The 57,013-nt window shown below is 60.8% G+C and carries 51 protein-coding genes (2 of these 51 only partly in view); 20 read left to right on the top strand and 31 right to left on the bottom strand.

Going from position 1 to position 57,013, the window contains the following annotated elements; genetic code table 11:
- On the top strand, nt 1-12 hold the end of the coding sequence (locus EI290_RS07960; protein WP_125428479.1) for a hypothetical protein. It extends 558 nt beyond the left edge of the window; the window shows 12 of its 570 coding nt (coding positions 559-570); its start codon lies off the left edge, out of view; the stop codon is at nt 10-12.
- Nucleotides 13-21: 9 nt separating this feature from the next.
- Here EI290_RS07960 and EI290_RS07955 read toward each other — a convergent pair whose 3' ends face one another.
- The 4 genes from EI290_RS07955 to EI290_RS07940 form a co-directional block, all read right to left on the bottom strand.
- Nucleotides 22-1,179 carry a formylglycine-generating enzyme family protein gene (locus tag EI290_RS07955; protein ID WP_125428477.1) on the bottom strand — a complete coding sequence of 386 codons (1,158 nt, stop codon included), beginning with the start codon at nt 1,177-1,179 and terminating at the stop codon, nt 22-24.
- Nucleotides 1,180-1,196: 17 nt separating this feature from the next.
- The gene (locus EI290_RS07950; protein ID WP_125428475.1) at nt 1,197-2,594 is read right to left on the bottom strand and encodes a 4Fe-4S binding protein; all 1,398 of its coding nucleotides are present in this window, start codon (nt 2,592-2,594) and stop codon (nt 1,197-1,199) included.
- 245 nt (nt 2,595-2,839) lie between these two features.
- Nucleotides 2,840-3,067 carry a hypothetical protein gene (locus EI290_RS07945; protein WP_125428473.1) on the bottom strand — a complete coding sequence of 76 codons (228 nt, stop codon included), beginning with the start codon at nt 3,065-3,067 and terminating at the stop codon, nt 2,840-2,842.
- A 42-nt stretch (nt 3,068-3,109) separates the two neighbouring features.
- A complete protein-coding gene (locus EI290_RS07940) occupies nt 3,110-4,435 on the bottom strand; it encodes an NAD(P)/FAD-dependent oxidoreductase (RefSeq protein ID WP_125428471.1) in 1,326 nt (441 codons plus the stop codon).
- A 139-nt stretch (nt 4,436-4,574) separates the two neighbouring features.
- On the opposite strand from EI290_RS07940, the gene EI290_RS07935 reads away from it, so the two are divergent.
- Together EI290_RS07935 and EI290_RS07930 are read left to right on the top strand one after the other, a co-directional pair.
- Nucleotides 4,575-4,964: a hypothetical protein gene (locus tag EI290_RS07935; RefSeq protein WP_125428469.1), complete on the top strand. Its 390-nt coding sequence runs from the start codon at nt 4,575-4,577 to the stop codon at nt 4,962-4,964.
- A 273-nt stretch (nt 4,965-5,237) separates the two neighbouring features.
- Complete coding sequence (locus tag EI290_RS07930; protein WP_125428467.1) at nt 5,238-5,936, top strand: carboxypeptidase-like regulatory domain-containing protein; 699 nt, start codon at nt 5,238-5,240, stop codon at nt 5,934-5,936.
- Nucleotides 5,937-6,051: 115 nt separating this feature from the next.
- On the opposite strand, the gene EI290_RS07925 is transcribed toward EI290_RS07930, so the two are convergent.
- Nucleotides 6,052-7,518 (bottom strand): APC family permease, encoded by a 1,467-nt coding sequence (locus tag EI290_RS07925; RefSeq protein WP_125428465.1) that lies wholly within the window; start codon nt 7,516-7,518, stop codon nt 6,052-6,054.
- Between the two features lie 139 nt (nt 7,519-7,657).
- Between EI290_RS07925 and EI290_RS22405 the strand changes: the two genes are divergently transcribed.
- On the top strand, nt 7,658-10,387 hold the full coding sequence (locus EI290_RS22405; protein ID WP_185816898.1) for a hypothetical protein: 2,730 nt from the start codon (nt 7,658-7,660) through the stop codon (nt 10,385-10,387).
- Between the two features lie 218 nt (nt 10,388-10,605).
- Here EI290_RS22405 and corA read toward each other — a convergent pair whose 3' ends face one another.
- A complete protein-coding gene (gene corA, locus EI290_RS07915) occupies nt 10,606-11,820 on the bottom strand; it encodes a magnesium/cobalt transporter CorA (protein ID WP_125428463.1) in 1,215 nt (404 codons plus the stop codon).
- A gap of 180 nt (nt 11,821-12,000) precedes the next feature.
- Between corA and EI290_RS07910 the strand changes: the two genes are divergently transcribed.
- The 3 genes from EI290_RS07910 to EI290_RS07895 all read left to right on the top strand — a co-directional run bounded on the left by EI290_RS07910 (nt 12,001) and on the right by EI290_RS07895 (nt 15,614).
- Nucleotides 12,001-13,002, top strand: coding sequence for a GNAT family N-acetyltransferase (locus tag EI290_RS07910; protein WP_125428461.1), 1,002 nt, complete (start codon nt 12,001-12,003; stop codon nt 13,000-13,002).
- A 149-nt stretch (nt 13,003-13,151) separates the two neighbouring features.
- The gene (locus EI290_RS07900; protein WP_185816897.1) at nt 13,152-14,438 is read left to right on the top strand and encodes an MATE family efflux transporter; all 1,287 of its coding nucleotides are present in this window, start codon (nt 13,152-13,154) and stop codon (nt 14,436-14,438) included.
- A 261-nt stretch (nt 14,439-14,699) separates the two neighbouring features.
- Entirely contained in the window at nt 14,700-15,614 is a 915-nt protein-coding gene (locus EI290_RS07895) for a glycosyltransferase family 2 protein (RefSeq protein WP_125428455.1), read from the top strand.
- Nucleotides 15,615-15,750: 136 nt separating this feature from the next.
- On the opposite strand, the gene EI290_RS07890 is transcribed toward EI290_RS07895, so the two are convergent.
- Nucleotides 15,751-17,406: an ArnT family glycosyltransferase gene (locus tag EI290_RS07890; RefSeq protein WP_246008897.1), complete on the bottom strand. Its 1,656-nt coding sequence runs from the start codon at nt 17,404-17,406 to the stop codon at nt 15,751-15,753.
- Nucleotides 17,407-17,732: 326 nt separating this feature from the next.
- On the opposite strand from EI290_RS07890, the gene EI290_RS07885 reads away from it, so the two are divergent.
- Together EI290_RS07885 and EI290_RS07880 are read left to right on the top strand one after the other, a co-directional pair.
- Complete coding sequence (locus EI290_RS07885) at nt 17,733-19,412, top strand: hypothetical protein (protein WP_125428451.1); 1,680 nt, start codon at nt 17,733-17,735, stop codon at nt 19,410-19,412.
- An 82-nt stretch (nt 19,413-19,494) separates the two neighbouring features.
- Nucleotides 19,495-20,475, top strand: a complete 981-nt coding sequence (locus EI290_RS07880) for an acyl-ACP desaturase (protein ID WP_125428449.1) — start codon at nt 19,495-19,497, stop codon at nt 20,473-20,475.
- Between the two features lie 107 nt (nt 20,476-20,582).
- Here the strand turns inward: EI290_RS07880 and EI290_RS07875 are convergent, their stop codons facing one another.
- Together EI290_RS07875 and EI290_RS07870 are read right to left on the bottom strand one after the other, a co-directional pair.
- The gene (locus EI290_RS07875; RefSeq protein WP_125428447.1) at nt 20,583-21,200 is read right to left on the bottom strand and encodes a hypothetical protein; all 618 of its coding nucleotides are present in this window, start codon (nt 21,198-21,200) and stop codon (nt 20,583-20,585) included.
- Nucleotides 21,201-21,423: 223 nt separating this feature from the next.
- Complete coding sequence (locus tag EI290_RS07870; protein ID WP_125428445.1) at nt 21,424-21,705, bottom strand: DUF427 domain-containing protein; 282 nt, start codon at nt 21,703-21,705, stop codon at nt 21,424-21,426.
- A gap of 98 nt (nt 21,706-21,803) precedes the next feature.
- Between EI290_RS07870 and EI290_RS07865 the strand changes: the two genes are divergently transcribed.
- Both EI290_RS07865 and EI290_RS07860 read left to right on the top strand, forming a co-directional pair.
- Entirely contained in the window at nt 21,804-22,910 is a 1,107-nt protein-coding gene (locus EI290_RS07865) for a vWA domain-containing protein (RefSeq protein ID WP_125428443.1), read from the top strand.
- A gap of 125 nt (nt 22,911-23,035) precedes the next feature.
- Nucleotides 23,036-24,592 (top strand): sigma 54-interacting transcriptional regulator, encoded by a 1,557-nt coding sequence (locus EI290_RS07860; RefSeq protein WP_125428441.1) that lies wholly within the window; start codon nt 23,036-23,038, stop codon nt 24,590-24,592.
- A gap of 150 nt (nt 24,593-24,742) precedes the next feature.
- Here the strand turns inward: EI290_RS07860 and EI290_RS07855 are convergent, their stop codons facing one another.
- Entirely contained in the window at nt 24,743-25,201 is a 459-nt protein-coding gene (locus tag EI290_RS07855) for a peptidylprolyl isomerase (protein WP_125428439.1), read from the bottom strand.
- Between the two features lie 194 nt (nt 25,202-25,395).
- Here EI290_RS07855 and EI290_RS07850 point away from each other — a divergent pair, with 194 nt between their 5' ends.
- Entirely contained in the window at nt 25,396-26,037 is a 642-nt protein-coding gene (locus EI290_RS07850) for a fasciclin domain-containing protein (RefSeq protein WP_125428437.1), read from the top strand.
- Between the two features lie 60 nt (nt 26,038-26,097).
- On the opposite strand, the gene rsgA is transcribed toward EI290_RS07850, so the two are convergent.
- The 6 genes from rsgA to EI290_RS07820 all read right to left on the bottom strand — a co-directional run bounded on the left by rsgA (nt 26,098) and on the right by EI290_RS07820 (nt 31,720).
- Nucleotides 26,098-27,021 carry a ribosome small subunit-dependent GTPase A gene (rsgA, locus tag EI290_RS07845; RefSeq protein WP_125428435.1) on the bottom strand — a complete coding sequence of 308 codons (924 nt, stop codon included), beginning with the start codon at nt 27,019-27,021 and terminating at the stop codon, nt 26,098-26,100.
- Nucleotides 27,022-27,200: 179 nt separating this feature from the next.
- On the bottom strand, nt 27,201-28,448 hold the full coding sequence (locus EI290_RS07840; protein ID WP_125428433.1) for a 3-deoxy-D-manno-octulosonic acid transferase: 1,248 nt from the start codon (nt 28,446-28,448) through the stop codon (nt 27,201-27,203).
- Nucleotides 28,449-28,458: 10 nt separating this feature from the next.
- Complete coding sequence (locus EI290_RS07835; protein WP_125428431.1) at nt 28,459-28,947, bottom strand: GNAT family N-acetyltransferase; 489 nt, start codon at nt 28,945-28,947, stop codon at nt 28,459-28,461.
- 175 nt (nt 28,948-29,122) lie between these two features.
- Entirely contained in the window at nt 29,123-29,761 is a 639-nt protein-coding gene (locus EI290_RS07830) for a peroxiredoxin (protein WP_125428429.1), read from the bottom strand.
- Between the two features lie 99 nt (nt 29,762-29,860).
- Nucleotides 29,861-30,313: a Fur family transcriptional regulator gene (locus tag EI290_RS07825; RefSeq protein WP_125428427.1), complete on the bottom strand. Its 453-nt coding sequence runs from the start codon at nt 30,311-30,313 to the stop codon at nt 29,861-29,863.
- Nucleotides 30,314-30,436: 123 nt separating this feature from the next.
- Complete coding sequence (locus tag EI290_RS07820; protein ID WP_125428425.1) at nt 30,437-31,720, bottom strand: aspartate kinase; 1,284 nt, start codon at nt 31,718-31,720, stop codon at nt 30,437-30,439.
- Nucleotides 31,721-31,875: 155 nt separating this feature from the next.
- On the opposite strand from EI290_RS07820, the gene fbp reads away from it, so the two are divergent.
- A complete protein-coding gene (gene fbp / locus EI290_RS07815; RefSeq protein ID WP_125428762.1) occupies nt 31,876-32,904 on the top strand; it encodes a class 1 fructose-bisphosphatase in 1,029 nt (342 codons plus the stop codon).
- Nucleotides 32,905-33,014: 110 nt separating this feature from the next.
- Here fbp and EI290_RS07810 read toward each other — a convergent pair whose 3' ends face one another.
- From EI290_RS07810 to yihA, 3 genes are all read right to left on the bottom strand, one after another.
- Nucleotides 33,015-33,623: a DUF5606 family protein gene (locus EI290_RS07810; RefSeq protein ID WP_125428424.1), complete on the bottom strand. Its 609-nt coding sequence runs from the start codon at nt 33,621-33,623 to the stop codon at nt 33,015-33,017.
- A gap of 30 nt (nt 33,624-33,653) precedes the next feature.
- Complete coding sequence (locus tag EI290_RS07805) at nt 33,654-34,124, bottom strand: energy transducer TonB (protein ID WP_125428422.1); 471 nt, start codon at nt 34,122-34,124, stop codon at nt 33,654-33,656.
- A 74-nt stretch (nt 34,125-34,198) separates the two neighbouring features.
- Nucleotides 34,199-34,816, bottom strand: coding sequence for a ribosome biogenesis GTP-binding protein YihA/YsxC (gene yihA / locus EI290_RS07800; RefSeq protein ID WP_125428420.1), 618 nt, complete (start codon nt 34,814-34,816; stop codon nt 34,199-34,201).
- Between the two features lie 448 nt (nt 34,817-35,264).
- Between yihA and EI290_RS07795 the strand changes: the two genes are divergently transcribed.
- The 4 genes from EI290_RS07795 to EI290_RS07780 all read left to right on the top strand — a co-directional run bounded on the left by EI290_RS07795 (nt 35,265) and on the right by EI290_RS07780 (nt 39,920).
- Complete coding sequence (locus tag EI290_RS07795) at nt 35,265-37,526, top strand: OmpA family protein (RefSeq protein WP_246008888.1); 2,262 nt, start codon at nt 35,265-35,267, stop codon at nt 37,524-37,526.
- Nucleotides 37,527-37,655: 129 nt separating this feature from the next.
- Nucleotides 37,656-38,384 (top strand): bifunctional demethylmenaquinone methyltransferase/2-methoxy-6-polyprenyl-1,4-benzoquinol methylase UbiE, encoded by a 729-nt coding sequence (gene ubiE, locus EI290_RS07790; protein WP_125428418.1) that lies wholly within the window; start codon nt 37,656-37,658, stop codon nt 38,382-38,384.
- Nucleotides 38,333-39,157, top strand: a complete 825-nt coding sequence (gene porT / locus EI290_RS07785) for a type IX secretion/gliding motility protein PorT/SprT (RefSeq protein WP_125428416.1) — start codon at nt 38,333-38,335, stop codon at nt 39,155-39,157. Before ubiE ends, porT begins: the two co-directional genes overlap by 52 nt.
- A gap of 13 nt (nt 39,158-39,170) precedes the next feature.
- The gene (locus EI290_RS07780) at nt 39,171-39,920 is read left to right on the top strand and encodes an SDR family NAD(P)-dependent oxidoreductase (protein WP_125428414.1); all 750 of its coding nucleotides are present in this window, start codon (nt 39,171-39,173) and stop codon (nt 39,918-39,920) included.
- Nucleotides 39,921-40,045: 125 nt separating this feature from the next.
- On the opposite strand, the gene EI290_RS07775 is transcribed toward EI290_RS07780, so the two are convergent.
- Together EI290_RS07775 and cdd are read right to left on the bottom strand one after the other, a co-directional pair.
- Nucleotides 40,046-40,708, bottom strand: a complete 663-nt coding sequence (locus EI290_RS07775; RefSeq protein WP_125428412.1) for an alpha/beta hydrolase — start codon at nt 40,706-40,708, stop codon at nt 40,046-40,048.
- A gap of 2 nt (nt 40,709-40,710) precedes the next feature.
- Nucleotides 40,711-41,205: a cytidine deaminase gene (cdd, locus tag EI290_RS07770; RefSeq protein WP_125428410.1), complete on the bottom strand. Its 495-nt coding sequence runs from the start codon at nt 41,203-41,205 to the stop codon at nt 40,711-40,713.
- Between the two features lie 201 nt (nt 41,206-41,406).
- On the opposite strand from cdd, the gene EI290_RS07765 reads away from it, so the two are divergent.
- The gene (locus EI290_RS07765) at nt 41,407-42,795 is read left to right on the top strand and encodes a saccharopine dehydrogenase C-terminal domain-containing protein (protein WP_125428408.1); all 1,389 of its coding nucleotides are present in this window, start codon (nt 41,407-41,409) and stop codon (nt 42,793-42,795) included.
- Here the strand turns inward: EI290_RS07765 and EI290_RS07760 are convergent.
- The 8 genes from EI290_RS07760 to EI290_RS07725 form a co-directional block, all read right to left on the bottom strand.
- Nucleotides 42,780-43,502, bottom strand: coding sequence for a tRNA1(Val) (adenine(37)-N6)-methyltransferase (locus tag EI290_RS07760; protein ID WP_246008887.1), 723 nt, complete (start codon nt 43,500-43,502; stop codon nt 42,780-42,782). The two genes, EI290_RS07765 and EI290_RS07760, sit on opposite strands and share 16 nt — an antisense overlap.
- Before the next feature lie 10 nt (nt 43,503-43,512).
- Nucleotides 43,513-43,980, bottom strand: coding sequence for a ribonuclease HI (gene rnhA / locus EI290_RS07755; RefSeq protein WP_125428406.1), 468 nt, complete (start codon nt 43,978-43,980; stop codon nt 43,513-43,515).
- 113 nt (nt 43,981-44,093) lie between these two features.
- The gene (locus EI290_RS07750) at nt 44,094-45,875 is read right to left on the bottom strand and encodes a chloride channel protein (protein WP_125428404.1); all 1,782 of its coding nucleotides are present in this window, start codon (nt 45,873-45,875) and stop codon (nt 44,094-44,096) included.
- 128 nt (nt 45,876-46,003) lie between these two features.
- Complete coding sequence (locus EI290_RS07745; RefSeq protein ID WP_246008886.1) at nt 46,004-46,819, bottom strand: mechanosensitive ion channel family protein; 816 nt, start codon at nt 46,817-46,819, stop codon at nt 46,004-46,006.
- A 153-nt stretch (nt 46,820-46,972) separates the two neighbouring features.
- Nucleotides 46,973-47,392: a hypothetical protein gene (locus tag EI290_RS07740; protein ID WP_125428400.1), complete on the bottom strand. Its 420-nt coding sequence runs from the start codon at nt 47,390-47,392 to the stop codon at nt 46,973-46,975.
- Nucleotides 47,365-47,655 (bottom strand): hypothetical protein, encoded by a 291-nt coding sequence (locus EI290_RS07735; RefSeq protein WP_125428398.1) that lies wholly within the window; start codon nt 47,653-47,655, stop codon nt 47,365-47,367. Before EI290_RS07735 ends, EI290_RS07740 begins: the two co-directional genes overlap by 28 nt.
- 193 nt (nt 47,656-47,848) lie before the next feature.
- Entirely contained in the window at nt 47,849-48,283 is a 435-nt protein-coding gene (locus tag EI290_RS07730) for a nucleoside deaminase (protein ID WP_125428396.1), read from the bottom strand.
- 99 nt (nt 48,284-48,382) lie between these two features.
- Complete coding sequence (locus EI290_RS07725; RefSeq protein WP_246008885.1) at nt 48,383-51,451, bottom strand: PD-(D/E)XK nuclease family protein; 3,069 nt, start codon at nt 51,449-51,451, stop codon at nt 48,383-48,385.
- Nucleotides 51,452-52,092: 641 nt separating this feature from the next.
- On the opposite strand from EI290_RS07725, the gene EI290_RS22400 reads away from it, so the two are divergent.
- Nucleotides 52,093-52,248: a hypothetical protein gene (locus EI290_RS22400; RefSeq protein WP_185816895.1), complete on the top strand. Its 156-nt coding sequence runs from the start codon at nt 52,093-52,095 to the stop codon at nt 52,246-52,248.
- Here EI290_RS22400 and EI290_RS07715 read toward each other — a convergent pair.
- Nucleotides 52,245-53,507 carry a TCR/Tet family MFS transporter gene (locus EI290_RS07715; RefSeq protein WP_125428392.1) on the bottom strand — a complete coding sequence of 421 codons (1,263 nt, stop codon included), beginning with the start codon at nt 53,505-53,507 and terminating at the stop codon, nt 52,245-52,247. The genes EI290_RS22400 and EI290_RS07715 overlap by 4 nt on opposite strands.
- Before the next feature lie 229 nt (nt 53,508-53,736).
- On the opposite strand from EI290_RS07715, the gene EI290_RS07710 reads away from it, so the two are divergent.
- A complete protein-coding gene (locus tag EI290_RS07710) occupies nt 53,737-55,299 on the top strand; it encodes a hypothetical protein (RefSeq protein WP_125428390.1) in 1,563 nt (520 codons plus the stop codon).
- Between the two features lie 92 nt (nt 55,300-55,391).
- Here EI290_RS07710 and EI290_RS07705 read toward each other — a convergent pair whose 3' ends face one another.
- Nucleotides 55,392-57,013 carry the 3' portion of a UvrD-helicase domain-containing protein gene (locus EI290_RS07705; protein WP_125428388.1) on the bottom strand. The gene runs 1,885 nt beyond the window's last position, so 1,622 of the gene's 3,507 nt are visible here — the last part of the coding sequence; the start codon falls outside the window, past its right edge; its stop codon occupies nt 55,392-55,394.

Raw genomic sequence — 57,013 nt, 5'->3', positions numbered from 1 at the left:
ACGGGGGCTTAGCTGCCGAAGCTACTTCCGGTTCGGGTACGATACCTCGCACACGCACCGGAACCCAATGTGGGGAGCCGGGCCGTTGTAGGTGCCGCGTGCTTTAATGGCGCAGGCCTCCAGCGGATCAAGGTAGCTGCCACCCTTGGTCACGCCCCGTTCCTGCACCATTTCGGCGGCATTGCCTGCCAGTTGGTATAAGCCAAAAGGAGTTGGCACCAGCCCGTATACGTAATCGGGCGTGTTCAGAACCATAAAATCCGGCGCTGACCAACGGTAACGAATTGTTGGAAGTGACTTTGTCTGGCGGTTAAACGCAAGGATTCGGGCTTTTACCTGCTCCGTTGGTTGGGTGATGCCAGCACGCCGTTTGAGGTAAGCTGCCGCCGTTGGATCTACCCGGGCCGGCTGCTCCAGGCAAGGCAGGGCCTGAGGCTGATTGGTGCCTGCATTCGCCATGTATTCCCATTCAGCCTCGGTTGGGAGACGGTAGGTAATGCGTACAAAATCGGGGTGTAGCGTATCGAGGGCCAGCCCCAACCTGCCGGGCTGCCCCTGCTGAAACAGGAGTGTGACGCGCTGACTACGCCAGCGACAATAGGCCTGAACCTGTTCGTAGCTAATGCCTACTACCGGGTAAAGGAAATAAAAAGGGTCAGTGAAGTAATCTGGATTAGGGAGGACATCCCGGCGGGGCCACATCTGAGCAGCCAGACCAGCATTACCTTCAAATTCCAGATACCGGATGAACTGCTGCCATTCCAGATTGGACACCTCCGCTTCATCGGGGCGGTAGCTGACGCCGGGAAGCAGCAGGTTGCCCGGAAATTGCAGCGTGTGTTTGGTTGCGTTCTGGGCTTGCGCTACCAGTTGCCCCAATTGCGTGGCAGGAGGTAGTACGCAATCATCCATGCGTACAACTTCGTTGTCCTTGAACCCGCGGTAGATGGGTTGGGCCGGATCTTCTATATCAATGACTACCAGCCCGGGCTTTTGCCAGCGAACTGCGGTGGTCGTATCGCCCGGCCAAGTGAGGCCAGAGCCGATAATTGGCTGTCCGGTGTAGGCGCTGTACCGGCCTGACAGCCTACTGCTGGGCTTAATACTGACACAGGCATTTATCAACAGCAGAACAGAAGCCAGCCAGCAAGTTCGGCCCAGGAAAAGCGGGTGATTCATAGCCGCAAGCTAACGGCTTACCCCAAAATCCGCAGCGAATCGGCCGAAATAAGCGGCGACGCCTGGTAGCGGCCCTCCCGCGGGCCGTTTTCGAGGTTGAGTACGCCCCGGGGGCAGACGGTGCTGCACAGCCCGCAGCCCACGCAGGAGGCCCGGATAATGGGCTCCCCGCGCTGGGCGTACTGCTTCACATCGATGCCCATTTCGCAGGCGTTGGAGCAGTTACCGCAGCTGATGCACTGGCCCCCGTTGGTGCTGATGCGGAAGCGGGAAAAGTACTTCTGGAGCAGGCCCAGGTAAGCGGCCATCGGGCACCCAAAGCGGCACCACACCCGGCTGCCCATCAGGGGGTAGAAGCCCACGCCAATAACGCCGGAGAAGATGGAGCCGATGAAAAAGCCATACACTTTGCTCAGCCCATCCACCGGGCTCAGACCACTTACCAGTGGCAGGCCCGACTGCCGGGGCGTGGTAAACCAGCCCGGCAGCGCCCCCGCCGCCCCCAGCCACAGCAGCACCGTGACCAATACAATAAAGCCTAGGATGGGGTAAATCAGGCGGACTTCCCAGCGCCAGGCGGTGCGGCTTTTGTCGGAGAGGTGGCGGTACGGGTCGCCGGCGGTTTCGGCCAAGCCTCCGCAGCCGCACACCCAGGAGCAATACCACCGCTTCCCGAAAAAGTAGGTTAGCACCGGCGTAGCCACGAACGACATTACCGCGCCCCAAAACACCATGAACACGCCCAGGGCCGGGCCGCCGTCTTTCAGCAGGTAGCCCACGGTGCCCGGAAACAGATAGTCGTACTTGAGAGGCCAGAAGTAGCTGAAATAGTACTCAGGCCGCTGAAAAGCCAGCAGCAGCCCCGGCAGCAGAAAGGCAAAGCCCAGCTGGAAGAACATCACCGACGCCGTGCGCACGCGCTGGTAGGGCGAGTGACGGTACTTCCACAGGGCCCGCCCGCCCATTAGCAGCACGGCCAGGGTGTAGAAGGTGCCGTAGAGAAACCACTGGTCGGCGGGCCGGTGGCGCAGGGCCTGGCTTACGGGGTCGAGGGCGTGCACGAGCTGGTTGAGCGGCCCGAAATTGCCCTGGCCGTTGTCGGCGCTGAACCAGTAGAGCACCACGTAGAAGCCCGTGAGCACCACGGCCATAAGCCAGGCCAGGGCCCCGCGGGCGGTACTGGCCCGCAGCCACAGGTTGTTCTGGCGCACCCCGGCCGGCCCCCGCCCGAATTTCCACCAACTCCAGCCCAGTGTACCCGCGCTGAGCAGTCCCAGGGCCGCAAAAAAGCACAGCCGGGCCCGCTGGGCGTCAGCATCAAACGCTACCGGCAGCAACAGCAGCAACCCCAGCCCCACCACGGCCAGCAGCAGCTTTTCGGGCACCGAAACCGGCGAAACAGGAGCAGTAGTCATGAGGGTTGGGAAGGTGAGGGGAAGGAAGGGATGAGGTGATGGGATAAAAAGTAGCACGTCATTCCGGGTGCAGCTGAGGAAACTCGTGTGCTGACGTTGCTACGCTATTCAGACATCAACACGCGAGATTCCTCCTTGCGTCGGAATGACAGTTCGTTTGGCAACGCCAGCACGTGAGATTCTTCGGCTCCGCTCCGTCCCTGGCTTGATGCGCCACATGCTCATAATGACGTGCTGCTCACAACTCAATGATGATGATGGTGGCCACTGGAGGGTTTGCCGAAGTAGTTGAGCAGGGTGCCGCCAATGTAAAGGGCCAGCCAGCAGAGATACAGGTAGTTGTAGCCCTCAGGCTGGGCGTGGTCCAGCAGCCGGATAATTAGCTGCGCGCCGCCGCTCATAATGGCTCCCACCACGGCAATGAACTGGAAGCTGTTGAGGGCGTTGGGGTGATATAGCTTGGAGAAATCCATCCGCAAAAAGAAAAAAACAGGTGAAGCCGCACCAACCGGTGCTTACCGCCCAAACCAGCCTGTACGGCGCTGCCGTACCACCGGATGCTGCGGAAACTGCTGGTTGAAGGCCGCCACAATATCGGCCTCGTACCGGCGAAAAAACTCGGGGTCGAAGTTAGCAGCTCCCAGCTCGGCCAGCACCTGGGGGGCGGGCGTACCAGCCTGCAGCCAGCGGTGCCAGGTTTCGTGGCGGTGGCGCAGGCCCAGCACATTCACGCCCGTTACGGCCAGGGTATCGGACCGGAAATTCAGGCGCAGCAGGTGGCAGCCGCTGGGGTGCTGCCAGCAGAAGCTGTGCTCGGCCGGGTCGGGGCGAGCGGGCACGCGGCCGTAGGTCTGGTACTCAAGGTCGAAGAACTTGGCCGAGTTGAACCACACACCGCGGCGGTAGGGGCGGGGCTGCCCGCAGATAGCATACGCCACGGTTTCGCCCTGCTGGCGGCCGGTGTACCAGAGCTGCTCCACGGCCAGCTCCCCGGGCCCCGGCTGGCGGTGCTGGGCACAGTCGCCGGCCGCGTATACCTGCGGGGCGCTGGTACGCAGCAGCTCATCCACCAGAATGCCCCGGGCCACCTCCAGGCCGCCGGTGCGGGCCAGGTCGGTGTTGGGTTCCACTCCAATGGCCAGGCCTACCCACTGAGCCGGCAGTTCCTCGCCGGTGCGGGTACGCACAGCCCGTACCCGGCCCAGGCCATCGGGGAGCAGGGCGTCCAGCTCGGTGGCGTAACGCACGGTAATGTGGTGGGCATCCAGCTGCCGCTGCACCAAAGCGCCTTCTTCGGGCGGCAGCACCGAGCCCCAGTAATGCGCCTCCCGCACCAGCATGGTTACGGCCACGCCCTTTGCCGCCAGCATTTCGGCCAGCTCAATGCCAATCAGGCCGCCGCCGACCACCACGGCCTGCCCGATGCCGTGGGTGTCGCGGGTCATCTGGGCCAGGTCGGGCAGGGTAACAAAGCCCTGCACGCCGGCCAGTTCCCGGCCCGGCCACTGCCCCGGGCGGCTGCGCGAGCCGGTGGCCAGCAGCAGCGCATCGTAGGCCAGTGAAGCGCCGGTGCTGAGCTGCACGGTCCGGGCCTGGGCATCGAAGGCGGTGGCGGTGGCGTGCACCAGCTCCAGGCGGTTTTCGGCCCAGAACCAGTCCTCGTAGGGCTTAATATCCGGGAGGCGCAGGTGGCCCAGGTACACGTACATCAGGGCCGGGCGCGAAATATGGTGGGGGCTTTCCTCGGCTACCAGCGTAATGCGGGCCTCGGGCCGGAGCCGCCGGGCCGTGAGGGCGCAGGTAACGCCGGTAATACCATTTCCAATGATGACCAGGTGCATAAGCAGAATCCGAAAGCAGGAGGTAGGCCCGGCAAAGCTACGCCGCCAGCCCGGTTGTGGTTTTCGACCCGGCTACCAACCCCCGCGCCCTGCCCCGCGTACAGACTCTCACCATTCTGTTCATTCAACACCCACACCCATGGCTTCTGATAACGAAAACTCGAATAAAGACATCATCCATAACAACGAGCAGGCCATTCCGGAGAATGAGCAGCTGCAAAAAGAGAAGGAATTTAAACAAAGCATGAGCAATGGCAAGGCTGCTAGTGACCCCTCGGCCCAGCGCAACACCGGGGCGGGCGGCTACACCCAACGCTCCGACCAGAAAGACCAGCTCGAAAACCTGACCATTCGTGGGGGGGAAGGCGTGCCCCAGGGCGGCAACGAGCACCACGAGGCCGGAGAGCAGGCCAGCGGACCGGGTTTTGAAGTGGAGGGCAGCTACGACATGGGCAACCCCATCCGCAGCCAGGACCAGGAGTTCGGCGAAGATGCTCCCAGTGGCCCTGCCAAACCCGCTCACGACTAGCTTTATTAGCACCAGAAAGCCCTGACCAGGGTCCGGTTTCCAGATTGGGAACCGGACCCTGGTTTTTTTGTCATATTTTCAGGAGCAGGCAGGAAATGATGCTAATCATGGCGGGAAATAAATCCGAAAATTGGAATACAGGATTAGGTAAGCCAGCAGACTAGCATATATCTTTAGGGGCCGATGGTATCCGCTTTGGAGTAATGCTCCCCAAAATGCCCGGTGCTCTGCTTTTCTGTCCTCCGCAACTCCCACTTTTTACCCTAACGCTTTATGGATGCCAACACTCCTACTCCCGCTGAAAACGAAGATATTACCCCTGAAGTGATTGAGGAGGAAGAAGATTTCTCGTCGGGAAACCGTCGGCTGGCCATTATTGTGGGGGCTATAGTAGCTATTGTGGTGCTGGGCTACGTGCTGCTGCCTGCCCAGGCTACTCGTCGCCTGGCCGCCGCCATGCCCGTAATGGAGCTGGGCGAAGCCACCGTAACGGCCACCCGTCCCACGGAAGAGGCAAAAGAAGTGGCGGAAGCAGAGGCTACCGAAGCTCCCGAAACGGCGGCCGCCGCTAAATCCGCCAAACCGGCTGCAGCAACCAAAGCACCTGAAGCGGCCACGGCTGCTCCGGCCCTGGCGGCCGCTGCTCCCGCCGAAGAGCCCGTGGCCGTGGAGCCCGTGCCCGCCGCCGCGCCTGCCGCCGCCGAAGCCGCCCCTGCCACCGTTACCATGAGCGGCCGCATCCTCGACGAGAATGGCCGCCCCATGGCTGGCGCCACGGTAATGGTGCGCGGTCTGAAAAAAGTGGCCGGTACCGATGCTAACGGCAACTACTCCATTGAAGTACCCGCCGGCGACAATACGCTGGTATACGGCTACGGCGGCTACGAAGACCAGGAGGTGCGCACCCGTAGCACCCAGCCCCAGAACGTAACGCTGCTCCCGAAGGAAGGTGCCCGCCGCAAGCGTCGCTAACGGCGCTGCCCCTACGCCCCTTTACCAGAACGCCCCGCATCGGTATAACCGGTGCGGGGCGTTCTGGTAAAGGGGCTGTTAATCCTGCTGGAAAGGCTTTACCCTCCCGTCAGTGCTACTCTGAGCGTTGGGCGAACCGGCGGCCGAACAGAAAATACACCGGCACCCCAAGTGCCACCAGCAGCAGGCCGCGCCGGGAAAACTCGGCCGTATCAGGCGCTACCAGCAGAATCAGGCAAAAGGCCGAGGCCAGCACCACGTACAGGCCGGGCAGCACCGGGTAGCCCCAGGCGCGGTAGGGCCGCGGAGCTTCGGGCCGGGTGCGGCGCAGCACGAAAATGCCCACAATAGTGATGACGTAGAACAGAATCACCGAGAACATCACGTAGTTGAGCAGCTGCCCGTAGGAGCCACTCAGACACAGCAGGCACGCCCACAGGCACTGGGCCCACAAGGCCCGGCTGGGTACCCCGGCCGTGTTCAGGCGGGCCAGCCCCCGGAAAAACAGCCCGTCCTGGGCCATAGCGTAGTAGGCCCGGGCCCCGCTGAGAATAATGCCATTGTTGGCCCCGAAGGTGCTGAGCATAATGAGCACGGCCATTACGTACGCGCCCTTCTGGCCAAGCACCGATTCTACCACGGCCGTGGCTACCCGGTCGTCGGTGGCGTACTGAATGCCCCGGCCAGCCACGGTGGCCGCCTCGGGCGCGCCGTGCAGGGGCAGCACCAGCAGGTATACAATATTGATGAGAATGTAAAGCGCCGTAACAATGGCGGTACCCAGGGCCATGCTGCGCACCAGGGTACGCTCCGGGTTCACAATTTCCTCGCCCGCAAAGCCAATGTTGTTCCAGGAGTCAGAAGAGAACAGAGAGCCCGTCATGGCCATGGCAATGGCCACCACCAGCCCCGAGAGGCTGAGCGGAATGGGGACGAAGGAAGCGCCGGGAGCCGGGTAGCGGGCCGCCGCCCACAGGTCATGGAAGTTGGCCTGAATGGCTTCGTGGTTGATGCCCAGGGCCACCCCGAACAGAATGAGCAGGGCCAGGGCAATGAGCTTGGTACTACCCAGTACATTCTGAATCAGCTTGCCGGTACGCACGCCCTGGGCGTTCAGGGCCGTAATGCCGATGATAAGCACAATGGCCAGCAGCTGCACGCTGCTGAACTCCAGGCCGCCTACTGCAAACAGCACGTTCTTCACGCTGAACCAGGGCACCAGCACCCCCGTGAACTTGGCAAATGCCACCGCCACGGCGGCAATTACGCCGGTCTGGATGACCAGGAACAACGACCATCCGTAGAGGAAGGCCACCAGCTTGTTGTAGGCCTCGCGCAGGTACACGTACTGGCCGCCCACCTTCGGAAACATGGAGGCCAGCTCACCGTAGCTAATGGCCCCGGCCAGGGTAATCACGCCCGTCAGCAGCCACACTACCAGCAGCCAGCCGCCGGAGCCTACCTGCCGGGCAATATCGGCCGACACGATAAAGATACCGGAGCCAATCATGCTGCCGGTGACAATCATGACGGCATCAAACAGCGTAATGGCCCGCTGAAAATGGCCTTGTTTTTCTGACATACAGGGAGAAGAGAAAGGGTTTCGGGCCGGAAGATAGAAAACTGCCCTGCAAACCCCGCTACCCGCCCGGCCGTAGCAACGGCTTACTCTGCGCCGAATAGCTATTTTTGCCGCTCCCTACCTCCCGGGTTTCCCCTGCATGTCGCAACGAGTACTGGTTTTATTGACGGGTTTGCTGCTGCTTACGGCACTGGGCTCCTACGTGTACTACCGCCGCACTGTGGCCCGCGTACCCGTCGACCCCTGGGCCCTGGTACCCGACGATGCCGTGCTGGTGGCTGTCACGCGCGACCATTCCACCCTGGTGCGCCACCTCAAGGAAACCCAGCTCTGGGACAACCTCTCGGCTGTGCGCTACTTTCAGCAGGTCGAAAACCAGTTGGCCCTGGCCGACAGCCTTACCGGAGGGCGCAACGTGGTATTGCGGTTTCTGGGCCGCAAGCGGGTGCTCACTTCCCTGCACGTAACGGGCCCCGGCCGGTTTGATATATTGTTTCAGATTCCTATCAGCAGCGTGCGGGAGTACCGGCAGGTGCGGGGCCTGCTGGAAGGCCTGGGCCGGGACGCCCGGTTCCAAGTCACCAGCCGGGAGTATGAAGACCAGCTGCTGACGGAGGTACGACCCCGCGGCAGCCGGGAAGGCCTCACGCTGCTGAACTACCGCAACCACCTGCTGCTGAGTGCCAGCCCGGCCCTGGTGGAAGCCGTGGCCCGTCGCCTCACCACCCCCGACGCCCCCACCGTGGCCGCTGAGTTCCAGAGCACCGACTACTTCCAGCTCCGCGACGTGGATGCCACCCTGCTGCTAAACCAACGCCGGCTGCCGCAGCTGCTCAGCGTGTTTTTCCGCCAGGAGCTTACTCCGGAAATGGCGGCCGTAGCCAGCCTGGCTCGCAACGAAATGACGGAAATGAAGCTGGCGGGCAATAAAGTAGCATTTGCAGGATTTGCCAACCCCGAAACCACCCGCGACGGGCTGCACCAGCGCCTGCTGGGCCAACCTGCCCAGCGCCTGCGCATGGCCGAGGTACTACCCCTGCGGGCGGCCCTGGTGGTGCACCTGGGGCTGGGGCCGGTGGCCACGCTACGCGGTCCGCGCCACGCCGCCGCCCCCGATTCGGTGAGGGCCGCCGTGGGTAGCCTGCCGGATAGCCTCACGGCTCAGTTCAGCCAGGAGGTAGCCTTATGCTACCTGGGCACGGCCACGGCCCGGGCCCGGCCAGGCAAGCTGGCCGTGGTGTACACGGCCCGCCCTGCCAAGGTCAGCAGCCTGCTGGGGCAGCTGCGGCGGGCTGCCGGGGCCACTCCGGCTTTTGGGCGGGTGGGGCCGTACCAGCTGTACCAGGCCGGCATACCGGAGCTGCCCGAGCAGCTGCTGGGTCCTCTGTTTAAAGGCTTTGCCCAGCCCGTGGTGGCGCAGGTAGGCAACTATGTGGGCTTTGCCGACGATGAGGCAACCCTGCGCCAGTGGCTGACGGATGTAGCGGCCGGGGAGGTCTGGAGTCGTTCCCCCACGCAGGTGGCTTTTCTGCAGGAAACCCAGCCCCTGGCCCGCCTGCGGGTGCTGCTGGATACGCGCAACTGCTGGAATCTGCTGCTGCGGGGCCTGCAGGAGGAACGTCGGGCCGGGCTGCTCCGAAACGAGGCCCTGTTCAAGCGTTTTCCGCAGGTGTGTTTGCAGTGGGTGCCCGCCCCCGACGAGCGGGAGCCGGGCGCCCAGTACTTTACGCAGTTTGTGCTGCGCCACCCGGTGGTAGGGCCGGCCGAAGCCCGCCCCCAGAACCAGAACAGCACGGGCAGCGTGCTGGCTTTCAAAACGCCCCTGAGTAGTCCGCCCGAAGCCGTGCTAATAAGTGGGACCAAGTTGCCCGGGGTGCTGGTGCAGGATACGGCCCACGTGCTGCACTACGTTACGCCCGATAACGTGGTGGCCTGGTCGGATACGCTGCCGGGGCCGCTGGTGGGGCCCACGTTCCGCCTGCCGGGCGCCAGTGGTTTTCTGGTGGCCACGCCCGGTCAGCTGTTTCAGCTCAACAACCGGGGCCAGGTGCAGCCCAACTTCCCCCTCAACCTGCCCGATACGGTGCGGGCCACGTCCCTGAGCGTGTCGCCGGCGGCCGGTGGAGGGCCGCGCCGCCTGCTGGTGGCCGGGGCCAGCGGCAACCTGTTTCTCTACGATACGCAGGGGCGCACCTTCCCCGGCTGGCAGCCCAAGCAGCTGGAGTTCCGGCTGGCCGGCCCGCCGCACTACCTCACCATAGCCGGGCACGATGTAGTGGTGGTGCTGCTGGAGAACGGCTACATCTACGCCTTCGATGAGGCCGGCAGTCCGTACCCAGGCTTCCCCATCAGCGTGGGCGGGCGCCTGGCGGGCGGAGTGCTGACGGAGCCCGGCGCCACCCTGAGCCGCTCCCGCCTGACTGTGGTTAACCAACACGGCGAGCTGGTGAGCTTCAACCTGAGCGGCGACATCGTGAGCCGGCGCCGGGCCGCCACTTGGAGCCGCACCAGCCGCTTCCGCCTGGTACCCGACCAGCAGCAGCGCAGCTTTGTGGTGGTGCGCGAAGAAGGAGGCCACCTGAGTTTATTCGACCCCAACGGGCGTCAGCTGCTCAGCCAGACGTTTGTTACCTCGGCGCCCCGCTCGGTGCAGTATTTCTCCTTCGGGCCCGGCCGGCAAATCTACGCCCTCACCGAAACCGGCCCCGGCAACGTGTTTCTCTACGATGCCCGGCTGCGGCTCATCAGCGGGCAGCCTTTCCGCAGCACTGCCTCCCAGGTAGCCCTTACCTACGACCCCACCACCGACATCTACCACCTATTCCGGGTACTAGGCACCGAACTGCGCCGCACGGATGTGAGGTTGTGAGGCGAGTAACGGGTGTTTGGTAGTGGGTAGTAGGATTGTCATCCTGAGCTTGCGAAGGACCTTTTTACGGTTAAACAGCCCGTGGCAGAATAGTCTCTACGTGATATTCTGCGCTATCTGCAGTGAAATTGCTCGAACGGCTCAAGCGTCATAAGGTCCTTCGGCTGCGCCTCAGGATGACAGCCCTATTACCAACTACTCACTACTCACTACCTTCCTCACCTATTCGTTAGCCAGCCTTTGCGGTAGAAGTACGTGAGTTGGCCAATGACGATGAGCGTCAGAATCAGCAGCAGCACCGGATATCCCCAGGGGCTGTACAGCTCGGGCATGTTGAGGTAGTTGATGCGGCCATCGGGTCCTTCGCGCTGGAAATTCATGCCGTAGAGGCCTACCACGAAGCTGAGCGGAATGAAAATACTGCTGATGATGGTTAGTACTTTCATCACCTCGTTGGCCCGGTTGGCCTGGTCCGACATGTATAGCTCCACCAAGCTGCTCACCGTTTCCCGGTAGCTTTCGGCCAGGTCCAGGGCCTGAATGGCGTGGTCGTAGCAGTCCTTGAAAAACACCTTAATTTCCTCCGGCACGTCTTCTTCGGGCATCCGCAGCAGCTCCCCAATCTTTTCCCGCTCCGGGTACACCAGCCGGCGGAAGCGCACAATGTCTTTCTTGATGTGCAGAATGCGGTTGAGCACGCGCCGGTCGGGCCGGCCCTGGAAGATGCGCTCCTCCAGGGTTTCGAGGTAGTCGCCGATGGCCGCCATGGTGGGGTAATAGTGGTCCAGCACTACGTCGGTGAGGGCGTAGGCCAGGTACAGCGGGGGGCGGCGGCGGATGTTGCTGCGGCCGGTACGCAGGCGCAGGCGCACCGCGTCCAGGCAGTCCTCGTAATCATCCTGAAACGTGAGGACGTAGTTGGGGCCGGTAAAGATGGACAGCTGGTCGTCGTCGATGTCGAGCAGGCGGGTAAATTCCGTCATGCGCGACACCAGAAACAGCCCGTCCTCAGTTTCCTCCACCTTGGCCCGCTGGTAGTCACCCAGCACGTCCTCCATTTGCAGCGGATGAATGCGGAAGTCCTCCTGCAGGCGCTGCATTAGCGCCAGGTCGTCGTAACCCCGAACATCGAGCCAGTGCTTTTGCTCGGGGTGCTGCCGAAAATAGGCCAGCAGCTCGTCGTACACCTGGTATTCCTGCTCGGCAAAGAAGTCATTGTCGTAGGAAATCAGGAACAGGCGTGGCTTAACGGCATCCTCGCGTACCATAAGGGTACCAGGGCGCTGGCCCACCATCTGCTGCCGGGCCTGACGGGTAGCGTCCCGGTCGGCGGCTACCTGGGTGTGCAGCTGGTCATCGTCGTCAGCCTCCAAGGGGGGGGCGGCCTGAGGGTGGGGTGGCAGGGGGGTAGTGGAAGGCTCTGGAGGGGTCATGCACACAGAAAAAGGCTATACACCGGAAGTTTACGGGATTCCGCCGGAAAAGCTGGCGTTGCCAGCCAGTGCAGCACGCGAAAAACTGCCGTACAACAACCAGCGTACAGGTGCGGGCAGGAAAACCTCGTACTTTCGCCCTTCTTTGCTGGTGTGCCCTTGTCCTCTGCCTCGTCCGCTGTGTCCTGTTTTCTACCGTTGCCTGCCGGAGCCGAGCAGTATGCGCTGCGGCTGGTAGCGGCCGAAGCGGCGGAACCGGTGCTGCCTCCCGCTTACACGCCCTGGCTATACCACACGGCCCGGCACATGGCGCTGCAGTCCAGCCCCGGGGAGCGGCTGCATTTTTTTCTGGAAGAAGCGGCCCCAGGCTGCACGGTAGCACAGCTGTCGGTTTTTCTGAGCCCGGATTCCGCCGTTGCCCGTAGTCCCTGGCAGGCTCCGTTCGGGGCGTTGCAAGGGGCGCCGGGCCTTCCGGCCAGGGCCTTGCGGGCTATGCTCACGGCTGTGGAGGCCGAACTGCGTACCCGCGGCACCCGGCGCTTTACGCTGCGCCTGCCGGCCTTTGCCTACGAGCCAGCTCCTACTGCCCGCCTCACTCAGGAGCTCACGCAACTGGGCTACCAGGTGGCGCTGGCCGAACTCAACAACCACCTGCCATTAAACCAGGATTTCCGGGCCCGCCTGCACGCCTCCGAGCGGCGGCGGTTGCTGAAGTGTGAACGGCACGGCCTGCGCTTCGAGCAGGAGCCGCCCTTGTTGCTGCCGCTGGCCTACGAGTTCCTGCGCCGCTGCCGCCAGGAAAAAGGCCAGGACCTCTCCATGACCCTGGAGCAGCTGCAAACCCTGTTTCGGGCGCTGCCCGACCAGGTGTTTCTGTTTTCGGTGCGAGATGCGGCCGGCGAGTGGGCGGCCCTGACCATTGCCATTCGGGTACGGGAAGATGTGCTGTATAACTTCTACCCCGCCAGTCCCCTGGCTTACAATACTTTCAGCCCGGTAGTGCTGCTAAATGCCGGCCTCCATGCCTTTGGGCAAGCCAGCGGGATGCGCCTGCTCGATTTGGGCACCTCCACGCTCCCCGAAGGCCTGAATCAGTCCCTGCTGCAATTCAAGCGCCACCTCGGCGGCGTCCCCAGCCTCAAGCTAACCCTGGAAAAGGAGCTGTTGAGTAGCGGCCTTTAGCTGTTGGCTGGTGGCTGTTGGTCGGTATTTTTTTCGCTCTGATGTAACCCGGCCCGACATCGGCCATACATTTTAACAACCAACAACCAACAACCAACAACCAACAACCAACAACCAACAACCAACAACCAACAACCAACAACCAACAAATGACCGCGCCCGATGCCCAGCCCGAACCCCGCGCCGCCGTGTTAGGCCGGTTTCTGCGTGGGTCGGCGGGCTCCGGGGTGGCCGTGGCGGCCCGCACGGCGGGGGCGTTGCTGTTGAATAAGCTGCTGGCTGTGTACGGCGGAGCCGGCGGCCTCACGCTGCTGGCGCATTTCCAGAACCTGATGGCTCTGTTCACCACCCTGCCCAACGACGGGGTACACGTGGGCACGGTGAAATACCTGGCCCCATTGCGGCCGGGTTCGGGCCGCTACCGGTCCTGGCTGGGCGCCGGCTTGGCGCTGAACGGGCTGGCCGTTGTACTGAGCGCCGGACTGTTGCTGCTGTTTCCCGGACCCCTGGTTGGGGTATTCGGGGCGGGAGCGGGCTGGTTGGGGCTATTTGTGATGGGCCTGGGGCTGTTGATTGGGAACGCCTGGGTGGTGACGGTGCTGCTGGCGGCTGGCCGGCTGCGGGCCTACGTGGGCCTCACGGTGCTGCTGAGTGCCCTGGGGCCGGCGGCCGTGGGGGCGGTGCTGTACCGGGGTGGCTCGGTTGCGGTGGCGCTGCTGGCCTACCTGCTGGCCCAGGGCCTCACGCTGCTGCCGGCTGTTTGGGTGGCGGGCCGGGCCGGGCTGCTGCCCCGGCTGCGAGGCCGCGTAAGCCGGGTGACCCTGCGCGGACTAGGCCGGTTTCTGCTCATGGCCCTGAGCGTGCTGCTTTTTTCGAAAGCCGTGGATTTCAGCCTGCGTGAGCTGCTAATCCGGCAATTCGGCCTGGCTGCCACCGATTTGTGGCAGGCCGTGGCCAAGCTCTCCGATAATTATACCATGGTATTTTCGGCGGTGATGAGCAGCGTGTACTACCCGCGGCTGGCGGCCCTGAGTAGCCGACCTTTGGAGCGGGCCCGCTTTGTGCGTACCGTGCTGGCCCTGCTGGCACCGGTTCTGGCGGTGGGTCTGGGGCTGCTGTGGCTGCTGCGGGGCTGGCTGCTGCCGTTGCTGTTTGAGCCCCGCTTTGCCGCCGCGGGTTTTCTGCTGGCCCCCCAGCTGCTGGCCGACTGGCTGAAGTTTCTCACCTGGCTGCTGCTGTTTCTGCTCACGGCCCAGGCCCGGGTGGGGCGCTACGTGGCGGTGCAGGCAGTTTCGGCCGCGGCGTTGGGCGGGCTACTGGTTGTGCTGCTGCCCCGTTTCGGGCTAGTGGGTGCGCCCCTGGCCCAGGCCGTGCGTTACGGGCTGCTGCTTGGCTGGTGTCTATGGTACTTCCGGCGGGAAATATGGGGAAAATAGGCCTGGCGGAAGTAGCCCCGCGAAGCCGCCAGAACGGGTAGCCTCCGGAACTGTGCTCCGGCTCGCGTCAGAAGGTAATCAGACCCAGAAGAACGTGTACCTCAAGCATTCCGCTGGTCCATACAAGAAGGTAAGTAGCCTCTTGCGCGGGCCGAAGTACAGCTTCGGGGTACCACTTCTAACAGCTACGGGACGCCCGTTCTAACTGCGCACAGCCTGGGGTTCCAAGCTCGTTCGGGAGCCTTTGTATCTTGCTGCCGAATGCCTGCCTCCAACCTCCCCCTCGTTACTATTGTGGCTCTGTGCTACAACCACGCCCGGTTTCTGGAAACGGCCCTGGAGTCCATTCGGGCCCAGACCTACCCGCACCTGGAGGTATTTCTGGTAGATGACGCCAGCACCGACGGCAGCCCCGAGATATTGCGTCGCTACGCCGCTGCCTACCCCAGCTGGCACCTGCGGCTGCTGCCCCACAACAGCGGGAACTGCCAGGCTTTCAACTCCGCTTTTCGGGAGGCAAAAGGAGATTTTATCATTGATTTTGCTACCGATGATGTGCTGCTGCCCGAGCGGGTAGCCCAGCAGGTGGCGGCCTTTGCTGCAGCTGGCCCCCGCTGCGGTATGGTATACTCCGATGCAGAGCTCATTGATGAGGAAGGCCACCATGTGCGCTACCATTTCCGCCGCGACGCCCGGGGCCAGCTGCACCCGCGCCCGGCCAGTGGCCCGGTTTTCGCCGAGGTGCTGGCCCGTTACTTCATCAGCACGCCCACCATGCTTATGCGCCGCGCCACGCTGGCGCAGCTGGGTGGCTACGATGAAACGCTGGCCTACGAGGATTTCGACTTCTGGGTGCGGGCCAGCCGCGACTGGGACTTTCAGTTTCTGGACCTTGTAACCACCCAAAAGCGGCTGCACCCGCAGGCCATGTCGCGCAAGGGATACCGCCCCCACGACCCCTACCTGCGCTCCACCATTCGGGTGTGCCAGAAGGCGCAGGCGTTATGCCGTACCGATACCGAGCGGGCAGCCCTGGCCGTGCGGGTCCGTTGGGAGTTGCGCCAGGCTGTGCGGTACCGGAATTTTCCGGAGGCCCGGGCTTTGTACTTGCTGCTGCAGGAGCTCCGCGCCGTAGGTCCGCTGGACTGGTTGTTGGGGAACCTGGCCAGATTCTGAAGGAAGCCGCAACGGCACAGCTGTTACGGGAGAGTGGCCGATGGTGCTGAAGGCTGCAAAAAATGTTCGGACGGTGATAAGGGGAGCAGGTGGAAGAATACCTTCGTCAGTGTCCGCCGTGTCAGGAACAGTCTCATCACTTATTACCTCCCAGCTCCACCTCATACAGCTCCACGCGCCCATCCTGCGCCAGCAGTCGGCGCCGGGGGTACCAGTTCAGCACCGAATCGGGGGAGTAGCGGATGAGCTTGCGGGTTAGCTCGTCGTTGCTGAGGGTGGCGCGGTTCAGCAGCAGCCAGGCGTGCTCAGCCGGTGCCAGGCGCACCGAGTCGCGGGCCCAGTAGCGGCGGTACTGCAAGCCCGGCGGCACCCGGAAGCCGTAGAGAAAGTCGTAGTTGCCGATGAGGTAGTCATCGACCAGCACCGTACCCCGGCCCAGTCCCGATAGGTGCTGCCGGACAATGCGCTCCTGAGCAAAATGCTCCGAAACAGAGGGCTTGCGCATGAAGTACACCGGCCGGATGGCCAGGGCCAGAGCCAGTACCAGTACGGTAGCGCCAGCCAGGGCGGATGTACCGGTCCGGAGCCCCTGCGGCCAACGTGGTCGGCCGCTCCCCGCCGCTACGGCCAGCAGCCACAGCCCCGGCCCCGCGTACACCACCGACAAAGCATTGTGCAACCACGTGGCCAGCCCTAGTAGCAGCAGCCCGGCGGCCCAGAGGCGCCACCCGCCATCCTGCACCACCCGCCGCAGCCCAAACCCGGCGGCCAGGGCCAGCGGGGGCAGCAGGGGAGTGGTCATGCGGGGGAGCAGGGTAATTGGGTTGTAGCTGCTCAGGGACGTGCTGCCCACCCAGTACAGCACCAGGGTGCTGCCCGCCAGGGCCAGCCAGAACCGCCGGTCGGGGCGCTCGGGGGTGGCAGTTGGCGGCGTTCCGTTGGCCAGGCCCGCCAGCACCAGCATCAACCCCAGGCCCGCCCCTACAAAAAAATGCAGGGGTTGCCAGGTGATGCGGGCCAGCAGCGCCGCCCGGTTTCCGGCCAGGTAGTTGCCTTCTTTCAGAAACTCGTTGGTGTGCTCGATGAGGTGGATGCGGTAGAGGGCGTCGCCGGTGTAATGCCAGTACAGCCCCAGATACCCCAGCAGCAGCACAACTCCGGTACCCACTGCCACCAGCCAGAATCGCCCGTTCCGACGGTGCCAGGCATCCAGGCCCAGCACCCCCAGGTAAAAAGGGAGGTAATACACAATGGTTTCCTTGCTGAGCAGGGCCGCCATATTCAGCAGGGCAAACCCCGCGCCCCACCAGCCCGCCCGCCGGTCCGGCTCCCGACCCCGCAGCAGCGCGGCCGCGCAGGCCAGGCACCAGAACATCAGAATGTTGTCGGGGTAGAGGTAGTTGGTGAGGTTGAGGGTAAAGTAGTGCAGCCCCAGCAGCAGCATGGCACCAGCGGCCACCACCGGCTCCCGGCGGCGGTACATCCGCCAGATGAGGGCAGCACAGCCCAGCGTAGCCAGTAAGGGCCAGAGCGTAGCACTGATAATGTTGAGCCCGAACAGCTGAAAGAACACTGCCACCGGCCCAAAAATCAGATACCGCTCCTTCAAGGGGTCGTGCAGCAAGCCCTGGGGGTCAGGTTCCAGCCGAAAGGTGCCGTTTAGCAGCTGGTGAGCGTAGCGGGAATAGTAGTAGTCGTCCAGTGCATACAGGCCTTCGTGGGTCAGCAGGAAATAAGCCACGGTCAACAGTACCACAAACAGCAGCGTCCAATCGGGCAGGCGGGTCAGCATTCTATTCACCGGGGCAAGATAGTGACGAGGGGATGAGGTGAGTAGTGGGTAGTAAGTAATGAGTAATGAGTATTGAGTAGGAGAACGTCATTCCGAGCGAAGCCGAGGAATCTCGCGTGCTGATGGTGCAATAGTAACTAGCCGTAACCGCTCCATAGCCCAGGGTTTAAACTCTGGGCTAGCGAATCGCCCGAACGAAGCGGTAGAGATGCTCCGCTGCGCTCAGCATGACAATTATCACCACAGCGGCAGCACGCGAGATTCCTCGGCAAGCTCGGCATGACGTTCTCCTTCTCACTACCCACCTGTCACCTATCTTGCAACTCATGTCACATCGTCGCCTGGTTGTTCTGCTGCTGCCGTTGCTGCTGTTGCTGGTAAGCGGAGCGGTATGGGGCTGCTATTTTGAAACCAACGACGACCTCACCATCGTGGCCCTGCTGCGGGGCGAAACTGCCGCCGCTCCGGTTTCCGATCTGTACCTCTATTTCCATGGTTTCGCCGGGGTCTGGAGCCGGCTGTACCCCACCGCGCCTCTGGTATCCTGGTATGGCCTTACCCTCTACGGGCTGCTCTACACAGCTACCGTGCTGGCGTTTGCCGTGCTCTACCGGTTGCTGCGGCCAGCCGCCGGCCGCTGGGGGTTGGTGGCGGTACTAGTGCTGTTTTGGGGCGTGGCGTGGCTGGAGCATGGCCTGTGGTTCAACTATGTGCGGGTGCCTCTGCTGCTGGCCGGGGCCGGGGTGCTGTTTGCCGCTCAGCGGGCCCCGGCGCGGGGGGCATTGGCGATAGGCCTGCTGGCTTTTGGCCTCAGCTGGCTGATCCGGCCCAGCGCGGCGCTGCTGGGGGGCGCTGCTGCCTTGCCCGGGGCGTGGTGGCTGAGCGGCCGCCGCAGCCTGCCAGTATTGGCCGGAGCCGCAGCCTGGGCGATGCTGGGCGGACTTTGGCTCAACCTTACCTGGAGCCCCGCTGCGGCTACCTTCCGTCGCCTCGATGTGCTTAAATCCAACCTCAACGACTTCCAGCTGACGGCGCCGCCCCCGCGTCCGCTTTCCGCTGCCGATAGCCTGGGCCTGGCCGCCGTCCGGCAGTGGATGCTGGCCGATTCTGCCGTGGTCAATGAGGCCCTATTCGCTCGGGTTGCACCGATTCGGCCGGGGTATTTTCTGTGGGAAACTGCCCCCACGAAGCTACTGGCGCTGCTCCGGCAGCTCCCCCGCGACTATTTTCCGCTGCTGTTGCTAGTAGCTGCCACTTGGGCACTGGTGGCCCGGCGGCCCGGCGGCCGTTGGTTCTGGGCGGTGCAGCTAGGCTATACCGGGCTGGTACTGGGGCTGGGCGTGGTGCTGAAACTGCCGCCCCGGCTGGCCCTGCCGCTGCTGGATTTCTGGGTTATCAGCAACCTGATTTTCGTGTTCGGCCGGCAGCCCGTTCCGCGCCATGCAGTGGCGGTGCTGCTGGCCGTACTGGTGGCGGCGGCGGTGCCTTACGGCCTCAAAACCTGGCACCGCAGTATCGTACTGGCTGCGGAGCAGCAGCGCAACAACCAAACACGCGAGCAATTGTCGCAGCTGGCAAAACGTGCTGATGTAGTGGTGACGGACCTGTGGGAGCAAACGTACAAGGCTGGTTCCCCTTTCCAGGAGGTATTGCCCTCGGCCGTTGGCGGCCGAAATAAGCTGACAAACGCACCATTGCGGGTATCTGTAATAGGCTGGCAAACCCTACACCCCTCACAGCCTGCCCTGCGTCAGCACCTCACTGGCTCCCGCAACTTCACGGAGGCGTTGCGGCGGCTGGGGCAGCGCCCCAATGTAGCCTGGCTACTCTCTCCCGAGGGGGCAGCCCTGCTCAACCGCCAACTGGCCTTGCGCCAGCAGCCAGGTCAGCCTCTCATGCAGCTTGAATCAGCCTCTGCCAACCGCCTAACCTGGAAAAATGCTATGCATGCATACCAATTTCGTGTAAAATTCCTGCATTCATCTTCGAAAGCCAAAATTTTGTAGTCCACCCTGGACTTATTCCGCCTATGACGGGGTAGGGGAGCTATACCTTTGATGTTGCTAGTACCTTTTTCCTCCCATTACCATGATTACCGCCTCCGTCACCTCGCGCTCCGAAGTTCTCCAGTACATGGAGGGCTTTGTGAAAGAAAACCTGGGCTCCTTCCTTAAAAGTGTGGATAGCAGCTGGCAGCCCGCCGACTTTCTACCCGATTCCCGCCTCGATACCTTCTTCGATGAGGTAAAGCTTCTGCGCGAGCGGGCTAAGGAGCTCAGCTATGATCTGCTGGCCGTACTCATCGGCGACACCATCACGGAAGAAGCCCTGCCCAACTACGAGGCCTGGTTTCATGAGCTGGACGACCTGAACCGGGACCCCGACAACGGTTGGGCCCAGTGGATCCGGGGCTGGACGGCCGAGGAAAACCGCCACGGCGACCTGCTCAACCGCTACCTCTACCTATCGGGCCGCGTGAACATGCGCGAGTTTGAGGTGAGCACCCAGTACCTCATTGCCGATGGCTTCGACCTGGGCACTGCCCACGACCCTTACCGTGCCTTTGTGTACACCAGCTACCAGGAAACGGCTACCAACCTCTCGCACCGCCGCGTGGGCACCCTGGCCCGCAAAGTAGGGGAAGATCAGCTCAGCAAAATCTGCGGGATGATTGCCGGCGACGAAACCCGCCACGCCCGCGTGTACAAAACCTTCGTGGAGAAGATTTTTGAGGTGGACGCCTCCGAGATGATGCTGGCCTTTGAGGACATGATGCGCAAGAAAATTGTGATGCCCGCTCATTACATGCGCGAAATGGGCGTGGATATCGGCAAGACGTTTGGCCACTTCACCGACGCGGCCCAGCGTCTGGGCGTATACACCAGCCACGACTATACCGATATTCTGGATACGCTGATTGCCGACTGGAAAATTGACCAGATTACCGGCCTGACTGGTGCCGCCGAAAAGGCCCGCGAATACATCATGGCCCTGCCCAACCGCCTGCGCCGCGTAGCCGACCGTATGCCCGTTCCCAAGCTGGAGTACAAGTTCAAATGGATTGAGTAGTCCGTACTACTTGGTTAGCTGCCCCTGGTACTCAGAACGGAAATCAACTGCCAAAAAAAATCCCCCGCAACAACCGTTGCGGGGGATTTTTCATATGCTCTAAGCTCTTACTTGGCATCCATGGACTGGCCCATGATCAGCTTGCCGCTGGGGTCCAGGGAGTATTCCACGGTGCGGGTGCTGGCTGCCTGAGAAGCATCGGCTGGTGTCACTGGGAACGTGCGCACCAGCTTATTGCCGCTGATCTGGTAAGTATCCTGACCGGAGTAGCCTTGGCCGGCCGTGCCACCGGGCGTGCCCGGGAAAGTGATGGGCGTGTAACCCCGCTCCCCAAACTCGTAGGCATACAGGCCGCCGTTGGCTTTCTTGTTGTCGGTCATGATGTACAGTTCAGGCTTACCATTGCCGTTCAGGTCGCCGGAGGCAATGTTGGTCACAGCTCCGGTTACTTCCGCCCGCAGCGGATCAATGGTTTGGGCCGAGCCCCGATAGGAGCGGATGCTTACCACGCGGGGCTCCTGGGAGCCAAACGTTTTCACTGTAAAGCGGTAATCACCCTGGGTTACTTCCCGGTTAAAGCTCACGTCCCCTTCGTCAACGGTCGGAGCAGCCGGTACACTATCGGAGGAAGCTTCACTGGTTACCTGGCGGGTTGAGTCGCAGGCCGTGAGCGAGGCGGCTACCACGCCGGTAGCCAGCAACAAAAAGGAAAATGAGGTACGCATGGGTAGTAGGGAGATTAGGGAAGATGCTTCGATACACTCCGGCACTCACCGGAGCTCAGTTTCATCTAGGGGGAGTTCGGCAGTTGTAAACGCAATGTAGATAGATTGAGTTGTATTTTTTTCACTATGTATTGATTAAATAACTGCTTCCCGTGCCTACTACCTGCTGTATCAGGAAACTCAACCGTAGTACCCCGCTACCCCTGCTCCCGCTTGGCCGTGCTCAAGGCAGTATCTGCACCCCTTTCCAGAATGCTACCCGGTTTTTAATGGCTCCGGCCGCATCTTTAGGCTCGGGGTAGTACCAGGCTGCATCTTTGTTCACCTCGCCGTTTACGCGCAGGGAATAGTAACTGGCCCGGCCCTTCCAGGGGCAGGAAGTATGCGCAATACTATCTTCGAAGTATTCACGTCGAATGGAGTCGGCCGGGAAATAATGGTTGTTTTCCACTACTACGGTGTCGGCACTTTCGGCCACTACCGTGTCGTTCCAGATGGCTTTCATAAGAGAAATCAGGTGATGAGGTAAAGGTGGAAGGATGAATTACTCCCTACTGAACATTGCCCCCCCGCCCGTTGTTCTACGTACTCACCCCCTTCCATATGTCTGCAGGCTTTCGTTTTCGTGACTTTGTGCCCGAGGAGTCGGGTAATACGGGCTTCGACTCCCTTTTTAAGATATTTATGCAGCTGGTTACCATCACCAGCGGCGACGTGAGTGAGGCTCTGCAATGGCTAAACGAGCTGGATAAGCAGTACGGTCTCACCAACGACGAGTACGGCATGGGCGACTTTATCGATGACCTAAAGAAAAAAGGGTACATCGATGAGAATCCCCAGGAGCCGGGTGCGTTCAACATCACGGCCAAAAGTGAGCAGAACATTCGCCGCTCGGCCCTGGAGGAAATCTTCGGCAAGCTCAAAAAATCGGGCACAGGCAACCACCGCACCCCCCACACCGGCCAGGGCGACGAGCTGAGTACCGACATGCGCGAGTTTCGCTTCGGCGACTCGCTGGAGCAGATTCAGATGACGGAATCCATCCGCAATGCCCAGCTCAACCACGGCATGGATGGCGACAACTTCATGCTGACCGAGGGCGACCTGGAAGTGCGCGAGAATGAGCACAAAAGCCAGACCTCCACGGTACTGATGATTGACATTTCGCACAGCATGATACTGTACGGTGAGGACCGCATTACGCCCGCCAAGAAGGTAGCCATGGCCCTGGCCGAGCTGGTGAAGCAGAAGTATCCCAAGGACTTCCTCGACGTAATTGTGTTTGGCAACGATGCCTGGCAGATTGAGGTAAAGGAACTGCCTTACCTGCAGGTGGGCCCCTACCATACCAATACGGTAGCTGGCCTGGAGCTGGCCCTGGACCTGCTGCGCAAGCGCAAAACGGCCAACAAGCAGATTTTTATGATTACCGACGGCAAGCCTACCTGCCTGAAGGAGCCCGGCGGCTATTACAAAAACTCCTTCGGCCTCGACCGGAAAGTGGTGAACCGCACCCTGAACCTGGCCGCCGCCGCCCGCCGCCTCAAAGTGCCCATTACCACCTTCATGATTGCCGACGACCCGTACCTGCGCAGCTTCGTGCAGGAGTTTACGGAGGTAAACCAGGGCAAAGCGTATTATTCCAGCCTGAAAGGCCTGGGCCATTTAATTTTTGAAGATTACAAGCAGAACCGGCGCAAGTCGTTGTAATTACTTCCTGTCATGCTGACGAAGGAAGCATCTTATCACGGCTGCTTTCGTCTGCACTACTTTCTACACGCGCGGCGCGGACGTGATAAGGTCCTTCGCTCTGCTCAGGATGACCACCAATTTACATGCCTTCCTACATCTCTCTCTCCTCCGCCGATTTACAGAACATCCGTACCCTGGGTGAGCTCAAGCAATCCGGCTATCAGCCCCGCTCCGTGAAACAGGAGCTGCGCGACAACCTGATTCAGCGCCTGCGCAGCAAACAGGATGTATTTCCGGGTATTTACGGCTATGAGGAAACCGTTATTCCGGAGCTGCAGCGCGCTATTCTGGCCGGGCACCACATCAACCTGCTGGGGTTGCGGGGCCAGGCCAAAACCCGCATTGCCCGCCTGCTGGTGGGTTTGCTGGATGAGTACGTGCCCGTGGTAGCCGGCTCCGAGCTGAACGATGACCCGCTGCAGCCCCTGAGCGTTTTCGCCAAGAACCTCATTGCCGAGAAAGGCGACGACACGCCCGTCAGCTGGCTGCACCGCGACGAGCGGTACACCGAGAAGCTGGCCACGCCCGACGTATCGGTGGCTGACCTCATCGGCGACGCCGACCCCATTAAGGCCGCTACGCTCAAGCTGCCGTATTCCGATGAGCGGGTGATTCACTTCGGCCTGATTCCGCGGGCCCACCGGGGCATTTTTGTCATCAATGAGCTACCCGACTTGCAGGCCCGTATTCAGGTTTCCCTGTTCAATATTCTGCAGGAAGGTGACATTCAGATTCGAGGCTTCAAGGTGCGGCTGCCGCTGGATATCCAGTTTGTTTTCACGGCCAACCCCGAGGACTACACCAACCGGGGCTCCATTGTAACGCCCCTCAAGGACCGCATCGACGCCCAGATTATCACGCACTACCCCAAGAGTCTGGAAATCGGCAAGCGCATCACCAAGCAGGAGGCCCGCATCCGGGAGGAGCAGCGCGGCCTGGTTACCACCAACGACGTGGTGCATGATTTGGTGGAGCAGGTAGCCATTGAGGCCCGCGGCTCCGAGTTCGTGGATGCCAAGTCGGGCGTGTCGGCCCGCCTCACTATTTCAGCCTACGAGCAAGTAATTGCGGCCGCCGAGCGGCGGGCCTTGCTCAACGGTGAGGCCCACACCTACGTGCGCATTGCCGATTTCCTGGGCGCGGTGCCGGCCGTAACGGGCAAGGTGGAGCTGGTGTACGAGGGCGAGCAGGAAGGTGCGGGCATCGTAGCCGAGAAGCTGATGGGCAAGGCCCTACGCACGCAGTTCCTCAACTACTTCCCTGACCCCGAGAAGGTGAAGAAGCAAAAGGACAAGCCCAACCCCTACAAGCCCGTACAGGACTGGTTTGGCGCCCGCACCATTGATTTGCTGCACGATGCCTCCGACGAGGACTACCGCAAGGTGCTGGACGTGGTGCCCGGCCTGAAGGAGATGGTGCAGCAAAGTGTACCCCAGGAGCTAAGCAAGGATAATCTGCACTTCTGGATGGAGTTTGCCCTGCACGGGATGTCGGAGCACAGCCTGATTTCGCGCAACCGCCTCACGGCCGGAGCCCAGTTCAAAGACCTGCTCAGCAGCATGTTCACCATGCCCAACTTCGGCGACGACGACGATGACGACGAGGAATACCTGTCGTCGAAGAAGCGCAAGCGCCGGTAAAAAGTCAGCAGCCCGAACCGCACGGTCCGGGCTGCTGCCGTTCTTACGGGGCTGTACACGGCCTTCCGGGCCCGGAGCCTGACCCTCTACAACAGTCGGCCCCGCTTACCAAGTGTAAGCGGGGCCGACTGTTGTAGGCGTAGCAGAAGATTACGCCTCGCTCACTACAATTTTATCGATGGTATCATTTGCCCGGATCTGGTCGATGATGTCCAGGCCTTCTACCACTTTGCCGAAGCAGGTGTGGTTGCGGTCCAGGTGGGCGGTGTTGTCGCGGGAGTGGCAGATAAAGAACTGAGAGCCCCCCGTGTTGCGGCCAGCGTGGGCCATGCTTAGCACGCCCCGCTCGTGGTGCTGGTTGCCACCGTTCAGCTCACAATCAATTTTATAGCCGGGGCCCCCGGTGCCGGGCGCGCCTTTGGCACCCTCGCGGGTATTAGGGCAGCCGCCCTGAATCACGAAATTTGGAATGACGCGGTGGAACTTCAGGCCGTCGTAGTAGCCCTTCTGGGCCAGGTCAGTGAAGTTTTTCACGGTGTTTGGCGCGTCTTGCTCGTAGAACTCGACTTTCATCACGCCCTTGTTGGTGTGGATTTCGGCAGTCTTCATCGGGAATGAAACATGGGTGGAACGGCCCGTACCTGGAGCCAGGGCCGCTGGCGGGTGCCGCCGGGGCAAAGGTAGCCAATTTGCTCCGGCCCAAACATCCATGCGGGGCAATGGTTCGTAAGCATACCGCCGGCCGCCGGCCGGTCTATGCTTTCTTTCTGTTTCACCTCTTTAACGCTTCGTCCCGCTGTCATATGAATCACCCACTGCGCTTTGCTTCTCTGTCCCTGTTTTCGGCCGCTGTGCTGGGCCTCGCCGGTTGCGGCGACAATAAAACGACGGACACTGCCACCACCCGCACCGAGTCAATGGAAACGACCGTCGATTCTACCGCCATGCTTTCAGACTCGGCCCGCATTGGGAAAAGTGAAGGGGTGATGGTAGATGGCGTACCCATGACGCCCGACAAAACCATCGTGCAGAATGCCGTAATGGCGTCGAGCGTTAGCACTCTGGTAAAAGCGGTGCAGGCCGCCGGCCTCGATGGTGCTCTAAGCGGAGCAGGTCCCTTTACTGTGTTTGCTCCCACCAATGCGGCCTTCGACAAGCTGCCCAACGGAGCCCTGGCCGGCCTGCTCAAGCCCGAAAGTAAAGACAAGCTGAAAAGTGTATTGACCTACCACGTCATTCAGGGCCGCCTGGTAGCCCAGGACCTGAAAGATGGCCAGGAGCTAACTACGCTAAACGGCGCAAAGCTGAAAATATCCGTGAAAGACGGCAAAATCATGGTTGGTAACGGCAAAGATGCCCCCGTGAATATTCAGATTCCCGATGTTATATCCAGCAACGGCGTCACGCACGTAATTGACGGGGTGGTGTTGCCGCTGGCTCAATAGTTCTCCGGATTTTACTTCCTGATTGAGTGGAAAGGCCTGGCTGCTTCAGCCAGGCCTTTTTTACTTCCGGTTGTCGTCGGCCGCCAGCATACTGAGGTAGCTGTCGTAGCGGGGTAGGGCAATACGGCCTTTCTCTACGGCCTCGCGCACGGCGCAGCCTGGCTCGTGCAGATGCTGGCAGTTGTGGTAGCGGCACTGGTTGAGCAGGGCCCGCATTTCGGGGAAAAAGTGAGCCAGTTCGCCCGGCTTCATATCCACCAACCCCAGTTCCTTGATGCCGGGCGTATCGATAAGATAGGTGCCGGGCCGCACTTCCAGCATTTCGGCAAATGTGGTAGTGTGTACGCCCTTATCCGAAAACTCGCTGATTTCGGCCGTCTTAAGCTCCAGATCAGGTACCAAAGCATTGATAAGCGTGCTTTTACCTACCCCCGAGTGGCCCGACAGCAACGACACCTTTCCATCCAGCAGCGCATCAATATCGGCCACACCTTCGCCGGTGTGGGCGGAGCAGCGCAGACCCGGGTAGCCAACCCGGGCGTACATCTTCAGAATCTGGTCTTGGTAATCGGCCAGGTCTTCGTCGTAGAGGTCGGTTTTGTTAAAGAGCAGCGTCACCGGAATACTGTACGCCTCGGCCGTTACCAGAAAGCGGTCAATAAAGCCAAACGACGTGGCCGGAGACGCCAGCGTCACCACCAGCAGGGCCTGGTCGAGGTTGGCGGCTACGATGTGGGCATGCTCGCTCTTATGCACCGAGCGGCGGATGATGTAGTTGCGCCGGGGCTCAATATGATGAATAACGCCGGCCCCCTCGGTCTGCTCTTCCACCGTAAAGTCTACCTGGTCGCCCACGGCCAGCGGGTTGCTTACTTTCAGGCCTTTGTGCTTGAATTTGCCCCGCAACCGGCACCGGTGCAGCTGCCCCGCAGGCTCCCGCACCACGTACCAGGAGCCGGTTGATTTAACGATGGTTCCGGTCATGGAAGAGTAACTGAGAAGGAGGGTAACTGAGTACTGGGCAACTAGGTAAGAAAAGTTGGGTGGAGAAGTAGTGGTGACGGGTAGCTGACTACGTTGTCAAGCATGTAACCGAGGCAGAAGAATTGGGTGGAGAATAGCATAGCGGTGTGGGTTGCTCTGGCATCAGAGCAATTCCTTGGTTACTCTGCTACTCTCTCTATCCACTGCATAATTTTGCCGGTAGCGCCGCTGTGGTCATGCACGTAGTCGAGGCTGAGGTCCTGCACCTGCAAGCGGGCTTCTTCGCGGTGGTAGAGGGGCCCAAAGGCCGTTAGCAGCTCATCGGCAGAGGAAATGGGAAAGGCGCACCCCAGCTCCACCAGGTCGCGGGCTTCCTGAAATTTATGGTAGGTCGGTCCGAAAAACAAAGGCAATCCGAAGGCGGCAGCTTCCAGGGTATTGTGGAGCCCTTTTCCGAAAGCCCCACCCACATAGGCAAAATGCCCGAACCGATAGAGCTGGCTTAAAAGGCCCACATTATCCATGAGCAGCACGCGGGCCTGGGCTATGGCCGCGGGAGTGGCCTGGGAATACCGCACCACCTGCCCCGGCAGCGCGGCCTCTACCTGCCGCAGGGTAGCTTCCTCAATTTCGTGAGGTGCTACAATGAAACGTAGCTCCGTCTGGTACTGGCGTAGCAGTGGGGTCAGCACGGCAATATCCTCGGGCCAGCTGCTGCCAACAATCAATACCGGGGTCCAGTCATCCGTAAACGCATCTACCAGCGGCAGCGGGCGGGGCGGGGCCGTAGCGGTGCGCACCACCGTATCGAAGCGGGTGTCACCGGCCACGCTGGCCTGCGAGATGCCCGCGCCGCGCAGCAGGTCCACGGAGGATTGGTTTTGGGTGAAAATATGGGTAAACCGGCTCAGCGTCCGGCGGAAGAATCCGCCCCACGGCCGGAAAAACACTTGGTCTGGCCGGAAAATAGCCGAAACGCAGATGGTAGGCACCTGCTGTCCTGCCAGCTCCGTCAGAAAATGGTACCAGAACTCATACTTCACAAACACGGCCAGTTGGGGCTGCACGGCATCCAGAAAAGCGCGGGCGTTGGCGGCCGTATCCAGGGGCAGGTAAAACACGTAGGCCGCGCCGGGCCAGTTGCGGCGCACCTCATAGCCTGAGGGCGAAAAGAACGTTAGCACGATCTTATGGCCAGGGTACTGCGCCGCGTAAGCTTCCATCAGCGGCCGGCCCTGCTCAAACTCGCCCAGCGAAGCGCAGTGAAACCACACCAACGGTGCCGTTTCGGCGGCCAGTGCCGCCCGGATGTGGGCCAGCAAGCCCCGCCGCCCGGCCGTCCACTGCGCCGCTTTGGGCGCAAACGGAGCCGCCAGCCGCAGTAGCAGCGCGTAGAGGTGCAAGCCAATAGTATACAGAAAGCGCAAGGAATACGGCTTAGGTCGTGGGGCGTAGGGGTGGGGCAAGCAACTGGTTCATGCGGTAGTTGGTGAGCCTGACTCCACGCACTACAAGCTCCTGCTCCCGCTTAAGGCGGAAGCCGTGATGGGAAAAAAATGGCCGGGCCGTGCTGCTGGCATCGGTGTGTACGCCGGACAAGCCCAACCGGACGGCCTGCTCCAGCAGCGCCGTCAGGAGCTGCCGGGCAATACCCTGGCGCTGGTGGGCAGCACTCACGAACAGGAAATCCAGGTAGCCGTCGGAGGCCAGGGAAGCAAAGCCGCCCAGCGTATCCGGAGTGGCTTCAGCCACCAGAAAGTACTGCTGCTCAATCTTCGCCGCCCAGCCCGGTAGGTTCTGCCAGCCGGCCCGCCACGCGGCCACCTGCGCCGGTGTGTAGTCGGCGGCGTTTACCTGCGTGATGGTATCATAGAACAGCTGCCCGATGCGCGGAGCATCGGCAGCCGTGGCCCGGCGGAGTAGCATGGCGCAAAAGTACAGTCTTCGCCCCACTATACCAGAAAAAGGCTCCGCTGTAACCCAGCGGAGCCTTTTCAGTGAGGTGGTGAACGGGTGAAATGGTGAATTTAACGTGCTGCTTGCGCCACTAGGTATGGCCAAACGTCAAACTCACCATTTTACCCGTTCACCATCTCACCACTTAGTGCGCGGCGTGCTTGCCGAGGTAGTTGGCTACTCCTTCGCGGGTGGCCGACATGGCTTCTTTTCCTTCCTCCCAGTTGGCGGGGCATACTTCGCCCTTCACCTCAAAGTACTGCAGGGCATCCACCATGCGCATGGCTTCGTCGATGCTGCGGCCCAAAGGGCCGTCGTTTACCACTTGGTGGCGCACAATACCATCTTTGTCAATCAGGAACAGGCCCCGGTAGGCCAGGGGCGAACCTACGAAGGTCATTTCGCCGGCCTCGTTGTAGTCGTAGTGGCCGCCCAGCACGTCGTAGTTGGAGGCAATGGTTTTGGTCGCATCGGCCACCAGCGGGTATTTTACGCCCTCAATGCCGCCATTGTCGCGCGGGGTCTGCAGCCAGGCAAAGTGCGAGAAGTGCGTGTCGGTGGAGCAGCCTACAATGGCCACACCTTTGGCCTCAAAATCGGCCAGCCGGTCCTGAAACGCAATAATTTCGGTGGGGCACACGAACGTGAAGTCGGCGGGGTAGAAGTAGAAGATGACGTGCTTCTTGCCCAGATATCGGTCGAGGGAAAAGTCCTCTTCAAATTCGCCGTCAATAACGGCGGTAGCTTTGAAAGAAGGAGCACGTTTACCTACGAGAACTGCCATGAGTAGATGAAAATGGTGAAAAAAGGAAATGAGATGCGGCTAGCCAGCTGCCGACAAAAAGAGAAGAGTACATTGTCTGCCCGAAGCCGTAACCGGCTTTTACTGGAGCTTGTCGCCCGTAATATGCAGGGAGAAGGAGTGGGGCTGAAAGTTGGCCAGGCCCTTGGTGGCAAAAAACTCCCGGATAAGCTTATCCAGCTGCGGGTCGCAGTAGTCGATGATTTCCTGCGTATTGGTACAAAACAAATGGTGGTGCTCGGTGCAGTCGGCGTCGAAGCGGCGGGAGCCGCCCTCGGCTGAGGCTACGCGCTTGGTAAGGCCGGCCGCCACAAACGAGTCCAGGGTTTTGTATACCGTGCCCAACGACAAAGACGGTGCCTGCTCTGCTGCCCGCCGGTGTACCTGCTCGGCCGTGGGGTGGCCCGGCAGTACCAGCAGGCACTCCAGAATCAGCAGGCGTTGCTGCGTGGCCCGCAGCCCGGCACCGGCAAGCCGCTCACGCAGGTGGGCGGGGGTTGGAGCCGGATGAAGAGTGTCAGATGGAGTGCTCACAGCTAAGAATAATTCTCCGCAAAGATAGGGCTATAAGCTACGGTTCGGCAAAATTGTTTCATGTACTGCCCGTTGTACCACTGGCAGCCTGCTTGCTCCGCGGCGCCTAGCGGCCGGGTAGCCCTATTTCACAAACTCGTTGGGGCCACCCCGGCACACAAACTGAAACGTCTGGCGGGTGCGCTGCTCCAGCAGCAGTTCCCGGCCCTCGGTTAGCCGCCGGATGCTGGCCGCGTCGTAGTTTTTGATGGTGTACAGCTCCAGCCCGGTGTTGTAGTGAATGGTGAATTGGTCGCGCAGCAGCGCCAGCAGCTTGTCCAGCCGAAAGGCCGAAAAATCGGTGCACACTGAGAAGCTGATGGCCGAGTTCTGCATCAGATGAATTTTGAGCCGCGCCTGCGCCAGGGCCCCGAAAATTACCTCCAGGTTTTCCTCCGAAATAAAGGTGAGGTCCTTGGACTCAAAGGACACCAGGCACTGTCCCGTTTTGCGGATAAAGGCCGGTACCAGCAGCCCGTGGCGGCAGTCGTGAATGAGTGTGCCCTCGGCCGCGGGATCCACAAACGACTTTACCCGCAGCGGAATGTGCTTTACGGCCAGCGGCTTAATGGTTTTGGGGTGAATAACGGAGGCACCATAGTAGGCCATTTCAATGGTTTCCTGGTAGCTGATTTCCGGGAAGCGCACCGTATCGGCAAATATCTTGGGGTCGGCATTCAGCAACCCGGCCACATCCTTCCAAATAGTCACCGACTCGGCTCCGAGGCAGTAGGCCAGAATTGCAGCGGTATAGTCGGAGCCCTCCCGGCCCAGGGTGGTAGTCTGGCCGCTGGAAGTACCTCCCAGAAAGCCCTGCGTAACCACGGGGCCATGGGCCAGCTGCGCCGGTACTACGGCCCCGAGTAGCCGCTCGGTAGCCGGCCAGGCCACCCGGCCTTCCCGCCAGGTATGGTCCGTCCGAATCAGGGGGCGGCAGTCCAGCCACTGCGCCTGCAGGGCCCGGGCTACAATGCGCGTGGCCAGCAGCTCCCCGTAGCTCACCACCTGGTCGTACTGCTTGTCGAAGTCGCCGGGCTGCAGCGTAGCCAGGCGGTCCTGCAGCTGCTCCAGCAGCTCCGTCAGGGCCGGGGTGCCGGCCGCCTCATCGGTAACGCCCAGCTCGGTGGCCACTTGCAGATGAAAATCCCGCAGTACCGCCAGCTGGGGGCCGTAGTCCTGCCCGGAATGGGCCAGCTGAAACAGTTCCTCCAGCGCGTTGGTGGTTTTGCCCATGGCCGATACCACCACCAGCAGGGGGCCGGGCTGGCCGTAAGTCTGGGCAATCTGCCTCAGGTTGCGGATGGCGGCGGCATCCTTCACCGAGGCCCCGCCAAACTTGAAAATCCGGAGTTGCTGCGTTTCCTGCATGGCCCAAATGTAGCGCCAAGTGGCCTGTTGCGCCTAGTTACCCAGCAAAAGGCTCTCGTAAATGCCAGAAAAACTAAGTAGCGAAATTTCGCTTTGGCTCAGCGCAAATTGGTTAATTTTGCCCTTTGCCACCCGCATCTTTCCCACTCATGCCCATGACCAACCACGACAAACTGGCCCTGCCCGTTGGTACCACCCTGGACCGCTTCATTATGCGCAAGCAGGAAGATTTTCCCTACGCCACCGGGGAACTCTCTCAGCTGCTGCGCGATATTGCCCTGGCCGCCAAAATCGTAAACCGGGAAATCAACCGCTCCGGCCTTATTGATATTGCCGGCGCCTATGGTAACCGCAACGTGCAGGGCGAGGACCAGCAGAAGCTCGATGTTATTGCCAACATTCGTTTTATTCGGGCTCTGCGCAACGGGGGCGAGGTGTGCACCATCATTTCGGAAGAGGATGATGAGATGATTCAGACCGGCAACCTGCAGGGCAAGTACGTGGTGGCCATTGACCCCCTGGATGGCTCCAGTAACATTGATGTCAACGTCAGCATCGGCACCATTTTCAGCATTTACCGCCGGGTGTCGCCCACCGGTACGGAAGGCACCACCCAGGACTGCCTGCAAACCGGTACTCACCAGGTAGCGGCCGGCTACGTTATATATGGCTCCAGCACCATGCTGGTGTATACCACCGGCAACGGCGTCAACGGGTTTACCTACGAGCCTAGTCTGGGCGAGTTTTTCCTTTCTCATCCCAACATCCAAACGCCCAGATCGGGGGCTATCTACTCCGTGAATGAGGGCAGCTCCGAAACGTTTTCGGAGGGTATGAAGGGCTTCGTGGCTTACTGCAAGGAGCAGAACTACTCGGCCCGCTACATTGGCTCCCTGGTGGCCGATTTCCACCGTAACCTGCTCAAGGGTGGTATCTATATGTACCCAACCTCCCGCAAAGCCCCCAACGGCAAGCTGCGCCTGATGTATGAGTGTAACCCGCTGGCCTTCATAGTGGAGCAGGCCGGAGGCAGGTCCAGCAACGGCCGCCGGCGTACTCTCGAAATCGAACCCCATGATCTGCACGAGCGGTGCCCCCTCTTTATTGGCTCGCCCGAGTTGGTGGAGAAGGTAGAGGAGTTTTTGGCACCCGAGTTTGCCTATGACGCCGTGCTGAAAGAATAGCGCCCCGCCGGCGGCTGCCGGGCAGAGCCGTGCCCGGAAGGCGTAAAAGCAACGCGAGCCACCCAACTTGGGTGGCTCGCGTTGCTTTTACGCCAGGCCGAAAGCGTATGTTATTCGGCTTTCTTGCGGGTGGCTTTCTTAGCGGGTTTGGCTTCACCGGCCTCCGGGTTGCCGGCGGCATTGGTTTCGGCAGCCGCCGGAATAATACCGGCCGTGCTCAGGGCCTCATCGGCCGCTGGCTCATCCTTTTTGGCAGCTTTCTTTTTGGCCTTGGGCTTTTCCTCAGTTGGTTCCGCAGTTGGGGCCTCTTCCTCCTGGGCCGGTGCCTGGTATTCCAATGCCTTGCTTACCACCCGGTACCACTGCACCAGCTTCTTGATATCGGACATGTACACCCGCTCCCGGTCGTAGTCGGGCATAATGCCGGCCATGAAAGCCGACAGGTCCCGGTCGTCCGATTTGTTGGTGACGGCCAACTCCGGGCCGTGCTGCTGATAGATGCGGTCAAACACCTCCGACAGCGGCACCGTCTGGTCGTAGTCCTGGGTGTAAATGGAAATTTCCTGCAGCAGAGACACCTTGTTGCGGGCCGAGGCCACGGAACGGGTGCCCTTCTCGTCGAGGGCTTCAATGATGACGCCGGCACGGGTAGGCTTTACCAGGCGGTACAGACCGGGCATTCCGCTGATGGCGGCAATTTCCTTGAGGTCAAAAGGCATAAACAGGTAGCAGTTGTTGAAGGTGCGAAGTTACTCAGTTGCGGCGGCTTGGCCCGGGGCCGGCAGCTTAAAGGTGACGGGCAGGCTGGTCAGGATGGCATAATCGGGCTTGTTGAACTTGAGCAGGCGCACTACGCGCAGGGCTTCCTCGCCGCAGCCGCCGCCAATGTTCTTCACCAGCTTAATACCCGACATGGTACCGTCGGTATTCAGGGTGAAGCTGACGATGCACTGGCCCTGAATGCGGTTGCGCCGGGCCATAATCGGGTACTTCAGTTCCTTCTCAATGAAGGTATACAGGGCATCCTGCCCACCCTCATAGTACTCGGCCACCGGAATGGCCTTAGGCCGGGCCGGGGCCGCCGGAGCCGCCTCGTCGGGGGCGGCAGCTGTTTCGGGCGTGGGCCCGTCAGTTTTCACTTTAACCTTGGTTTTCTGGGCCAACGCGGGGGCTGAGCAAGCCAGGAGCCCGATACCCAGCAGAAAAGCAATTTTTTTCATGTGAACAGAAGCAGAAAAAAGCGGAAAACACGGTGGGCAAGTGCCCGCCGGAGCCTGGCAATTACGAGGCCAATCTACGCATTATCGGGCGTTTCGGCGTACTGCCGGTTGATGTCCTCGATAAAGTTAAGCACCTCCTCCCGGCCGGTTTTCTCCTCCGCCGAGGTGATAAAATGCCGGGGTACCTCGTCCCAGGTTTCTTCCATCTTGCGCAGGTAGTCCACCACATTTTGCTGCGTACGGGAGCCAGATTGTTTATCGGCTTTCGTAAATACCAGCACAAACGGAATTCCTTCGGTGCCGAGTTGCTCCATAAATTCCAGGTCTACGGCCTGCGGGGTATGGCGCGAATCAATGAGCACAAATACGCACGCTAAATTTTCCCGCTTGCGCAAATAATAATTAATCATGCGCCCCCATTTAGCGCGGGCATCTTTGCTGACGCGAGCATAACCGTAGCCCGGTAAATCCACCAGATACCAATTATTATTAATGATAAAATGATTGATTAGCTGAGTTTTACCCGGTAGAGAAGAGGTCTTGGCCAAGCCCTTGTGGTTGGTCAGCATATTAATAAGCGACGACTTCCCCACGTTGGAGCGCCCGATAAAGGCGTACTCCGGCAAGGTAGGCGCAGGACAATCCTCCACCCGGGAGTTGCTCATCAAAAATTTAGCCTCTTGGATATTCATGCGTTCAAGTGTAGTCTGAAATGCAAAGGTAGCTATTCAGAAATGGGCACCCAGGCACATAATTTTTTTGGGAAAAACATTGTAATTTAAGTAGGCGAACTATATTTGTGCGTCCGGCAATGCATGCAGGAAGGGTTTTGAACAGAAAATCTTCATTTCTTTTCTGCTTCACGGCCAGCTATTTTACCTAATTGCATGCGGTGCAGGCCGTATTATGAAATTCCTATCTTTGCCCGCTTATTCCCCTTCTCCGGGATTCATTTTGTGGGTTGAGTGTGCTACTAACGACCAGTTATTTACGTGTAGTCGCACATTTTTGCCCACCACCCCTCAACCCTGAGGCGGGTTTTCAGTATAAGAGGCAACTCTTGAAAATCCGCGTTGCGCAACCGGCGCTCTGGGTATTCTCTCCTCCTTTGCAACTCCTTATTTCCCTAACCCCTCCAACATGGACAACTTAGTCAGAAGGTTATTGAAAGCCTCGTGCGCCTTCGCGCTTACGGCTGCTGTGGCCCAGCCTGCCCTGGCTCAGAGCACACGAAAGCAACTGAAGACTGCCAATAAGTACTTCGGGCAAGAGAACTATCGGGCCTCGTTGCCCTTCTACGAACAAGTGCTGGCTAAGGAGCCGAACAATGCTCAAGCCCTGTTCCGGGCGGGTATTGCCTATATGTCGTTTGATAAAGAGAAAGCCAGCGACTACATCTATAAGGCGCAGCGCCTGAAGAAAAACGTATCCAAGGACGTAGAGTACTGGCTGGGCCGGGTAGACCACCTGAACTACAACTTCGACGAAGCCATTTCGCACTTCCAGGCCTACAACGCCACCCTCAAGAGCAAAGACACCCGCAAAAAGGAGCTGGCTCAGCTGATTCAGCACAGCAAGAACGCCAAGGTGCAGTTCAACAGCCCCAAGGATATCTTCGTGAAAAACCTGGGCCCCACCATCAACACTCAGTGGTCGGAGCACAGCCCGGTTATTTCCGCCGACGATAAAGTACTGCTGTTCACTTCCCGCTCCGACGATATGAGCAATGCCCCGGCCGTTGACCCGGATGGCAAGGTGAAGGACAAAAACAAAATTGCCGCCGACGGCCAGTACTACGAAAACATCTACGAGGCCAAGCGCATCGACGATGAGAACTGGGAAAAGCCCCGCTCCCTGAGCGGCGTACTGAACGGCAAGGGCCACGACGCTTCCATTCAGGTGTTCGATAACGACACTAAACTGCTCATGTACCGCAACGACGAGAACGGGGACATCCTGTACTCGGAGAAGTCGGGCGCTGATTGGACTGAGCCCAAGAAGCTGAACAAAAACATCAACACGGCGGCTTTCGAGTCGGACGCTTTTATTACGCCCGATGGCCTAACGATTTACTTCTCAACCAGCAAGTACTCGGAAGATAACACGCTGGATATCTACTACTCCACCCGCCAGCCCGGCGGCGACTGGGGCCCGGCCAAGACCATTGGGTCGGCCATCAACACGCCCTACGACGACGACAGCCCTTACCTGAGCCGCGACGGTAAAACCCTGTACTTCTCGTCGCGCGGCCACAACACAATGGGCGGCTACGATATTTTCAAGTCGGATTGGGATTCGGTGGGCCGTAAGTGGAGCCGCGCCGAGAATATGGGCTACCCCATTAACACCCCCGACGACGACACCTACTACCGCCTGTCGCCGGATGGCTCCTACGCTTACCTGTCGTCGTACCGCATTGGGGGCTACGGGGAGAAGGACATCTACACCATCAACTACATAAAAAACGCCATTATCCGCGGCCGGGTGCTGAGCGAGCGGGACAGCACGGTGATTCCGGGCGCGGAACTGGTATTCAGCGGAACCCAGGCCGATAAAACGGCCCTGAGCTACCGCGACATCACCAAGCCCGTAACCGGCGACTACCAGGTAAGCGTGCTTTCGGGCCGGACCTACCAGGTAGCCGTGTCGAAGGATGGCAAGAACATCGAAACGGAAGAGTTTGCCGTGCCGATTTCGACCAACGACTCGACCACGATTACCAAGGACTTCTACGTACCGTACATCGATACCCTGAGTGGTCGTTACGCTACGCTGAAGCCGATTTACTTCGATACCGACAAGTACAAGCTGCGGCCGGAGTCGATTACGGAGCTGAACAAAATCAGCGAGATTCTGAAGGCTAACCCCGGTATCAACATTTCGATTGAGGGTAACTGCGACTCGCGCAACACGGACGAGTACAACATGGTGCTCGGCCAGAACCGCGCTGACGTGGCCTACAACTACCTGAAAAAATCGGGCGTTGCAGAAACCCGCATGGTAACGGTGAGCTACGGGGAGCGTCGTCCGGCCGCCCCGAACGATTCGCCGGAGAACATGCAGCTGAACCGCCGCACCGATTTCCGCGTGATTACCAAGGAGGGTGAAGCCGCGCCCACGCTGACGCCGCCCGCCCCAACCTCGGGTGCTAACTCCACGGGGTCGTCTTCCTCAACTTCGACCCCTACAACCACGCCGCTGCAGCCGGGCAAGAGCAAAGCCAAGCTGCCCGATGGCACCAAGGTGAAAACCAAAGTGGATGAGGACAGCGACAAAGTGAAAGTAAAAACCAAAGGCGCCAACGACGAGAAGAGCAAGACCGTGACGAAGGACGGTACCATCGACTCGAAGGCAAAAGATGCCAACGGTGAGAAGACCAAAGTGAAGACCGACAACGACTAAGCGTTGGGTTTAGCTGAAGCAAACGGGTCGGGCCAGCAGCCCGACCCGTTTTTTTTTAACATAATGCTGGGCGGGCCGTTGTAATTGGGCAATTTTGCCTGAGTTTCCTCGTTCTTCGCCCTGAGAAGTATGTCCGTAGTTCCCTACAAAGATGACGCCGCCGGCAAAAAGTCGCAGGTGGCCCAGATGTTCAATAGCATTGCCGGCAAGTATGACTTCCTGAACCACTTTCTGAGTGTGGGCACGGACATCTACTGGCGGCGTAAGGCCGTGGATGAGTTGAAACAGCTGCGGCCGGCCCGGGTGCTGGACATTGCCACCGGCACCGCCGATTTTGCCATTGAAACCCTGCGGGCCGCCACGCCCGATGCCCAGATTACGGGCGTCGATATTTCGGAGGGTATGCTGGAGGTAGGACGGCGCAAGCTGGAGCAGAAGGGCCTGAGCCAGCGCATCCGGCTGGAACTGGGCGACTCGGAGGCACTGCCGTTTCCGGATAACCATTTTGATGCCGTAACGGCCTCATTCGGGGTGCGCAACTTTGAGAACCTGGAGAAGGGACTCTCGGAAATGTACCGGGTGCTGCGGCCGGGCGGCAAGATGGTGGTGCTGGAATTCAGCAAGCCCACGGCTTTCCCCATGAAGCAGGCCTACAACTTCTACTTCAAAAACATTCTGCCGGTATTCGGCAAGTTGATTTCCAAAGACCGCGCCGCTTATACGTACCTGCCCGAGTCGGTGCAGGCCTTCCCGGATGGTCAGGATTTTCTGGCAATTCTGCGTAAAGTTGGCTTCACAACTCCTGCATGGCAACCCCTCACGTTCGGCATCAGCTCCATTTATACGGCCCAAAAGTAATGCGGCTGGCAATAGTTGCCCTAGCAATCGGGACCTTACCCTTTGGGGCACAGGCGCAAAAAAGGAGCCTAAGCAGCGCCAGCCGAGGCAAAAATGGCCAGGTGAAGTCGGTGACGGTGAACAACCTGCCGGGCTACGATGACCGGTGGCTTCACCTGGGAATGTACGTAGCTCCCAACTTCTCGCGCTATAAGCTGGAGCAGGCTGCCGGCTACCCCCGTCAGGGCGTATCGGCCAACTCGGTGGTAAGCCCTGGGGGCTCGGTGGGCTTTCTGGCCGATGTACGGCTGGGTTATTACGGGGCACTGAATTTTGCGCCCGGCGTAAGCTTTCTGACGCGGCGCATCGAGTTTAAGCCCTATGGCTACTCCCAGAACACCGCCCAGTATCCCAACGACCCCGAAACCATTGAGGACCAGGAAATCAGCACTACCCAGCTGGATTTGCCGCTGCTGTTCAAGCTGAAGTCGGAGCGCCGCCGCAATTCCCGCGTATACATTATTGGCGGCATCAAGCCCAGCTTCACCATTGGGGGGCGGAAAAAAGAAACCACCCAGACGTTGCTGGAAGCCGGCCGCTCCGACGTGGCGCTTGAGTATGGGGTGGGTATGGACCTCTTTTATCCCTTCTTCAAATTTTCGCCGGAGCTGCGCTTTTCGCACGGCCTTACCAACCTGTACGTACCCAACAACAACGACGTGTACAGCCGGAGCCTGCAGGGCATGCGAAGCAACACCGTAACGTTGTACCTGAACATCTGGTCGGGGCGGTAACCTACTCACCTACATGACGAAACTAGCGTTTATTACCGGTGCCTCATCGGGTATTGGAAGAGCTACGGCCCTGGCCCTGGCCGAGGCGGGCTTCCGGCTGGTGCTGGCCGGCCGCCGCGAGGAGCGCCTGCAGGAATTGGCCCGGAAGCTAAGCCACGTGCCCACGCATCTGCTCACATTTGACGTGCGCGACCAGGCCGCCGTGGAGGCCGCCATCAACAGTCTGCCCCCTGACTTTCAGGAGGTGGATGTGCTCATCAACAACGCCGGCAACGCGCATGGGCTGGCGCCTATTCAGGAGGGCAACCCCCAGGACTGGGATGATATGCTGGATGGGAATGTAAAAGGACTGCTGTACGTGAGCCGGGCCGTGCTGCCCGCCATGACGCGCCGCAACACCGGCCATATCATCAACATCGGCTCCATTGCAGGGTATGAGGCTTATGCCAACGGCAACGTGTACTGCGCTTCCAAGGCCGCAGTGGCCTCACTCACCAAGTGTATGCGGCTGGATTTGCTGCCGCACAGCATCCGGGTGGCAGAGGTAAACCCCGGGGCCGTGGAAACTGAGTTTTCGCAGGTGCGCTTCAAGGGCGACACGGAGCGGGCAGCCAAGGTGTACGAGGGGTTTGAGCCATTGAGGCCGGAGGATGTAGCCGACGTAATCCGGTTTATGGTAACGAGACCCCCACACGTAAATGTGGCGGAAGTACTTCTGCTCCCCACAGCGCAGGGAGCGGCTACCACCATTCGCCGCACGTAGTGCTGATGCAGTAGAGGCGGCCGGGGGCTATCTGCTCATGAGCGGCTACCACCATTCGCCGCACGTAGTGTACCAACGCGCCTTACCTGAAAACAGCTCCTTTTGCCAGACAAAGGGAGCTGTTTTCAGGTAAGGCCGTTGGCCAGCTGCACCAGGGTAGGCGCGTGGAGGGCATGGCGGCCAGGGAAGCGAATAAGGCGGGGACTGGCTCCCAGCTGCTCCAGAAACTGCTGCTGCTGGCCCAGGCTGGCTTCCGTAATAAACTCGTCCTCAGTGCCGCAAACCAGGGTAATAGGCAGCTGGCGCAGCAACTGCGTGGCCGCCGGCAACTCCATATCGGGAGGGAAGGCACCGGCCCAGAGCACCAGATGCGCCGGCCGAAACGTGGCCTGTGCCAGCCAGCGGCCTACTGTGGCCGCCCCCTGGGAAAAGCCCAGTACGGTAATGTCAACCTCGGCAGCAGCTTGCGGCAGCAGCAGTTCCGCCAGCTGGTTAAGGTAGGCTACGTAGTCGGCAATTTCGGTCAGGCGGTCATCCTTGGTCATCCAGGTAGCGCCTACCCGGCCACCCGTGCCCTGCAGATAAAAGCGCGAGAGGCCTTCGGGGGCAATAACCACCAGGGTCGGGTCGGTGGCGGTAAGCACGGCGAAGTGGCGGATGAAGTACGCAGCCAGCTGGCCGTAGCCATGCACCACAAACCACACCCGCCGCGTAGCGGCCGACAACTCGCCCAACTGATAATAGCGTGCCGTGCGGGTAACGGCCAGGTGCTGCTCCTGCGCCTGCATCGTTACTGCGCGGGCGGCAAATCGTCGGCCGAGAAGCCGAAGGGAAGCAGGTCGGAGAGGGAGCGGAAGCGGTAGATGCTGCCATCGGGGCCCGGCAGCAGCAGCGGAATAGCCTGTTTTTGGCGGTACTCGTACTCGGCCATTACCTGCCGGCAGGCCCCGCAGGAAGTAACCGGTACAAATTCGCCGTGGGCCGGGCGGGCGGCCACGGCCATACCCATAATACGCCGCTCGGGCTGGGTAGCGGCCAGGCCGAAAAGAGCGGTTCGCTCGGCGCAGAGGCCGGACGGGTAGGCGGCGTTTTCCTGGTTGGTACCCCGAAAAATGGAGCCATCATCGAGCAGCAAAGCCGTGCCCACATGAAAGTGGGAGTAGGGCGCATAGGCATGGTCGGTGGCAGCGCGGGCTGCCTGCCAGGTAGCTGCTTCAGCGGGAGTAAGGTCGGCTTCGGAAGCCACCACGTCGACGGTGATGGTCAGGTGAAGGGGGTGGGCCATTGGAGGCAAAGAACGGCCCGGCACCGGCTGGCGGCCCCGGGTAGTGAAAAGGGGCGGTGAATGTACAACTATTTCGGCATTCCCCGCGAACGGGCTCCTGCCTGGAAAAGCAGAAAGCCTAGCGGAGCCCGGATCCGGGGTTGGCTCAATCATTTCCCCGATATTGGCGGCTGCGTTTCTATCTTCCCATCCCACCCACCCATGTTCCGTATTCTGCTGCTAGGCGCCGGCCGCTCGGCTTCTTCCCTGATTCAGTATCTGTTGCTGCACGCGCCCACCGAAGGCTGGTACCTGACCGTGGCCGATGTGCAGGCAGCCCACCTGGCTCCGGTACTGGCGGCCCACTCTGAGTATGCCCGCGCCGTACCGTTTGATGTGCACGATGAGGCCCGGCTGGAAGAGCTGGTGCCTCAGGCCGACATTGTTATATCCATGCTGCCGGCGCTGTTTCACGGGGCCGTGGCCCGGGCCTGCGTGCGGCACCGGCGCCACCTGGCCACGGCCAGCTACGTAAGCGAGGAAATACAGGCACTGGATGCCGAGGCCCGGGAGGTGGGTATTACTATTCTGATGGAATGCGGCCTTGACCCTGGCCTGGATCATATGTCGGCCATGCAGGTACTCTCGGCCATCCGGGCGCGCGGGGGCCAGCTGATGTCGTTTAAGTCGTACTGCGGAGGGCTGCTGGCCCCGGAGGCGGAGGCGGATAATCCGTGGAAGTATAAGTTTACCTGGAACCCCCGCAACGTGGTGCTGGCGGGACAGAGTACGGCCAAATTTCTGGAAAACGGCCACTTGCGCTTTATCCCGTATCAGCACCTGTTTAACCGCACCGAAACCATATCAGTACCTGGGTTTGGGGAGTTTGAGGGGTATGCCAACCGTGACTCGCTAAGCTACCGTGCACCGTATGGCCTGGAGCATATTCCCACCATGCTGCGCGGCACCCTGCGCCGGCCCGGCTACTGCGCCGCCTGGCACGCGCTGGTACGCCTGGGCCTCACCGACGATGCCGTGCACCTCACCAACCCTGCTACATTGCCGTGGCGGGAACTGGTGGAAGCCTATCTGCCCACCGGCCCCGGCGACACGGCCGCCCGCGTGGCGGAGTATCTGGGCCTGGAGCCGCAGGGAGCCGTACTGCAGCATCTGGCATGGCTGGAGCTGTTCACGGCCCGCCCGGTGGGCCTGGCCAACGCCACCCCGGCCCAGCTGCTGGAAAAGCTGCTCACCGAAAAATGGGCCCTGCACCCCCAGGATCGGGACATGATTGTAATGCAGCATCAGTTTGAGTATGAGCTTGGTGGGCAGCTGTACGGGCACACCTCCTCGCTGGTAGTGCTGGGAGACGATGCCGTGCACACAGCCATGGCCAAAACCGTAGGCCTGCCCGTGGGCATGGCTGTGCGGCGGCTGGCCCAGGGCAAACTGGCGCAGCGGGGCATAGTCATTCCAACCCAGGCGGAGCTGTACGAGCCCATTTTGGCGGAGCTGGAGCAAGACCACGGTATCCGGTTTGTGGAAGAGGAGCACCCGCTCCCAACGGCCCGCCGGCCAGTGGGCAGTTTGAGCCGCTACAATGCCAGATAAAACGGCCCCAGCGCCTCTTTAAACCAGGCTGCGTATTCCTCCGAAGCGGCTTCGTGCAGGGGCAATTCCCGCTGCTGCACTCCCCCCGGCTGGCGGCTAAAGGTAATGATGTGGCGCAGGGCTTTGCTGCCGGGGCGGTGGTGGAGTACCAGGCGGCGGCTGGGATAGAGGCCTGCCCCGGCGGCATCGAGCTCAAACTCCCGCATTTCGGGCGGGGGCAGCAGCACCGTTAGCTGGCCGGCTGCCGTGAGGAAACGGGCCGCAAAGCCGGCCAGCTCCTGAAAGGGTAGGGTATCCTCGGCGGTGTGGCGGGCGGCGGTGCGTTGCTGGTTGGGGGAGCGAAGAGAGTTGCGAAAAAATGGTGGGTTGCACAGAATATGGTCGAAGGCGGGCGGCTGGGTAGCGGCAAAATCAGCCAGGGGCATAGCGTGCAGCCTGAGCCGCTCGGCCCAGGGCGAAGCCGTGAAGTTGGCCGCCGCCTGAGCGGCAGCGGCAGTATCCAGCTCCACGGCCTCTATCCGGGCCTGTGGGGCGCGCTGGGCCGCCATGAGTGCCAACAGACCGGTGCCCGTGCCAATGTCCAGAATGCGGGATGCAGCAGTAACAGGAGCCAGCGCACCTAGTACGCAGGCATCGGTGCACACCTTCATGGCGCAGGCGGCTTGCTCTACCCGAAACTGTTTGAACTGAAAATAGGAATTTGCCACGGCTGTAGAGTTAGCCGCGCCGGCTTTCTATCAACTCGTAACCCTCGTCGGTGAGTAGGGGGCCCTGGGTAGCGCTGCGCACGGCCAGCTGGTCGCACCGTTCGTTTTCGGGGTGGCCATTGTGGCCCCGTACCCAGCGGAACTGCACATTGCGCTGCCGGTACACTTTCACAAACCGCCGCCACAGGTCTTCGTTGGCCTTCTTACCAAAATCGGGCTTATTCAGCCAGCCGAATACCCATTTCTTCTCCACGGCATCCACCACGTAGCGCGAATCGGTAACCACAGTGATAGGTAGCTCGGGGCGGTTAATGGCCTCCAGACCCACTATCACGGCCAGTAGCTCCATGCGGTTGTTGGTAGTCAGGCGAAAGCCCTGGGTCAGCTCTTTCTCATGCTGACCAAAGCGCAGAATTGCGCCGTAGCCGCCGGGGCCGGGGTTGCCCCGGGAGGAGCCATCGGTATACAGGTAAATCAAGCGGAAAAATGATAAAAACAGAAAAGCCCCGCAAGGTAGGTATTCGCAGAGTTGAATGATGAGAGTTGAGTTATGTGGCAGTCTGTCATCCGCAACTCATCACTCATCACTCATCATTCACTCTCCTTAATCAGCTGGCGGCGGTAATTGGCCAGAATGGTGGATTTCAGCAGGAAGCCCAGGTAGTGGTCCTGCAAATCGAGCACGGGTAGGGCCCAGGCGCCCAGCTGCTCCATGCAGCGCAAGGTATCCAGCAGCGTATCATCGGGGCGTACAATGGCGGGCGGGTCGGTCATCAGGTCCCGCACCCGGGTAGTAGTATAGTGCTCATCGTCGAAAAGCGCATCCCGTACGGTGTCCAGGCTTACCACGCCGTGCAGGTGGCCGGCGCTATCCACCACCGGAAACAGGTTGCGGGACGCATGACGGAAGGTGGTTACCAACTCGCCCAGCGTATCTTCGGGATGTACGGGCAGAAAGTCCGTCTGAATCAGGCTGCGCACATCCAGCTGAGCCAGCAAGCCCCGGTCCCGGTCCTGGTTTACGTACACGCCCTTCTGCACCAGCTTGCGGGTGTACACCGAATAGGGCTCGAAATAGCGGGTGATAAGATAGGAGCCTGAGGTAACGACCATCAGGGGCACAAACAGGGCGTAGCCGCCGGTAATTTCGGCAATGAGGAAGATGCCGGTAAGCGGGGCGTGCACCACCCCGGCCAGCGTGCCGGCCATGCCCAGTACAATAAAGTGCACTTCCGAAATCGGGTAGAGGCCGCTCAGGTTGATGAGGCGGGCAAACACAAAGCCGCACAAGGCCCCGGCAAACAACGACGAGCCAAACATGCCCCCATTGCCGCCCGAGCCAATAGTAATAGTGGTGGCCACCACTTTCAGCAGCATACTACCCGCCGCCACCAGCAGCACCAGCCACACACTCTCGTCGTGGAATACATCAAATAAGGAGCCATCAATCAACTGCTCGGCGTGGCCACCCAGCAGCAGCTGCACAATGTTGTAGCCCTCTCCGTACAGAGGCGGGAACAGGAACACCAGTCCGCCCAGCGCCAGGCCGCCCAGCAGCACCTTGCGGAAGGTACCGTGGAGCTGCTCAAAATACTTATCGGCCCAGAAATACACCCGAATCATGTATACCGACAGCAGGGCTGTAAACACGGCCAGCATCAGGTACAGGGGCACGGCATCCACGGGCCAGGAAGTGGTAATGAGCACGAAGGGCTGCCCGGCGTACAGAGCTTTGGAAACCACCGTGGCCGTAGCCGAAGCAATGAGCAAGGGTACGAAATACGCCGCCGACAGCTCGGACAGGATTACCTCTACGGCAAACAGCACCCCCGCAATGGGCGAGTTGAAGATGGCCGCCACGCCCGCCGCCGCCCCACACCCGGTGAGCAGCCGCCTTTCGCGCCGGCCAATGCGCAGGATGCGGGACGTGTTGGAGCCAATGGCCGAGCCCGTGACAGAAATAGGAGCCTCCAGACCCGCCGAGCCCCCGAACGTAACGGTCAGGAAGGAAGAAACCAGCTGCGAGTAGAGCTTACTACGCGGTACAATGCTGCCCTGGCGCGCAATGTTGTAGATGATGGGCCCGATGCCCCGGCCCAGGTTGCCATCCAGGAAATACCGCGTGAACAACACCGTGAGGGAAATACCGATGATGGGGTAAAAGGAGCTGGCAAACACCTGGTACTGACTCGGAACCCAGGCATTCAGCATACTCTGCGAATCATGCACCAGGGTTTTCAGCAATACCGCCGCCAGACCCGCCAGCAGCCCCACCAACATGCTTACCAAAATCAGGTAGACCCGGTCGCTCATGTGGCGCACGCGCCACACAAGCAACGGACGAAGCAGCCGGTGAATGGTATTCTGGGGCATAGGCGCGCTAAGGGTGGAGTGCAGCCAACGGGTAAGGCTGCTAACCTAACGAAAACTTCCGCAGAGTGATGAGTTATGAGAGATGAATTACGAAATGGATGTACTCATTTCATAACTCATCACCCCCGTCACGCTCCCGCCAGAGCCGGCACGCCCAGGCCGGCGCCGAGCAACTCCTGCTTTACCTCCTGCATCAGGCGGCTCTTGAGCTGCAGCACGCCCCGGCGGTAATCCTCCGCGTCGGCCCAGAAATACACGCGCAGATCGGCGGTAGTGGCCGTGGTTTTTTCCAGATTCACGTAGGGAGCCTGCGGGGTCTGCTGCACATCGGCTATGGTGCGGAGGTAGTTGAGGATAATGGTGGTAGCCACATCGGGGGAGGCATTTTCGCCCAGCTCCACGCTCACCAGAAACTCCTGGCGCAGGTTCCCGTCGCGGGTGTAGTTGATGAGGGGCTCCTTCAGTACCAGGGAGTTGGGCAGGTAGATGTGCTTGCCATCGAAGGTGCGGATGAGCGTGATGCGCAGGTTCAGTGCTTCCACATGGCCAATCAGCCCTTTGATTTCCACCGTGTCGTTGATGTGGAACGGCCGGTTGAAGGCCAGAATCACGCCGGCCAGGAAGTTCTCGGCAATATCCTTGAAGGCAAAGCCCACAATGAAGGCCGACACGCCCGCCGCGCCCACCAGGCTGCCCACAATACCCGAAAACCCGAGAATATTGAGCGCCAGCATCAGCCCCAGGCCCACCATCACCCACTTGCCAATACTGGCCAGGAAATCGGCCAGCAGCGGATCAGTGGAGCGTCGCCGCAGCCGCCCGCCCAGCAACCCACTTACGCGGTTAGCAACAAAAACAGCCACAATCAGCAGCAGCAGGGCAATAAACAGCTTGGGTAAAATGTAGAGAAACTGCTGCCAGTAAGTAGCCAGTACGCGTTGCAAATCCTGAAGCATAGGCAGGAGTGTTTAGGGCTAGAAATACGGACCAGCTTCGTAGCAGAACCGGTCAAAGCAAAGCCCCGCGGGCGGGTGCCAGCGGGGCTGTGGTAGGTAGCAATATACGTAACAAGTGTCGCCCAGGGTTAGCCAGAGGGCCTAAATTAAGGCCGGCCGGTTCATCCAGCGCCAGAATACCAGGCCCCCCAGGGCATAAGCCACCACATCCCAGGGGTCAGGCGTGTTGCGCACCACCGGGGAAGACTGCAGCAGTGGTACTACCTCAAACCATACGGAAAACACCAGCCAGGTACTGAAAATCCAGGAAGCAGGCAGTACAAACGAAGGCTGCCGAAAGTACAGGCGCCGCATCGCGCAAAGCACTAGCGTAAGCTCCAAGGGCAGCGACAGAAAATCGGCCAGGTGCGAGCGAACCACGCCGGGCAGTGGCCAGTGCGGCGACAGAGGGCCGCCGTATTTATGCAGCACGGTAATGCTATACAACACCGTGCCCACCAGAAACAACGGGTGCCGTAGCTCGACGGGTAGTCTCAGCCGGCCAGCAGGGTTATTAGCCATAGAATAAACGCCATGAGTGCCCCAAATGCCAGCTGTCCACCTCGAATGAGGTACTTGAAGAAGCGCAGCAGCGGCTTATCATCAGGCTTGATTTCGATGAGCATGATGGGCGACACCGGCTCCTGGGCCAGCCGCTCCCGCTGCTGCTCACTGCGCAGGCGCTGCGGGTCCAGCAGCTGCGCGCACCGCTCACACCGGTCGGTAGACAGCTGCTGCCAGTTGCTCCAGTAGCCGCAGGCCGGGCATTTCTTGGTGGCTTCCACTATGCTGAGGTGGTGAAGTGGTGAAGTGGTGAAAGGGAAAATGGGAAGTTGCCAGAAGACCTGTTATCCTGAGCTTGCGAAGGGCCTTATCCTGGCAAAACAACTCGTAGCAGCATACTATGACTCTTCGCAAGTTCAGGATAACAGATGAATGCTGCCTGACTACTTCCCATTTGTCCTATCATCACTTCACTTACAGCTCCATGATATCCTCGTTCCAGAGGGTAGGCTCGGCTTCGATGAATTCCTCCATCATCCGCACGCACTCGTCCAGGTCGAGGTCCACCACTTCCACGCCGTGGCTTTCCAGGAAGGCGCGGGACTCGCCAAACGTGCGCGACTCGCCCACCATCACCTTCGGAATTTTGAACTGCACAATGGTGCCGGCGCACATATAGCAGGGCATCAGAGTGGTATAGAGCACCGTGTCGCGGTAGCTGCGCTGGCGGCCGGCGTTGAACAGGCAATCCATTTCGCCGTGCTTGATGGGGTTATCCTCCTGCACCCGCTTGTTGCGGCCCCGGGCCACTAGCTTGCCGTTGCGCACCAGTACGGAGCCAATCGGAATACCGCCTTCCTGGCGTCCCTGCCGCGCTTCGTCAATGGCGGCCTGCATGAATTCATCCATGTCTTTTATTAATTGCTGGTTTCTGGTTGCTTGTTGCTGGTTGAAAGTGGGCAATCAAACCCAAACTAGCAACCAGAAACCAGCAACCAGAAACTTAGTTTACCGGGCGCAAATGCCGCGGTAGGGGCAGTACTGACATTTATCCAGGTCGTCGGTTTTGCGGATGGGCTCCTGCGGGTCCAGGATGCGGCGCACCAGCTGGCCCAGCAGCTGCTCGCTGTGCTGCACAAAATCCTGGCCGTCGGCGGTGAGGAAATTCATATCGGCCGACATGGGGCCGGCCCCGAGGTTACGTAGGGAGATGATGGCAGCATCGGCGGCGGGGCGGCCCTGTTGAGCCAGCAGAAAGCGGTACAGCCAGAGCTGCCGGACTTTATCGGCGGCGGGGGTGGCGTCGGTGAGCAGGCGCTCTACGGCCTCGGCGGGCGTTTCGCCCCGCTTCAGCAGCTGCAGGTGCGACTTTTCTACCAGCCCGGTTTTGTAGTCCACCACCCGCAGGCGGCCATCGGCAAACTGATCTACCCGGTCGGCTTTGCCCAGCAGGCGCACGGGCAGCTTCTCGCCGGTTTCGAGGGGCACAAACACGGTGGTGTGCAGCTCTTCCTCCAGCCCCTGAATCCGGAGGGGCAAAGCATCGGGCTGCTCCAGCAGACTTTCCAGGTAGCGCCGCACCAGCTGCCCGGCCACTTGGCCCAGCACGTGGTTCAGGCCTTCGTCGGCGCGGGCGTGGCGGTCGGCCTGCTCTTTGCGCAGGGCCTTTTTCACCATAATGGGCGCCAAATCGAGCAGGCCCGGAATATCAGCGGCGGTGAGGGGCGGGGCCTGGGCGTTGGCCGTAGTGCGCCGGATGGTTTGGGCGAAGGGCATCAGCAGCTCCTCCAGCGCCTCGTGTACCACCGTGCCAAAGCCATCGGGACCCAGGGCTTCCTCCACCTCCTCGTTTTCCCGGAACCGTGCAATCCGCTGGAAATAAAACTGCAGGGAGCAACTCAGATACTGGTTCAAGGCCGTGGGCGACAGGCCCCGGTCCAGCAGCTCGCGCAGAGCCAGCAGCATCCCGGCGTCTTTCTCCAGCACGAGGTCGGTGGTGACCTCACCCCCCAGCCCCCTCTCCTTAGGAGAGGGGGAGCCTGACGATACAGCAGTTGGCGGAACTGGCTTCCCCTCTCCTAAGGAGAGGGGGCCGGGGGGTGAGGTCACTGTCAAATCCAGCAGCTCCAGGGCCGGGTTCTGCAGGGCCAGGTCGTTTTCCAGTTGCAGCAGAAAGCGGCTCCGCTCGCCGGTGCGGGTGCCTTCAGCCCCGGGCAGGATGTGCAGCAGGTCGACGCGGCGGGCCCGCTGCAGCAGCCGCCAGAACTGGTGGGCGGTGGCGGCTTCGTGGTCGGCGTAGGTGGGCAGGCCGAAGGTGGTGAGCACGTCGTAGGGGAACAGGGAGCTGTGGCGCTTGGGGGCCGGCAGCACGTTCTCGTTGCAGCTCAGGATGATGACGTGGTCGAAATCCAGGGCCCGGGTTTCCAGCAGGCCCATTACCTGCACCTCGGCAATGGGCTCCCCGCTGAAGGGCAGGCGGGTGTTCTTCATCTGCTCGTACAGGAACCGCCGGAATGAGCGCACCGACAGCCGCTGCTCCCGGCAGTCGAACACCGATTCCAGCCGCTTCACCAGCGTGAAAAACAGGTACAGGTACTCCGCCTCAATGGCCGAATGCTGGTCCTGGTAAGCCTTTTTGAGCAGGTCGATGAGCGTATAGCAGGCCCGGATGATGTCGTCGCAATTGTTCCAGGTGGCAAACAGGGCCGTGAGCAGCGGGTGGCCCTGGCCCATTTCCACCAGCTCCTCGGCCGTGAGCAGCACCGCGTGGCGCTTGATGATGGTGCGGCACACCTGGTCGAGCAGGCCGGGGTGCTCGGCATCGGGCTGCTTATCGAGCCACTGCTGGTAGCGCCGCAGAAACGGGTGCTGCAGCAGCTTGCTCACGGCCAGGTGGTGGTAGCGGGGCACGCCGTAGCCGGTTTCCTGGGAGCCTTCCCGCACGCCCGTCAGGTGTACCTCAAACAGCAGATCCACCAGGTTGAACAGGGGCGTGCTCTGGAAGTTGAGGCCCATGGTTACGTTGTACTCGGGCACTTCCTGGGGCGGCAGGCCGTGCAGCACCGGCAGCAGCAGGGTTTCGTCGGGCAGTACTACGGCCACGGTGCCGGTGGGGTGCAGGCGGCGGGCCTCGGCCAGCAGCTGCCCGGCCACCTTGCCCTGCATGGAGGCGTTGGCCATGCCCACCAGCCGCACCGTGCGCGGCAGCTGCCGCAGCAGCTCGGCCGCCCCCCCGAAGTTGTCCCAGGGCAAATCCAGGCGGTCCTGGTACTGGCGCAGGTGCTGGCCGGCGCGGTTGGGCGAGCCTTTTTCCAGGTAGAAGGCGTCGCCATCAAACTGCACCTCGGCCCGCCCCACCTTGCGCAACCGCCGGATCAGCCGCTCTTCGGCCTTCGACAAAAAGCCCAGCCCGATAAACACGTGGTAGGGCAGGGTTTCGCCGGCTTCCAGCCGCTCCCGCACCCGGCGCTGGGCCAAACGGTAGGCCAGGCCGGGGTAGGCCAGGCGGTCCTGGCGCATGCGCTTCTGCAGGCGGTAGTACACTTTCTGCAGGTCGTCCCAGAAGCGGAAGTAGGCCGTAGTGCTGCTCTGGGGCGAAAATTCAGCACCCAAATCCCAGCGCTCCAGGGCCTTGGCCTGGCTCAGGTACTCGAACACCTTGCGGGGCGAGGCCAGGTTCTGGTCGAGGCTGGAAAAGTCCTGCAGGAGCAGCGCCGACCATCCCACGAACTGGTCGAATTCCAGCCGCGGGTCAATGTCGCGCATGATTTCGAACAACAGTAGCTGCAGGGCAATGGGCTCCTCCACCTGCACGCCGGCCAGCTCCACCATGTAGTCTTCCATGGCCGCAATGCGCGGGCTCCACAAGGCCTGCCCGGCCTCAGCGGCCAGGCTCAGCTCGTTCTGCAGGTATACCACCGCCCGCCGCGTGGGCACCACTACTACCAAATCCGACAGCTCGCCCGAGGCCCCGTACCGGCCCACCAGCTCCCGGGCCATACGCCTGAGAAACGGCGTGGCATCGGGCGCGGGCAGCACGGGGGAAAGCGGGGCGGGGATGGAGGGAGCGGTAAGCATAGAGGGTAAAGATACGGTGGGTTGATGGTGGAATGATTTGTCAATTCAGGGTGAGTATTTTGCGAGTAGTTATATCCTCTTGGCCAGAATAGACGTGCCGTATGCCCCCTGTTTTCAACGTTCAGCAATCCATTCAGCTCCCGCCACCTTCGCGCCCTACTCCGTGGGTGGAACAATGGCAGAATATCTTACTGCTGATAGTAGCCGCTGTTCCGGTAGCCGCGTTGCTGCTGGTAGCGGGCTTAGCGGTCGGGGGCTGGTTTTTGCTCAAGGTAGCTTTGCAGAAACTTTGGCTGTCAGTCGGGCGGCTGTTTGGGTATCAACCGCCGCTGCCGGCCGTGCCGGTGCCGCCAGCGCCCAGCGAGATATTCTGTACTCCCCAACTGCGCCTGCTGGTTACTGAAGAAGACTAGGAAACGGAGGGTAAGGAATTCAGAGAGTGGATTGACTTATGGGGGGAGCTGGAACACGAGTTCGGCCGGTACCCCGGCCTGTTCCGCCTGCACACTGAGCCCGAAATTCCGGGCCTGCACAAGCAGCTAATTACTGACCTGTGCCGCCCGGATGCAGCCGGCGTATTTCTGCAGCTGCTGGAGCCCCGGCCAGGCCAGCAGCCGACCGGTACCTCCTGGCTAGTATACTTGGAAGCTGCCACCCGGCAGTGGCAGCGGGTGGCGGAAACCACGGAGTTTTACCTTCTGCCTGATGCCGTTGGGAAGCCCTACCAGTTCAGCGGTATTCAGATTGGGGGCGGACAACTGACGCTACAAGCCTACCCCGCTGAGTCAGCCGTCTAATGTCCTGGCACCGCTGCCTCGGCCGCTGGCACGGAGGCTTTGGCGGGCTCCTGGTAGTGGCGCAGGAAACGGAACACCAGCACCAGGCTAATGCACGTCAGCACGGCCCCGGTGAGGAAGGCGGCGCCCGGAAAATGCACGGGGGCTGTAGCTCCGGTAAAGTAGGAGAACAGATTGGTCATCAGGGGTGGACCGATAATGGAGGTGAGGCTTACCAGGCTGGTAAGCGCCCCCTGCAGCTCACCCTGCTCGGTGGGCGGCACCTGCCCGGACATGATACCCTGCAGGGCCGGAATGGCAATACCGCCCAGGCAGTAAGGCACCAGGAAGGCGAACATCATCCAGGGTTGGCCGGCAAAGGCAAACAGCGTGAAGCCCAGAGCGTAGAGCCCCAGCCCCAGCAGCACCGAGCGTTTGTTGCCCAGGCGTGGGTTGATGTACCGAATCAGCAGACCCTGCACCAGGGCCGTGAGCAGGCCCACCGCCCCCAGGGAGTTGCCTACCTGGTCTTCGTTCCAGTGAAACCGGTACATGGTAAAGTACGACCAGGTGCTCTGGGTGGCGTGGGCCGCCACGTACAGAAACACCAGCGACGTAATCAAACCCAGAATAACCGGGTACTTGCGCAACTGCCGGAGCGAGCCAATGGGGTTGGCCCGTTTCCAGTCGAAGGGGCGGCGGTTTTCCGGGGCCAGGGATTCGGGCAGCACGAAATAGCCGTAGAGCCAGTTGAGCAAGGTGAGGCCGGCCGCCGCCAGGAAGGGCACCTGCGAGCCAAAGTGAGCCAACTTGCCCCCCAGCACCGGCCCGATGATGAAGCCCAGCCCGAAAGCGGCCCCAATCATGCCGAAATTCTGGGCCCGGTTCTCCGGGGTACTGATATCGGCAATGTAGGCCGAGGCCGTGGTGAAGCTGGCCCCGGTGATGCCCGCCACCAGCCGGCCCACAAACAGCCACCCGATGCTGGGCGCAAACGCCAGAAACAGGTAATCGATGCCGAAGCCGAACAGTGCCGTGAGCAGCACCGGCCGCCGTCCGTACTGGTCGGAGAGGTTGCCCAGCACCGGCGAAAACAGGAACTGCATGGCGGCAAAAGCAAACAGCATCCAGCCCCCGTAGCGGGCCGCATCGGAGAGGGTGCCGCCCGTTAGCTGGGTTATAAGCTTGGGCAGCACCGGAATGATGATGCCGAAGCCAATCACATCGAGCAGCAGCGTCACGAAAATGAAGCCAAGCGCAGCTTTGCGGGGAGCAGCCATAGAGCAAAAGGAAAGGAGGTGGCTGCAAAGGTAGCGTGCAGCAGGCGCTTCGTGGTTGCTTATTTTTGGGAATTTACTAAAAAAATTGGCAGAAATACGCGGCCGTTTTCGATGGGCCGGGCAGGCCCCGGAAATTTTTGGCCCCTTGGCGTAGCTACCTGCCTTTTGGGTGGTACATTGCGGGAATTTGTCGGCCAGGGTTGGCCGCTTTCTTAGTCAGATTATCTATATGAATACAGTGCTACGCTCCGTGTTATTGGCGTTGGGGCTGCTGGCCGTCGTGCCGGCAGGGGCCCAAACATCCGCTACCTCCCTCTCTTCCCGTGTGGTATATGCTTCGGCGTTTGAGCAGGCTGCTCTGGCGCCCCAAACGCCCCGCACCGAGGCGGAATATCTGGCGCAGCTGCTGGCCGTGAATCCGGCCAGCACCACGGCCACCTTGCAGCAGGCCGAAGGCCGCCTGAGCGAGCTGTACGCCCAGCTTGATAAGGAAAAGATTGGGACAAAGCCCCTGGCCCGGCAGGTCCGCAGCATATTCGAGCTGGCTCATCAGCGCTTCCTGACAAAATATGAGGATGCCGCCACCTTCGACCGCACGGTGCAGAGCGGCGTTTACAACTGCGTGAGTGCGTCGGCGCTGTATGCGCTTATTTTCGAGCACTACCACATACCCTACGCCATCCGGCAGAAACCAACCCACGTGTACTTGGTGGCCGACCCGCAGGCGAGCAACATCATGGTGGAAACAACGGCACCCACCTTCGGCTACTTTTTACCGGATGCCAAGTTCAAAAAAGCCTACGTCGACTATTTGGTTGACAGCAAGCTGGTTAGTCAGAGCGAGGTGCAGCAGCAGGGCCTGGAGGAAATTTTCAAGCAGAAGTTTCAGGCCGACAAAACCATTTCTCTGCCGCAGCTGATTTCGCTGCAGTACTACAACCAAGGAGTGCTGGCGCTGCAGGCCGACGAAGACGAGAAAGCCTACCATGCGCTGAAAAAGGCGGAAAAGCTGTTTCCGGCCACCGAAACCAACTACCTGCTCACCCAAAGCCTGGCCGCCCGCCTGGAGGGCAACGGCTACAACAAGTTGGAAGACGTGCAGCTGCTGACGGAGTTCTACGCCCGCCAGCCCGCTACCAAGTACCGCGACGAATGCGTGAATGCCTTCAAAACCATCACGCAGAAGTTTCTGCTGGAGCGCGGGGATACGGCCATGTACCGCACCATGTACGGTACATTTCTGGGTAGCGTGTCCGACACCAGCACCCGCCACTCGCTTTCCTACGTGTACTACATGCAGCTTGGGCGGATGCTGGCCATGCAGCAGCACACCGAGCAGGCATTTCCGCTGCTTCTGCAAGCTTTTCGCTACAACCGGGTGAGCCCGGAGCTACAGGGACTTATCAGCGCGGTGGTGCAGGATGAGATTAACGTGCACCGCAACTCGGTGGGTCTGTTGCAGCGCCTCGACAAATACAGCGCCGACTACCCCTTTCTGCGCAGTACGGCGCCCATGCGTCAGGCCTACCTGTACAGCTACGCCCGGGCCGCTTACGACGCCTTCATGGGCAATAAGCGTGCGGAGGGCAAGAAATACCTGACGGCCTTCGAGCAGGCCTACGCCCGCAAGGAGGCCACTATTGATGCCTCGCAGGTGGCTACTATCTATCTGGCCGCCAGCATTGCCTCGGGCAAAGCCAACGACCTGACCGGGGCCCGCGCCTACGCCCGCAAGGGCCTGGCTTTTGAGCCCACAAACCCCGATTTAAAGCGGATTGCCAGTATGAACTAGCGGTTGGTTTGTGCAGAGAGATAAACCAACAAAAGCCAGCGCCTGGTAGTCAGGCGCTGGCTTTTTTTCTCACTACTCCATGGCAAGTGGCCTCAGGCTTCCCACTCCTGCACCTGCTGGGTGTCGAAGTAGTACAGCACGCAGCACACCTGCTCGAAGCGCAGCTGCCGGAACAGCGTGGCGTAGCGCTGCAAAGCCTGGCGGTGGCCGGGGTGGGGCGGGGGTAGCTTGAAATCAATAAGTGAGACGCGCTGACCCTGGCCGCCGGGCAGAGTTTCAAACACAATCCGGTCGGGCTTGTAGTCCTGCTTGCGGGTGCCGCCCACCAGAATTTCCCGCTCGGCCTCAGCCGCCACCTGGGGGCTGAAGTAGTGGGCCATGCGCGGGTTGCTCACCACCTCGCGCAGCCGTTCCAATAAGCCGGTCCGTTCCCGGGTACTGATGAGGCCCTCGGCTACCAGCTGCCCGGCCACGCGGTCCACGTCGTCGGCCTGCTTTACGCGGCGCAGGGCGTAGTGCAGGCGGCGGTTCCACTCGCGCTGCTCCTGCTGCTCGTCGAAGTCGAACACTGTGTTGGCGTGCCGTTTCAGGCGCAGGCGCTTTTCCCAGGGCGTGCTGGTGAGGTTGGTTAAGGGTAGTTCGTTGTTCGTTGTTGGTTGTTCGTTGTTTGGAGTGGAACCGGCCTCGTTGGGAGCTTGCAGCTTGGAGCTGGCCGCTTGCTGCTCAGCCGTTGCCGCTTGTAGCTTCGGGGGGAGCTGGCCGTGGGCGTCGGCCAGTACGTAGGCCATCTGCTCGTCGTGCCACTGGTTGATGCTCAGCAGGTAGCGGTGCAGCAGCTCGGCCACGGTGGCGGCGGGCTTGTCGGTGGGGGCGTCGTCCTTGCTGGCTTTGGAAGGTTTGGGCTGGCGGCTGATGAGGTAGAGGCGGTAGCGCGGGCGGGTGAGGGCCACGTACAGCGTGTTCAGGCCTTCCAGGAAGGTTTTTTCCACTTCCTCGGTGTACTGCTCCGCCAGGGGCGTGTGCTGCAAATCCTGCTTCAGGCTCACCACGGCCACGCCGGGCATTTCGGCCACGGGCCGGTCGGCCTCGGCGGGCAGGCGGCCCCAGAGCAGCGTATTGAGGTGGGGGCGCAACGACCAATCGGCAAACGGCACAATCACCACCCCGTAGGCCAAACCCTTGGCCTTGTGCACCGTGGTGATGGTAACGGCGTTGCGGCCGGCCGGGGCATTGATGCTGAGCGTGCTCTTTTTCTGGTCCCAGTAGGCCAGGAAGTTGTTGAGGTTGTTGCCGAAGCGCAGGCTGTACTCCAGCGTCAGGTCCAGAAACCGGAACAGGTATTCCCGTTCCTGCACCCGGTTCAGTAGCCCCAGCAGGCCCACCAGTCGCTCGGTCAGCTCGTAGAGGCCCAGGTTGCCGGTTTCGCGCTCCTGCACGTCGTAGCCCAGGGCGCGCAGCTCGTCCCAGAACGGCTGCACGCTCTCGGCATTGGCCAGGGCGGCGTGGTGGCGGGCCCGCTCGGGCGCGGGGTCGAGGCCACGCACCACCCGGTCCACCAGCAGCAGGGCTTCGGCCCGGGCCAGGGTATCGGCCGGCTGGTTGAGCACCCGGAACAGGGCCACCAGCAGGTTCACTACCTCGGCAAACTCCAATGACAGGGAATCGGCCGAAATAATGTCGTAGCCCCGCTCTTTCAGGAACTTGGCCGTGCGCC

Origin of the sequence: Hymenobacter metallilatus, assembly GCF_003944705.1 — a bacterium.
Taxonomy (GTDB): Bacteria; Bacteroidota; Bacteroidia; order Cytophagales; family Hymenobacteraceae; genus Hymenobacter; species Hymenobacter metallilatus.
Note: the sequence above shows the minus strand (reverse complement) of the source record. Positions and strands in the feature narration are given on the sequence as shown.

Bases quoted from the DNA above. Each gene is read 5' to 3' on its own strand.
- EI290_RS07955 (WP_125428477.1), bottom strand. From the start codon at position 1,179: ATGAATCACCCGCTTTTCCTGGGCCGAACTTGCTGGCTGGCTTCTGTT.
- EI290_RS07950 (WP_125428475.1), bottom strand. From the start codon at position 2,594: ATGACTACTGCTCCTGTTTCGCCGGTTTCGGTGCCCGAAAAGCTGCTG.
- EI290_RS07945 (WP_125428473.1), bottom strand. From the start codon at position 3,067: ATGGATTTCTCCAAGCTATATCACCCCAACGCCCTCAACAGCTTCCAG.
- EI290_RS07940 (WP_125428471.1), bottom strand. From the start codon at position 4,435: ATGCACCTGGTCATCATTGGAAATGGTATTACCGGCGTTACCTGCGCC.
- EI290_RS07935 (WP_125428469.1), top strand. From the start codon at position 4,575: ATGGCTTCTGATAACGAAAACTCGAATAAAGACATCATCCATAACAAC.
- EI290_RS07930 (WP_125428467.1), top strand. From the start codon at position 5,238: ATGGATGCCAACACTCCTACTCCCGCTGAAAACGAAGATATTACCCCT.
- EI290_RS07925 (WP_125428465.1), bottom strand. From the start codon at position 7,518: ATGTCAGAAAAACAAGGCCATTTTCAGCGGGCCATTACGCTGTTTGAT.
- EI290_RS22405 (WP_185816898.1), top strand. From the start codon at position 7,658: ATGTCGCAACGAGTACTGGTTTTATTGACGGGTTTGCTGCTGCTTACG.
- corA (WP_125428463.1), bottom strand. From the start codon at position 11,820: ATGACCCCTCCAGAGCCTTCCACTACCCCCCTGCCACCCCACCCTCAG.
- EI290_RS07900 (WP_185816897.1), top strand. From the start codon at position 13,152: ATGACCGCGCCCGATGCCCAGCCCGAACCCCGCGCCGCCGTGTTAGGC.
- EI290_RS07895 (WP_125428455.1), top strand. From the start codon at position 14,700: ATGCCTGCCTCCAACCTCCCCCTCGTTACTATTGTGGCTCTGTGCTAC.
- EI290_RS07890 (WP_246008897.1), bottom strand. From the start codon at position 17,406: ATGCTGACCCGCCTGCCCGATTGGACGCTGCTGTTTGTGGTACTGTTG.
- EI290_RS07885 (WP_125428451.1), top strand. From the start codon at position 17,733: ATGTCACATCGTCGCCTGGTTGTTCTGCTGCTGCCGTTGCTGCTGTTG.
- EI290_RS07880 (WP_125428449.1), top strand. From the start codon at position 19,495: ATGATTACCGCCTCCGTCACCTCGCGCTCCGAAGTTCTCCAGTACATG.
- EI290_RS07875 (WP_125428447.1), bottom strand. From the start codon at position 21,200: ATGCGTACCTCATTTTCCTTTTTGTTGCTGGCTACCGGCGTGGTAGCC.
- EI290_RS07870 (WP_125428445.1), bottom strand. From the start codon at position 21,705: ATGAAAGCCATCTGGAACGACACGGTAGTGGCCGAAAGTGCCGACACC.
- EI290_RS07865 (WP_125428443.1), top strand. From the start codon at position 21,804: ATGTCTGCAGGCTTTCGTTTTCGTGACTTTGTGCCCGAGGAGTCGGGT.
- EI290_RS07860 (WP_125428441.1), top strand. From the start codon at position 23,036: ATGCCTTCCTACATCTCTCTCTCCTCCGCCGATTTACAGAACATCCGT.
- EI290_RS07855 (WP_125428439.1), bottom strand. From the start codon at position 25,201: ATGAAGACTGCCGAAATCCACACCAACAAGGGCGTGATGAAAGTCGAG.
- EI290_RS07850 (WP_125428437.1), top strand. From the start codon at position 25,396: ATGAATCACCCACTGCGCTTTGCTTCTCTGTCCCTGTTTTCGGCCGCT.
- rsgA (WP_125428435.1), bottom strand. From the start codon at position 27,021: ATGACCGGAACCATCGTTAAATCAACCGGCTCCTGGTACGTGGTGCGG.
- EI290_RS07835 (WP_125428431.1), bottom strand. From the start codon at position 28,947: ATGCTACTCCGCCGGGCCACGGCTGCCGATGCTCCGCGCATCGGGCAG.
- EI290_RS07830 (WP_125428429.1), bottom strand. From the start codon at position 29,761: ATGGCAGTTCTCGTAGGTAAACGTGCTCCTTCTTTCAAAGCTACCGCC.
- EI290_RS07820 (WP_125428425.1), bottom strand. From the start codon at position 31,720: ATGCAGGAAACGCAGCAACTCCGGATTTTCAAGTTTGGCGGGGCCTCG.
- fbp (WP_125428762.1), top strand. From the start codon at position 31,876: ATGACCAACCACGACAAACTGGCCCTGCCCGTTGGTACCACCCTGGAC.
- EI290_RS07810 (WP_125428424.1), bottom strand. From the start codon at position 33,623: ATGCCTTTTGACCTCAAGGAAATTGCCGCCATCAGCGGAATGCCCGGT.
- EI290_RS07805 (WP_125428422.1), bottom strand. From the start codon at position 34,124: ATGAAAAAAATTGCTTTTCTGCTGGGTATCGGGCTCCTGGCTTGCTCA.
- yihA (WP_125428420.1), bottom strand. From the start codon at position 34,816: ATGAATATCCAAGAGGCTAAATTTTTGATGAGCAACTCCCGGGTGGAG.
- EI290_RS07795 (WP_246008888.1), top strand. From the start codon at position 35,265: ATGGACAACTTAGTCAGAAGGTTATTGAAAGCCTCGTGCGCCTTCGCG.
- ubiE (WP_125428418.1), top strand. From the start codon at position 37,656: ATGTCCGTAGTTCCCTACAAAGATGACGCCGCCGGCAAAAAGTCGCAG.
- porT (WP_125428416.1), top strand. From the start codon at position 38,333: ATGGCAACCCCTCACGTTCGGCATCAGCTCCATTTATACGGCCCAAAA.
- EI290_RS07780 (WP_125428414.1), top strand. From the start codon at position 39,171: ATGACGAAACTAGCGTTTATTACCGGTGCCTCATCGGGTATTGGAAGA.
- EI290_RS07775 (WP_125428412.1), bottom strand. From the start codon at position 40,708: ATGCAGGCGCAGGAGCAGCACCTGGCCGTTACCCGCACGGCACGCTAT.
- cdd (WP_125428410.1), bottom strand. From the start codon at position 41,205: ATGGCCCACCCCCTTCACCTGACCATCACCGTCGACGTGGTGGCTTCC.
- EI290_RS07765 (WP_125428408.1), top strand. From the start codon at position 41,407: ATGTTCCGTATTCTGCTGCTAGGCGCCGGCCGCTCGGCTTCTTCCCTG.
- EI290_RS07750 (WP_125428404.1), bottom strand. From the start codon at position 45,875: ATGCCCCAGAATACCATTCACCGGCTGCTTCGTCCGTTGCTTGTGTGG.
- EI290_RS07740 (WP_125428400.1), bottom strand. From the start codon at position 47,392: ATGGCTAATAACCCTGCTGGCCGGCTGAGACTACCCGTCGAGCTACGG.
- EI290_RS07730 (WP_125428396.1), bottom strand. From the start codon at position 48,283: ATGGATGAATTCATGCAGGCCGCCATTGACGAAGCGCGGCAGGGACGC.
- EI290_RS07725 (WP_246008885.1), bottom strand. From the start codon at position 51,451: ATGCTTACCGCTCCCTCCATCCCCGCCCCGCTTTCCCCCGTGCTGCCC.
- EI290_RS07715 (WP_125428392.1), bottom strand. From the start codon at position 53,507: ATGGCTGCTCCCCGCAAAGCTGCGCTTGGCTTCATTTTCGTGACGCTG.
- EI290_RS07710 (WP_125428390.1), top strand. From the start codon at position 53,737: ATGAATACAGTGCTACGCTCCGTGTTATTGGCGTTGGGGCTGCTGGCC.